Raw genomic sequence first — 57,222 nt, 5'->3', positions numbered from 1 at the left:
GGTTCCATCGGTTACGGCCTCGCGGCGATCGGCCCCGGCGTCGGCATCGGCATCATCTTCGGTAACGGTGTCCAGGCGATGGCCCGCCAGCCCGAGGCGACCGGCCTCATCCGCCAGAACATGCTGCTCGGCTTCGCGCTCGCCGAGGCGCTCGCCCTCATCGGCGTCGTCATGCCGTTCGTCTTCGGTAAGTGACGTCTCACTTCCCATCGGAGGTTCCCACCGTGATTTACATCGCCAGCGGCGAAGAGGAGATGAACCCTCTTCTCCCGCCGCTCGACGAGATCATCATCGGTGGCGTGGCGTTCCTCATCGTCTTCTTCTTCCTCGGCAAGATCCTCCTGCCGAAGATCCAGAAGACGCTGGCGGACCGTACGGACGCCATCGAGGGCGGCCTCGCGCGTGCCGAGGAGGCCCAGGCCGAGGCCCAGGCCGAGCTTGAGCGGTACCGCGCCCAGCTCATCGAGGCGCGTCGTGAGGCCGGCCGCCTGACCGAGGACGCCCGTGAGCAGGGTGCCGCCGCGCTCGCCGAGATGCGCTCGGAAGGCGCGCGCATCAAGGACGAGATCATCGCGTCGGGCCACGCTCAGATCGAGGCCGACCGCAAGCAGGCCACCACCGTGCTGCGGCAGGACATCGGCAAGCTGGCCACCGAGCTGGCGAGCCGGATCGTCGGCGAATCGCTTGAGGACGAGGCGCGCCAGCGCCGCGTCGTCGACCGCTTCCTCGACGAACTCGAGGCGAAGGCCGCTGCCCAGACCTCCGAGCAGGTGCGCTGATGCAGGGCGCCAGCCGGGAGTCCATGGCCGCCGCGCGCGAGCGCCTCGACGCGCTCGCGCAGTCGACGGGTGCCGACATGCCGGCGCTCGCCGAGGACCTGCACGCCGTCGTGCTGCTGCTCGACCGCACGGTGGTGCTGCGCCGGGTCTTCACCGACCCGGCGCGGAGCGGGGAGTCGCGGGCCGCGTTCCTGGCCCAGCTCCTCGGCGGCCAGATCGGCGGCGACGCCGCCGATCTGCTCGGCGGTCTGGTACGCGCGCGCTGGTCGCAGCCGCGCGACCTGGTCGACGCGATCGACGAACTGTCGGTCGAGGCAGAGCTCATCGGGGCGGACCGCGAAGGTTCCCTCGACGACCTCGAAGACGAGCTGTTCCGATTCGGCCGCATCGTGGCCGGACAGCGCGAGCTGCGGTCCACGCTCACCGACCCGTCCGTCCCGGACAGTCGCAAGGCCGAGCTGGTCTCGGGTCTGCTGGACGGCCGGGTGCGCCCGGTCACCCTGCGCCTGGTGACCCGCCTGGTCGCACACCCGCGAAGCCGTAGCCTTGAGGCGGGCCTTGAGGCGTACGCCCGGCTCGCCGCCGAGCGTCGGCGCCGCGTGGTCGCCCTGGTCACGGTGGCCCTGCCCCTCACCGAGGAGCAGAACACCCGTCTGGCGGCGGCCCTCGGCCGGATCTACGGCCGGCCGGTGCACCTCAACGTCGAGATCGACGAACAGGTGATCGGGGGCGTCCGAGTGCAGATCGGTGACGACGTCATCGACGGCACCGTGGCCACCCGCCTCGACGAGGCCGGGCGGCGACTGGTCCGTTGACCCCTGCGGTCGACGAGCAGCGAACAAGACAGCAGCACGCGGTTCCGAGATCGCCGTCACCGACGGCGGACCGTAACCCCACCACCTAGGAGAGCAGGGACACCAGATGGCGGAGCTCACGATCCGGCCGGAGGAGATCCGGGACGCGCTGGAGCGCTTCGTCGACTCGTACGAGCCGGACGCGGCCTCGCGCGAGGAAATCGGCACGGTCAGCGAGTGCATGGACGGCATCGCCAAGGTCGAGGGCCTGCCCTCGGTCATGGCCAACGAACTCCTCAAGTTCGAGGACGGCACCCTCGGCCTCGCGCTGAACCTCGACGTCCGCGAGATCGGTGTCGTCATCCTCGGTGACTTCAGCGCGATCGAAGAGGGCCAGACGGTCCGCCGCACCGGCGAGGTCCTGTCGGTGCCGGTCGGCGACAACTACCTCGGCCGCGTGGTCGACCCCCTCGGCAACCCGATCGACGGCAAGGGCGAGATCGAGAGCGAGGGCCGCCGCGCCCTCGAACTCCAGGCCCCCGGCGTCATGATGCGCAAGTCGGTCCACGAGCCGCTGCAGACCGGCATCAAGGCCATCGACTCGATGACCCCGATCGGCCGCGGCCAGCGCCAGCTCATCATCGGCGACCGCCAGACCGGCAAGACCGCGGTCTGCGTCGACACGATCATCAACCAGCGGGACAACTGGAAGTCCGGCGACCCGAAGAAGCAGGTCCGCTGCATCTACGTCGCCATCGGCCAGAAGGGCTCGACGATCGCCGGCGTGCGGCGCTCGCTCGAAGAGGCCGGCGCGATGGAGTACACCACCATCGTCGCCGCCCCGGCGTCCGACCCGGCGGGCTTCAAGTACCTTGCCCCGTACACCGGTTCGGCCATCGGCCAGCACTGGATGTACGCCGGCAAGCACGTCCTGATCATCTTCGACGACCTGACCAAGCAGGCCGAGGCGTACCGCGCCGTGTCCCTGCTGCTGCGTCGCCCGCCGGGCCGCGAGGCCTACCCGGGTGACGTCTTCTACCTGCACTCCCGCCTTCTGGAGCGCTGCGCCAAGCTGTCCGACGAGCTGGGCGCGGGCTCGATGACCGGTCTGCCGATCATCGAGACCAAGGCGAACGACGTCTCGGCGTACATTCCGACGAACGTCATCTCCATCACCGACGGCCAGTGCTTCCTGGAGTCGGACCTGTTCAACCAGGGTGTCCGCCCGGCGGTCAACGTCGGTATCTCGGTCTCCCGCGTGGGTGGCTCGGCCCAGACCAAGGCCATGAAGTCGGTCTCCGGCCAGCTCCGTCTGACGCTCGCCCAGTACCGCGAGCTGGAGGCGTTCGCCGCCTTCGGCTCCGACCTGGACGCCACGTCGAAGTCCGCGCTCGAGCGCGGTGCCCGCATGGTCGAGCTGCTCAAGCAGGGCCAGTACACGCCGTTCCCGATGGAGGAGCAGGTCGTCTCCATCTGGGCCGGCACCACCGGCCGCCTCGACGATGTCCCGGTCGAGGAGATCCGGCGCTTCGAGCGTGAGTTCCTGGAGAACCTGCGCATCTCGCGCAAGGAGATCCTGACCACCATCGCGGAGACCGGCAAGCTTGAGGACTCCACGATCGAGTCGATGATCGACGCCCTCACCGCGTTCAAGCAGACGTACACCAAGCTCGACGGCGCTCCGCTGGTCGAGGCGGTGGAGCCGCTGAGCAAGGACGAGGTCGGCCAGGAGACCATCACGCGCCACGTCAAGTCCGGCAACTGAGAACGGAGAGTCCTGACCCATGGGAGCCCAGCTTCGGGTCTACCGGCGTCGGATCCGTTCCGTGTCGGCGACCAAGAAGATCACGCGCGCCCAGGAGCTCATCGCGGCGTCGCGGATCGTCAAGGCGCAGCAGCGCGTCGCGGCGGCCAAGCCGTACGCCGACGAGCTGACCCGTGCCGTCTCCGCGGTCGCCACCTTCTCCAACGCGAAGCACCCGCTGACCGAGGTGAAGCCGGGCGCGACGCGTGCGGCGGTGCTCCTGGTCACCAGCGACCGCGGCTTCGCGGGCGCGTACAACTCCAGCGCCATCAAGGCCGCGGAGCAGCTCATCGAGCTGCTGCGCGGTGAGGGCAAGGACGTGGAGCGGTACGTCATCGGTGCCAAGGGCATCGGTTACAACCGGTTCCGCAACCGCGCCCTCGCGGGCGAGTGGAGCGGGTTCTCCGACAACCCGGAGTACTCCGACGCGAAGAAGGTGGCCGGCGCGCTGATCGACGCGTTCGTCACGCCGACCGAGGAGGGCGGTGTGGACGAGATCCACATCGTCAGCACCGAGTTCGAGTCCATGCTCACGCAGACCTCGGTCGCGAAGCGGATCCTGCCGCTGGTGGTCGAGGAATCGTACGAGGAGCCGGCCGGCGGCGCGTTCCCGCTCTACGAGTTCGAGCCCTCGGCCGACGGCGTGCTCGACGCGCTGCTGCCGCGGTACGTCGAAAGCCGCATCTACAACGCCCTGCTCCAGTCCGCGGCCTCCGAGCACGCGGCCCGGCGCAAGGCGATGAAGTCGGCGACCGAGAACGCCGAAGAGCTCATCCTCACGTTGACGCGGCTTGCCAACAACGCCCGCCAGGCGGAGATCACCAACGAAATCAGCGAGATCGTCGGCGGCGCGGACGCCCTGGCCGACGCGAACGCGGGGAGTGAATAGAAAATGTCTGCCACTGCAACGACGGCCCTGGCCACGGGCCGTGTCGCCCGGGTCATCGGCCCGGTCGTCGACGTGGAGTTCCCCGTCGACGCGATGCCCGAGATGTACAACGCGCTCCACGTCGAGGTCGACCTCGGTGAGCAGGGCGAGGGTGCCAAGACCCTCACCCTGGAGGTCTCGCAGCACCTGCCCGACGGCCTCGTGCGGGCGATCTCGATGCAGCCGACCGACGGCCTGGTCCGCGGCTCGGTGGTCACCAACACCGGCTCGGCCATCTCCGTACCGGTCGGCGACGGCACCAAGGGCGTGGTCTTCAACGCCCTCGGCGAGCCGCTGAACGTGCCGAAGTCGGAGTTCACGGTCACCGAGCGCTGGCCGATCCACCGCAAGGCGCCGGCGTTCGACCAGCTCGACTCGAAGACCGAGATGTTCGAGACGGGCATCAAGGTCATCGACCTGCTGACCCCGTACGTCAAGGGCGGCAAGATCGGCCTCTTCGGTGGTGCGGGCGTCGGCAAGACGGTCCTCATCCAGGAGATGATCGTCCGTGTCGCGCGCAACCACGAGGGTGTGTCGGTGTTCGCGGGCGTCGGTGAGCGCACCCGTGAGGGCAACGACCTCATCGACGAAATGCGCGAGTCGGACGTTCTCGACAAGACCGCGCTGGTCTTCGGCCAGATGGACGAGCCGCCCGGCACCCGTCTGCGGGTCGCCCTGTCGGGTCTGACGATGGCGGAGTACTTCCGCGACGTGCAGAAGCAGGACGTGCTTCTGTTCATCGACAACATCTTCCGCTTCACGCAGGCCGGTTCCGAGGTCTCCACGCTGCTCGGCCGCATGCCCTCCGCGGTGGGCTACCAGCCGACGCTGGCCGACGAGATGGGTGTGCTCCAGGAGCGCATCACCTCGACCCGCGGTCACTCGATCACCTCGATGCAGGCGATCTACGTCCCCGCGGACGACCTGACCGACCCGGCCCCGGCGACGACGTTCGCGCACCTCGACGCCACGACGGTGCTCTCGCGTCCGATCTCGGAGCTCGGCATCTACCCCGCGGTCGACCCGCTGGACTCGACGTCCCGCATCCTCGACCCGCGGTACATCTCGCAGGACCACTACGACTGCGCGATGCGCGTCAAGAACATCCTGCAGAAGTACAAGGACCTCCAGGACATCATCGCGATCCTCGGTATGGACGAACTGTCCGAAGAGGACAAGCTCGTCGTGCAGCGGGCGCGCCGCATCCAGCGGTTCCTGTCGCAGAACACCCACGTCGCCAAGCAGTTCACCGGTCTCGACGGATCGGACGTGCCGCTGTCGGAGACGATCGAGGCGTTCAACGCGATCGCCGACGGCAAGTACGACCATGCTCCCGAGCAGGCGTTCTTCATGCTCGGCGGGCTGGACGACCTGGAGAAGAAGATCTCCGAGCTCGCCAAGGGCTGAGTTCGGGGGCGTGCACTGCGAGGGGCGGTCCGGTGCGGGCCGTCCCTCGCACACCTCGCACCGGTCGCATGCACGTACACACGTACGGTGTGCACACGTCCGGCGCTGTCCGCTCGGCGCCGGTCCGTGGTCCCGGTTGGAACCGGAGTCCGCGGGACCGATATTCTTGAACGCATCCCGTGCCGGAGAACCGGTCCGCGGGACACGGCCGGGCGCTCGGCGTCCGCCGTACGACCTGAGGAGCCACGTTGGCTGAGCTGCACGTCGAGCTGGTCGCGGCCGACCGCAAGGTGTGGTCCGGCGAGGCCACCATCGTGGTCGCGCGCACCACCGACGGCGACACCGGTATCCAGCCCGGGCACACCCCGGTCCTCGGGGTGCTCGAATCCGGCCCGGTGACGATCCGTCAGGCGGACGGCACGACCATAGTCGCCGCCGTGCACGGCGGTTTCGTCTCATTTGCGAACAACGAGCTGTCGCTGCTCGCCGAGATCGTCGAACTCGCCGACGAGATCGACGTCGCCCGTGCCCAGCGCGCGCTTGAGCGCGCCGGACACGAGAAGGACGTCGCCGCTGAGCGCCGCGCCGACACGCGTCTGCGCGCGGCGGGCGTCGGCGTCGGACACTGACGCTGATCCACCGGGACCGGCGGTCGGGCCGGGACGCGGACTGACACGAGGAGGTCGGACGAGATGGTCCTCGTGGTGGTCCTCGTGGTCGTGGGCGTGATCGCCCTGGCCGCAGCCTTGGTCGGCGTGTTCGCCGCCCGCCGCCGTTTCATTCAACGTCCGGGCGGGACCTTCGACTGTTCGTTGCGTCGGCTGCCCGATGTACCGGCCGCCTCCTCGCCAGGGGAGGCGGAGCATGCCGCGGCGTCGTCCGGGAGTTCGGTCCCGGAGGGCGCCGCGTCTGATTCCCGGCCTTCCGGATCCCACGACGCCGCGAAGGGCCCGGGGGACGAGCCCGCCGACGACAACGCCGCCTCGCCGGTCCCGACACCGGTCGACCACGGCAAGGGCTGGGTCTTCGGCATCGCCCGCTACAGCGGCGACCGCATCGAATGGTTCCGCGTCTTCTCGTACGCCACCCGCCCCCGCCGCGTGCTGAACCGCCACGACATCGTGGTCGTCGAGCGCCGGCTGCCGGTCGGCCACGAGGAGCTGGCGCTGCTCGCGGGCGCTGTGGTGCTGGTGTGCAGCCACGACGGCGAACCGCTCGAACTCGCCATGAGTGAGGACGCGTTGACCGGATTCCTGGCCTGGCTGGAGGCCGCCCCGCCGGGGCAGCGCGTCAACGTGGCCTGATCCCCGGGCCGGATACACCGAGGGCGGCCCGTGGGCCGCCCTTCCGCGTGCTCCCCGGACCGCTACCGATTGGCGCCCGGGACCCACAGCACGTCGCCCTGCTCGCGGTTGGCGTGGCGGGCGAGGATGAACAGCAGGTCCGACAGCCGGTTCAGGTACTTCGCGGTCAGCGGGTTCATCGCGTCGCCGTGTTCCTCCAGCGCCGCCCACGTGCTGCGTTCCGCGCGGCGGGCGACCGTACGGGCCTGGTGCAGCAGCGCGGCGCCGGGCGTGCCTCCGTTGAGGATGAAGCTGCGCAGCTTGGGCAGCGCCTCGTTGAAGGTGTCGCACGCGGACTCCAGGGCGTCGACATACGACTGCTCCACGCGCAGCGGCGGGAACTGCGGATCGGCGACGACCGGCGTGCACAGGTCGGCGCCGACGTCGAACAGGTCGTTCTGAATGCGCGTCAGCAGAGCCGCGACATCCTCTTCCAGACCGCCGAGCGCGAGCGCCACCCCGATGACCGAATTCGTCTCGTCGACGTCCGCATACGCGACCAGGCGCGGGTCGTTCTTCGAGGTGCGGCTCATGTCGCCGAGCGCCGTCGTGCCGTCGTCGCCGGTGCGCGTGTAAATGCGTGTCAGGTTGACCATGTCTCCAAACCTACGCGGGTGTGTCACCGCGGTGCGACACGTGTTCGGTGGTGCTGCTGTGAGCCCATACGATGCCGGGATGGACAGGTTCCGGGTGACCGGTGGGGCTCGCCTCGCCGGCGAGGTGCGTATCACGGGCGCGAAGAACAGCGCCCTCAAGCTCATGGCCGCCGCGCTGCTCGCGGAGGGGGTGACGGTCCTGGAGGAGGTCCCCCGGATTCTCGACGTGCAGATCATGAGCGAACTGCTGCGCCGCCTCGGCTGCGTGGTCGGGGGCGAGAAGACCGGCACCGTCTCGATCGACGTCCCCGCCTCGCCCGGGCACGAGGCCGACTACGACCTGGTGCGCAGCATGCGTGCGTCGATCTGTGTGCTCGGCCCGCTGCTGGCCCGCTGCGGCGAGGTGCACGTCGCGTTCCCCGGCGGCGACGCCATCGGTTCGCGCGGCCTCGACATGCACATCGACGGGCTGGTGAAGCTGGGCGCGACGGTTGAGAACGAGCACGGGTTCCTCATCGCGAAGGCGCCGCAGGGGCTGTTCGGGACGTCGGTGTGGCTGGACTTCCCGAGTGTGGGGGCGACGGAGAACATCCTCATGGCGGCGGTGCTCGCCAAGGGCACGACGGTGATCGACAACGCGGCGCGGGAGCCGGAAATCGTCGACATCTGCGACATGTTGAGCGAGATGGGCGCCAAGATCGACGGCGCGGGCACGTCGACGATCGAGATCCACGGTGTCGAAGGGCTGAGCCCGGTGACCCACCGGACCGTTCCGGACCGCATCGTGGCCGGCACGTTCGCGGTCGCGGCGGCGGTGACGCAGGGGGACGTGACGGTGCGCAACGCGCACTCCGCGCACCTGGAGATCGCGCTCGACAAGCTCACCGCGTCGGGGGCGTCGGTGTCCACGACGGAGGACGGGTTCCGGGTGGTGATGGATCGCCGGCCGGGTGCGGTGGACGTCGTGACGCTGCCGTATCCGGGGTTCGCGACCGACATGCAGCCGCAGTTCGCGGTGCTCAACGCCGTCTCGACCGGGCACGCGATGATCACCGAGAACATCTTCGAGGCGCGCTTCGTGTTCCTTCAGGAGCTGCTGCGACTGGGGGCGTCGATCCGTACGGACGGCCACCACGCGATCGTGCGCGGCGTCGAACGGCTGTCGGGTGCCCCGGTGCTCGCGACCGACGTGCGCGCGGGGGCCGGGCTTGTCCTCGCCGGCCTGGTCGCGAACGGCGAGACGCTGGTGAGCGGGGTGCACCACATCGACCGCGGCTACGACGACCTGGTCAACCAACTCACCGGGCTGGGCGGTGGCATCACCCGCGAACCGGAGCCCGAGACGCGGTTCTGAGCCGAGCCGGCGGTGGGGGCGGCCGGTCAGTCGGAGTGCCGGGCGAGGGCGAGCCGGGCGGCTTCCTCGTCCGGCGGCCACACCATGACGCGCGGGCCGTCCGTGGTCTCGACGAGTGTGCAGCGGATGCCGTCCGCGGTCAGGACGCCGCACAGGCGGCGGCCGTGATCGGGGTCGGCGGGGGCGGCGACCACCACCAGCAGGCCGTAGTCGTCGGGGGTGCCCCGGCGCGGAGCGCGCGTGACGAGCGAGTGGCCGCGGCTGAAGGTCCAGCGCAGGAGCAGCGCCAAGAGTGCGACGACGCCGAAACCGATCAGCGGCGTGAGCAGGTACGTACTGTCCATGGCGCCTCTCTCCCGGACCCCCTACCAGGGTGCCGCACGGGGCCTGGGAGGGACAGCGAGGGACCTGCGGCGGACGCCGATCGGGTGGCCGTTACTCTCCCCGAGGAGGAATCGCCCGCGCGAGTGCGCACGATCGCATGCACGAAGAGAGGTTCGACGTGACGAAGAAGATCGCCGTTATCGGCGCCGGGCTCATGGGCGCCGGGATCGCCCAGGTTTCCGCACAGCACGGTTACGAGGTCGTCCTGCGCGACGTCACCGAGGCCGCCCTGGACCGGGCCCGGAGCGGTATCGCCGCGTCGTACGACAAGTTCGTCGCCAAGGGGAAGCTGTCGGCCGAGGACGCCGAGGCCGCTCTCGCGCGCCTGACGACCACCACCGACCTGGATGCGGCCGGTGACGCGGACCTCCTCGTCGAAGCGGTGTTCGAGAAGATCGAGGTCAAGCAGGAGGTCTTCCGCGAGCTCGACCGCATCGCCAAGGACGGCGCGGTGCTTGCCTCGAACACCTCGGCGCTGCCGATCACGCAGATCGCCGCCGTCACCGGCCGTCCCGAGGCCGTGGTCGGCACGCACTTCTTCTCGCCCGTGCCGCTGATGCAGCTCTGCGAACTCGTGCGCGGCTACAAGACGTCGGATGAGACGCTGGCCGTCGCGCGGGCGTTCGCCGAGGGCGTCGGCAAGACCTGCATCGTGGTGAACCGCGACATCGCCGGCTTCGTCACCACGCGCCTGATCGCCGCGCTCACCACCGAGGCCGTCCGGCTCTACGAGTCGGGGGTGGCGACCGCCGAGGACATCGACACCGCGTGCAAGCTCGGCTTCAGCCACGCGATGGGCCCGCTGGCCACGATCGACCTGACCGGCGTCGACATCATGCGCAACGCCTCGGCCAACATCTACGAGTCGACCAAGGACGAGAAGTTCGCCCCGCCGGAGCTGCTGGACCGCATGGTCACCGCGGGCGACCTGGGCCGGAAGAGCGGCAAGGGCTTCTACTCGTACGAGTGACCGCGCGGCGGTGCGGGACGGGCGCGGTCGGCCGGTGCTCCGGTGAGCGTGACGGATGAGACGTACGCGACACGCCGGTCAGGGCGGGTCCGGGAATGATCCCGGGCTCGCCTTTGTCGCTTGAATGGGTGAAGTTCCTCAAGGAATCGGAGCCAAGGCCGATTCCGGTGTTCTGATGAGACGCACCCGCGCATCAGAGCCGGACACTCCCCGACCGGAGGAGGCGACATGCACATCTGGGGCGACACCGATGAGCTGCATCTGAGCGGCCCGCTCGACGTCCACTCCGCCGCCGATGTGCGGTCGCGTGTGCACGAGGCGATCGACCGCGGCGAGGGCGATTTCGTCCTCGACGTCTCCGGGGTGGATTCCCTCGACGCCACCGGTCTCGGCCTCCTGGTCGCCATACACCGCCGTGCCGGCCGGCGCGAGCGCCGCTTCATCCTGCGCGGCGTCACGCCGGCGGTCCACCGCGTCCTCGTCATCACCCGGCTGCACCGCATCCTCATCCTGGAGGGCGCCGTCGCGGCCTGAGGCCCCCTATCCGGAACAAATAGGGCGAGCCGGGACGGCCCGAGGGCCGATCGCGGGCCTTTTGTTCCGTTGATCTCGGTCACGCGCGCTGCCAAGACGCATTACCCGTCAGTACACTCCGGGGTAAGCAGGGCCGCGCCGGTGCGGCGTGCGCCGGACCCCGTCGATGAGGAACCGAGGGCCGGCAGCCGTCGCCGCCGAGCGGGCCCGGAACCCTCCCGGAGGTCCCCGTGGCGAGCCAGACGCCCTCAGCTCAGCCCTCACCCGATCGGCCGCAGCGTGACCGCCCGTGGGTCATGCGCACGTACGCCGGCCACTCCTCGGCCAAGGAGTCCAACGCCCTCTACCGGCGCAACCTGGCCAAGGGCCAGACCGGTCTGTCGGTCGCCTTCGACCTGCCGACGCAGACCGGCTACGACCCCGACCACGAGCTGGCGCGCGGCGAGGTGGGGAAGGTCGGCGTGCCGGTCTCGCACATCGGCGACATGCGCCAACTGTTCGACGGCATCCCGCTCGACGGGATGAACACGTCGATGACCATCAACGCGACCGCGCTGTGGATGCTCGCGCTCTACCAGGTCGCCGCCGAGGAGCAGGGCGCGGACATCGCGAAGCTCGCCGGCACCACGCAGAACGACATCATCAAGGAGTACCTGTCGCGGGGGACGTACGTCTTTCCGCCGGGGCCGTCGCTCAAGCTGATCACCGACACGGTCGCGTACACCGTCTCGAACATCCCCAAGTGGAACCCGATAAACATCTGCAGCTACCACCTGCAGGAGGCCGGGGCCACGCCCGTCCAGGAGATCGCGTACGCCCTGTGCACCGCGATCGCCGTGCTGGACGCCGTGCGCGACAGCGGGCAGGTGCCCCAGGAGCGCATGGGCGACGTGGTGGCGCGCATCTCCTTCTTCGTGAACGCCGGCGTGCGGTTCGTCGAGGAGATGTGCAAGATGCGGGCGTTCGTCCAGCTCTGGGACGAGATCACGCGCGAGCGCTACGGTGTCGAGGACCCCAAGCACCGCCGCTTCCGCTACGGCGTGCAGGTCAACTCCCTGGGTTTGACCGAGGCGCAGCCGGAGAACAACGTCCAGCGCATCGTGCTGGAGATGCTCGCGGTGACACTGTCGAAGGACGCCCGCGCGCGGGCGGTGCAGTTGCCGGCCTGGAACGAGGCGCTCGGCCTGCCGCGGCCGTGGGACCAGCAGTGGTCGCTGCGCATCCAGCAGGTGCTCGCCTACGAGTCGGACCTGCTGGAGTACGACGACATCTTCACCGGCTCGAAGGTCGTCGAGCGCAAGGTCGGCGAGCTGATCGTCGGCGCGAAGGAGGAGATCGACCGCGTCCAGGCGATGGGCGGCGCGGTCGCGGCGATCGAGTCCGGCTACATGAAGTCGCAGCTCGTCGCCTCCCACGCGGCGCGCCGGGCCCGCATCGAGGCGGGCGACGAAATCGTCGTGGGCGTCAACAAGTTCGACACGACCGAGCCGAACCCCCTGACCGCGGACCTGGACACGGCGATCCAGACCGTCGACCCGGCCGTCGAATCGGCCGCGGCGGAGGCGGTGCGCGCGTGGCGTGCGCAGCGCGACCAATCGGCCGCGGACGCGGCACTCGACCGGCTGCGGGTGGACGCGCGTGCCTGGAAGGCGACGGGCACGAACGCCGCCGTGAACCTCATGCCCGCCACGCTTGAGTGCGTGCGCGCCGGCGTCACGACGGGCGAGTGGGCGGGCGCGCTGCGCGAGGAGTTCGGCGAATACCGGGCGCCGACGGGCGTGTCCGGCGTCGTCGGGGTCCAGGAGGGTGGTGCCGAACTCACCGCGGTCCGCGAGGCCGTGCGTGCGACGGGCGAGGAACTGGGCGGCCGGCTGCGGCTGTTGGTCGGCAAGCCGGGCCTGGACGGGCACTCCAACGGCGCCGAGCAGATCGCCGTGCGGGCGCGCGATGTCGGCTTCGAGGTCGTCTACCAGGGCATCCGCCTCACCCCGGCGCAGATCGTGGCGGCGGCAGTTGAGGAGGACGTGCACTGCATCGGGCTGTCGATCCTCTCCGGCTCGCACCTGGAGCTGATCCCCGACGTGTTGGAGCGCATGCGCGCGGCCGGCCTGGACGATGTCCCGGTCGTCGTCGGCGGGATCATCCCGTCGGCGGACGAACAGGCGTTGCTGGCACAGGGCGTCGCGGCGGTGTTCACGCCCAAGGACTTCGGCATCACGGAGATCATGGAGCGGATCGTGGCGGAGATCCGCAAGGCGAACGGGCTGGAAGCGTAAGCCGGTTCGGCTTCGCCGTGGCAGGCCCGGCGTCGACCGTACCGTCGCGGCGGCGGTGACGCTCGCCGACGGATCCCTTGCCGACGTTCCCGGCGGCCGGTGGCCACCCTGCGCGGGTGGCCACCGGCTTCTGCTTTGTCACCGTCGTCATGCCGACGGTCGGGTACCGTGCGCCCCGGGCTTTCCGCCGCGCGTTTTCCCGCGATGTGGAGAGTAGGCGAAGGTTTCGCGGTGTGCGACGCCGCAGCGTGACGCCGGTGGCACGCTGGGGAACATCGGTCGGGCGCTGGCGGGCAGACGGGCGGGGCGGCACACTGATGATCCACATTCGGCCGTACCGGAGAGTGCGGATCCGTTGACCGTGCGGGGTGACGGCGTGGGTGCCCGGCCGCGGCGGTCCGTGTACGGGGAACGAAGGAGACTCATGGACAGAACCCCGCGGCGCGTCGGGGACGGGCACCAGGACCCGCAGAGCCGGGACGGGGCTGCCGGCACAGGGGCGCGTGAGGGGGACGAAGCGGGCGGCGGGCCGTCGCCTGAGCGTCGGTTCGGTCGTATGGGACGCGCCGAGCGCGTGCGCCTGGCGATGCTGCCCGATGTGGACGACGGGCCGGGATCGGGCGGAGCGGACGACGCGCATGACCGTGGCGGGGATGCCCACGGAACCCGGGCCGAAGGCGCCGGGGCGCCCTTCCGGCGCTGGGATGAGCCGGACGAGCAGCCCCGCCGCGACGGTCCGGCCGACGAACGGCCGCTGGGCGAAGCCGCGTTCACCGGTGTCGCGGGGCCGACAGGGGTCGGCGCGCTGGTCCAACTTGCCGTCGGCGAGCACCTTTTGACTCTCGGCACCCCGGACGGCAGCGAAGTCGTACGGCTTCCCGTGGCGTCGCGGCCGATTCCCGCGCGCCGCAGCGCCGTCGCCCGACCCACGGAATCTCTGCCGCTCGGCCGCAAAGGCGAAATCGCGGCGATACGCGGTCTGTTGGGCCAGGGGACGTCCGTACGCGTGAACGGGCCCGCCGGGATCGGGCGCAGCACGCTGCTCAAGTACCTCGCGTCGGAGGACGCGGCCGGCGCCCCCGACGGTGTCGTGTTTCTCGACGGCAGCCGACGCGGGCTCGACGACCTCCTCCAGCAGTTCCACGACGCGTGCTTCACCGGCGACCCGCACCGCCCGGGCCGCGACACCCTGGCCGGACTCCTCGCCGACGTCGCCGCTTTGGTGGTCATCGACGACCTCGACATCCGCTCCGACGAGATCGACGAACTCCTGCGCATGGCACCGGAATGCGTGTTCCTGGTCGCGGCGAGGCCATCCGCGCGCAATCCGGACGGCGGCATTGCGGAGGCAGCCGCGCGGGCCGATTCGCCGTTCCACGAGATCACCCTCGGCGGCCTCCCGCAGGAAGCGTCGTTCGCCCTCCTCGCGCGCGCCGCCGACCGCGAGCTCGATGACGAGGAACTGGCGTGGGCAGCCGCGCTGTGGTTCGAAGTGGACGGCCACCCCGGCCGGTTCGTGCAGGCCGGCGCCTTGCTCGCCCGTCTCGGGACGGGAGTTCGCCCGGGCGGGGCGGACGGGAAGGGCGACCTCGGCGAGGAGGCGTCCGCGTACGACATCTTCACCGCGCAATTCGGGTCTCCCACACCGGAGTTGCCGTCACCGGGCGAACCGCGGCTGTTCGTCCCCCGGCTGGTGCCGCTGTTGTCGTCGTCGGCACAGCAAGTGCTGCGTCTGGGCGCGGCGTTGGAGGGCATGCTGCCCGACCCAGACCACCTGCCGGCGCTCACCGGCGCGACCGACGCGCACAGCGCCGCGGGCGAACTTGTCGCGACGGGGCTGGCCGTCGTCGAAGGCGGCCGATACCGCCTAGCCGGCGGCGTCGCGGAGGAAGCCGCCGGCCTGTTGCGCGGCCCGTCGTCGTGGACCGTCGCGGCGATGCAGCACTTCACGTGGTGGGTCTCGCACCCGACCGTGGGCGCCGCGCAAGTCGCCGACGAGGCCGAGGTGATCCTGGCCTGCCTGCGCGAGGTCGAACGCCTCGGCAAACCGAGTTCGGTACGTGTCCTCGCCCGCGCCGCGGCACCCGCGTTCGCGTCCGCGCTGCGCTTCGAGGCGTGGCGCAACTGCCTGGAACTCGGCCGTGCGGCCTCCGAATCCTCCGGAGCATCGGCTGAACAAGCTTGGTTCCGCCACGAGTTGGCGGTACTGGCACTGTGCGAGGGGGACACCGACCAGGCCCGCGAGGAGGCGACCGCCGCCTCACGCCTGCGCGACGCCGCCGACAAGCGCGGCCTCGCCGCCGACCGCAGGGTGCTCCTCCTGGCCGGGGAACGCCCCCGGGCGGTCGGCGGAGGCATCGCGGTGGACGCCACCGCGGTCAGCCGCCGCCGCGCGATGTCCGCGTCGATGGCCGGCAAACGCGGTGTCATGACGCTCGGCGCCGCGGCCCTCCTCGTGGTGACCCTCGGCGTCGTGGTCGGCATGGGAAGCAGCGACACCTCGAACGGAGGAGAAAGCCCGAGCACCGACGACGTGACGGTCAGCCGTACCGTGCCTGTCGGCGGTAACTCCGCGGTGGTCGTGGCCCCGGTCACGGGCGCGGACGACCGCCGCTCGGAGGCCGCGCCGTCGGACACCCGCAACTCCCCGGCCCCGAGCGACGCGCGGAGCCCCTCCACGACGAAGTCCCCGACGGTGAGCGCGTCCGCGACCACACCGGGAACGACACCGCCCCCGGCACCGCCGCCTCCGCCCCCTCCGGGGGGAGCGCCGCTCCCGCCGGCTCCGCAGCCGACGCCGCCGGGGCCGAACACGGGGGGCTCGACGCCGAGTTCGCCGCCGGGTGGCTCAAGCACCACTCCGGCGTCGTCTGCTTCGGCGTCGTCGTCACCCACGACCAGCTCGGCACCGCCCGCGCCGACCACGACCGCGCCTGCCGGGACCACGAGCCTGGAGGGCTGATATCGCGCATCGCCCCGGCGCCACGGACGGTTGGCACAAGCCGTGGCGCCGGTTCGTGCAACGCTGGAGTTGGTGCGGGGGAGGCGGCCATGATGGTTCTGCGGCCGGACGAGAAGGCCCGTACGGACAAGGGTTCGTGCGGGCCACGGCCGGTGAAACAGGGGGTTCCGACCGCCGCACGGTGCTTTCCGGTGGGAGGTATGACCCGTACGCGAACCCCCGAAGCAGTGATAGGCGTCGGCAGCGTCCCTTATCGGGATGGTTCCGGCGCGGCGGTTGGCTAGACTCAGGCGCGGGTGCCCGGGTTGCGGGTGCCGGAAGCTTCCACGGGGGGAGGCACCTGTGACACCAGTGCCCGATGCAGCGGCATCCCCGGGCGACGTGGCCCGGATGACAGCGGATCTCGAATCGCTGAAGAGCTTCGAGCGCGAAGTCCTCGCCATTCTCGATCGGTTGAACATCGAGCATCTGCCGACCGTTGACGCGGTCCCGGCCGAGCTGGCCCCGGCGATTTTCGGAGCGGGTTTCACCGAGGCCGATTACGCGTCCAAGACGGCGTTGGCCGTGGCCGAGGAGATCCGCAGCTTCGCCCGCATGCTGCACAAGCAAATCGAGGCGTTGGCCCTGACGATCCGCATAGCCGCGGATACGACGGCAGTGACCGAGGGCGAGAACAAGCGCAAGCTGCTGACCCTGATTCTGGGCGCGCCCGGTCAGGAGCTGTCGTTCAACGTGAACGTGCCCACAGCGGCGCCTGCGGACCCGTCGAAGACCGGCGCACCGCCGCAGATTCCTGGGGCACCGGCGTCCCCGGGCGCGGCGAGTGGGTGACGCCGTGTCGGCTGTTGGGCGTGTAAATGTCGGTCGTGTTGGTTGATCGGGGGATGTGGTTCTTGTGACGACGGATTTCTCGGGGATGGACTACGCGTCGCTTAAGAGTCTTTCGGAGCAGATGAATGGCGAGCAGATTTCTGCTGCGGGCAGGCGGTTGGTGGAGTCTGCGCAGTTGCTTCGTGATGCGACGTTGGCGTTGTTCTTGAAGCGCGAGACTGTCGTATGGACCGGGTCGGCTGGGGACCGGTTCCATAAGTGGACGCAGAGTCTGACGAACTCGACGTTTCAGCTTGCGGACTTCGTGCACAACCAGGGGACGCGTCTGGAGTTCGTCGGGGGCACGGTCATCGAGGCGAAGGCTCGGTTTCCGCAGGTGTCGCAGGAGCGGCTTGACCAGCATGCGGCGATGGTGGCGAATCCGGTGCCGTTGCCGGGCGCAGACGCGGGGGCGGCTGCCGCGGCCATGGTGCAGAGCGACAAGGAGATCCGGGACGCCCAGGTGGGGGCCGCCGAGCAGATGCGGATCATCGCGCAGAGCTACGAGGGCGCGGCTTACACGATGCAGCTTGAGCCCCGACCGGAGTTCCATAAGCCGGCCGATGTCCACGACGTCCAATTCTTCCGGGCGAGTGAGGACGTCAGCGTGGGTGGAGGTTCCGGGGGCTCTGGAAGCTCCGCGGTTTCCGGTGGTTCGAGTCAGGGATACGGTTCTGGCGGGCGTGTTTCGGGGGGAGCTACGGCGCAGGTCGACCCGACCGCATACGCCGACAGCGGTGCGGGGACGGTGAGTGGGGGGCATGTTGGTTCTGTTGTGCCGTCCGGTGTGACAGCGGTGACGCCGCCGCTTGCCGCCGACTTGGCGCAGGTGACGCCGACTTCGTATGCGCCCGCGCCGGTGGTCCCCGACACGAGTCTCGCGGTTGCGCCGCAAACGCCGACCAACGTACCTGCTTCTGTTGTGTCTTCGGCTCCGACAGGTTTTGTCGGGGGGAGTACGGGGAGCAGCGGCGGTTCGGGGATTGTTGGTGCCGGAGGCCGAGTCCAGCCGGGAGCGCGCGTGTCGGGCATCGGTGGCAAGACAACGGGTGCTGCTCCTTCCGCTTCGGGAGGGGTTTTGCCTCGGCGGTCTGAGGGGGTCGTGGGTGGGACCGCGCGCCCGGGGCAGCAGCAGCCTCATGAGGGGCGTGTCAGTGGCGGGCGTACGGGCATGCCGATGACCGGTGGCGTGGGAGGTCCGGCTCCGTCGGGGGGTGCAGCGGGTCGTTCGGTGACCGGTCGCCCGCTGGGGGGAGTGCCGGGAGGTGTCGTCGGAGGAGCCCCCGCGAGTGGCAGGCCCGGTAGTCGCCGGGAGTTCACCACGGGCGGCTCCGGACTTCGGTCGCGTGACACCACGTCGGCCGGTGCGTCCGGCTCATCGACTGGGGGTACTTCGCATGGTCGGCCCGGAGGCGGCATGCATGGCGGCGCTGCTGCCGCACCACCCGCCGGGGAACGGGGTCGGCGGGAGCGTGCGGACTACCTCACGGAGGACGACGAGTACTGGAACGGTCGGCGCAATGACGGCGTGCCTCCGGTGATCGGCTGACGATGTCTCAGCAGTCGAGATCAAGCGGGCGCGGGCGTGTGATCCGGAATATGTGGGCGCGGCGGGTGGCCATTGCGGTCGCGGGGTTTGTGGTCGTTGTGGCAACACTCGTCGGTGCTCCGTCGGCGCATGCTGTCGAGTCCATCAGGCAGGAGCAGTGGTACCTGAATTCCTGGAAGATTGAGGAGGCTTGGAAGATCTCCAAGGGCGAGGGCGTGGAGATCGCGCTCGTCGACAGCGGCGTTGATACCGCGCATCCGGACCTGGTCGGACAGGTGACCGAAGCCCCCTCGTGGGGCGGATTCGGAAACGGTCATGGAACGTCGTTGGCGAGCCTGATCGCGGGCAGTGGGCGGGGTGTTGGCGGCCAAGGGGCGTACGGGGTCGCGCCCAAGGCGAAGATCGTCTCGTACAACGCCGGGCTTGGGGCCAGCGATCTGATGGACGGATCCAAGGTCGCGCCAGCCATTCGGGCTGCGGCCGATTCGTCGGCTGAAATCATCAACTTGTCTTTCGGGGGTAGCCCGAATCCTGCTCGGGACGAGGCCGTTTCCTACGCACTCAGCCGAGGGAAGCTGGTGGTTGCAGGGGGAGGGAATGTGGCTGAATACAACCAGTCGACCCCCTACCCGGCGTCTTTTCCCGGAGTTTTGGGGGTTGGCGCGTACGACCGTAATGGCATCGCCTGGACTGGGACCCTCGCCGGTCACTGGATTTCGCTCGCCGGCCCCGGCGTGGACATTTACTCGGCTTGCACGGGCGCGACCGGTTACTGCAAGTCTTCGGGAACGTCCGACGCCGCCGCCCTCACCTCCGGCGTTGCCGCCCTGCTCTGGGCCAAGTACCCGCACTACACCGCGAACCAGATCATCCGCGTCCTGATCGACTCCGCGAACAAGCCGAACGTGCCCGTCCCCAACGAGTATCTCGGCTGGGGCAACGTCAGCCCCCGCAACGCCCTGAACTGGACCGGAGACCCCGGCCCACCCGACGTCAACCCCCTGATCGGCAAACGCGGCGAGATGCCCACACCCTCCCCGTCCCCGTCCTCGACCGCCGCGACGATGTCGCCCTCACCGTCCCCGGCGGCCACCGCCGCACCATCCCCACAGCCCTACGTCAGCGCTGTCGCCGCACCACCGAACGACAGTGGCGAATCCGATTCCGGCATGCTCCTCGTCGGCATCATTGTGGCCGGAGTAGCGGTCCTCGGCGGTGGGCTTGTTTTGTTCTTCCGCTCGCGTGCCAATCGCCCGGGACCGCCGACGGGCGGCCCGCCTCCTTATGCGAACTTCCAGCAGAATTAAGCGTCCGCAACCGCCGGTCAGTGCTCACGCTTTGAAGTGTCGAGTGGCCCCTGAGGTATTGATGGCGGCCACCGAATCCACTCCCGTCCGTGCGGCCCGCCGTTTTGCCGCCGTGCGCCCAAGCCACCGCACCCAGCCCACAGGAACAGCAACTTCCGTTCCTCTGCGAAGACTTCGATTGTGCGAATGTTCGGGTGGAGTCGGGAGGTGCGATGAGCAGGCGGCGTTACGTGGCGAGGGGTGTGCCCGGTGGTTACCGGGTGTGGGACAACCGGCGGCGACGGTGGTGGGGAGATCTCTATGAGTTGTGTCCTGACGACCTGCTGGCCGAGCTGAACGCCGGGGCTGATCCGGACAAGATCACGGCATTGCTCAAGCGGTACCGGGCGCTCAAGCGCTAGCCGTGGCTCAAGTCGGCATCTGACCGCATGGCCAACGGGCGTGACCGGCTACTCGGACATGGCGGCCCGGAAATCATTTTTCCGTTCCGGCCCCGTTGGTACGGTCTGGGGGATCGGTTCCGTTGCCGGGAGACATGAGTTCGCGTGCGGTTTCCCGGCAGTTCCCGGCTGAGAGCAGGTTTCGCATATGGCATGTCGAATCAGTGAGCTCGTGCTCGGTTGCCGCGACCCTGAGGCGCTGGCGAAGTTCTGGTGCGAGGTCCTCGACTTCGTCGTGCTCGACCGTGAGGACGACGGCTCGGTGGAGATCGGGCCGCAGGAAGGGTTCGGTGGTCCGCAGCCGACGATCATCCTCAGCCGAAGGGACGAGCCGGAGCCGGGGAAGTCCCGGCTGCACATCGACGTCAATGCGACCGACCGCGATCAGGACGCCGAGCTCGAACGCCTTCTGGCGCTTGGTGCGCGCCCGGCCGACATCGGTCAGACAGGAGAAGAGCAGTGGCACGTCTTGGCCGACCCCGAGGGCAATGAGTTCTGCCTGCTGAAGGCTCGCCTAGACCCGCTTTGATGTCGTTGTTCGCGAAAGATCGACGCCCGGCGGCCTTCTCGTGCTCAATCGACAGCGGGCAACATCCGCTGGTCCGTGGGTGTGACGCATGTGCGCAGCCTGCCGACGATCCGGCGGATGCCACCAGGGGCTTTCTCGCGAGCAAGGCCGAACGCTCGTGGGTGGTCGCCAATTTGGTCTATGACGTACGTGAGGGCTCCGGCGCGTTGGTTGGCTGGACTCAAGCCCTGGTGGCCCGGGTTCGTGACCGCAGGGCTGGTAACCAGAAACGACGTCGAGATGTACGAATACCGGCGGAACATGCGGCTGCTGTGAATCCCGACGGTCGCAGTTCACTCCGGGACTCGGCGAAGCCCGGACAACACCCGGAGTATCACCCCGGTGTCCGCCGCATGATGTCCGTGCGCGCGCAGTCGTCGGGCCTCCTGCATCGCCGCCGGGCCGACCGCGTGTTCGATGGCGAGAGCCAGAACGGCCGCTTCCATCGGGGATGTTCGCAGGTGGAGCGGGCCGACGAGGTATCCGCCATCGCGGAGATGGATCGCTGCCTGGGAGAAGTGGAGTTCCACGCACCGTTCGGGGTACGGCAGACCGGACAGCGCGTCAGGGTTGAGCGGTTTGGCCGTCAAGTCGGCGAAGTTTGTAGTCACTTGCTCTCTCCGTTGATGCAGCGTGCGCACGCGCAGTTCGGCCAGGCGAGGGAGGAAGCCGAGCTGATGAACGGATCGTCGTGTGAACGAACAACACGAATCCGCTCCCTGCGACCTTGGAAGGGCCGGCCGTTTTCGCCGACCGCGTACGTGGCGACCGTCATGCGGCTCGCGCGACGCGGCTCGGGTGCCTCACTGCTCACTTCTCGCCTCCAAGTGACCGATTGATTACTCAGAGAACACGGCGGGACGCTACCTTGGGAACGGTTTCCAACTCCTGTTCCAAACTTCGGGGGTAGCACCGAATGACGGCTGAAAAGGATGTCGATCCGACTGACTCCCTGTGGGCGCTTCTCGCCTTTCACGTGCGACGACTCCGCAAGGAGAGGGGGTGGACGCAGGAGAAGCTCGCGGAGGAGGCGCACTCCACAAGTTCGACAGTGGGAGCCGTCGAGACGTTGGAGCGCAAACCGAAACCCGATTTGGCTGCCGCGATCGACAAGGCCCTCGGCGCCGGGGGCATGCTGATCGATCTCGCCCACCACGCGCGGATCCTGTCCGCCGGGATGCCGCGTTGGTTCGAGACGCTGACCAAAGCCGAGCGTGACGCGGCACGCATCCGCACTTTCGAACCCCAAGCGATCCCTGGCCTGTTGCAGTGCGAGGAGTACGCCCGTGCGCAGTTCGCCGCACTGCGCGACGGCGAAGAGCTTGAAACGCGCGTCGCGGCGCGCATGGCGCGGCAGGAAGTCCTCTCCGGTGACAAGCCGTTGAAGCTGTGGGCGATCCTGGACGAGGCTGTTCTGCTCAGGGTTGCCGCAACCCCGGGCGTGGCACGGCCTCAGCTCACCCATCTGCTCAAGATGGCCGAACGTCCCAACATCGTGATCGAGGTGCTGCCTCTCGGCTGCGGCATTCACGCGTGCATGGACGGCGGGTTCGTCCTGCTGACAATGCGCAATCGCAGCGAAGCCGCGTACATCGAAGCCATGGGCGAGGGGCACTTGATCTCGCAGGACGACCGCGGTGGACCAGTGCGAGCGTCGATACGATCTGCTGCGTGCCGAGACGTGGTCGGCCTCGCGCTCCATCGAGTACATCCGCGATCTTCTGGAGAGAAGCACATGAGCATGGCATCGAGCCAGAACGTCACGTGGCGCAAGTCGAGCTATAGCGGCAACCAAGGCGGAAACTGTGTCGAGGTCGCCTCGTTGGACGGTGTGGGTGTCCGTGACAGCAAGGATGTTCGTCGTGGCCACCTGACCATTCGTCCCGCTGCGTGGGAAACGCTCACCGCTGCCCTGAAGCGTTGAAGGGTAACGACCGGCGCTTTCACGCTTGTTGAAGGCCACTGACGAACCCTGAGAGCGCCCGTCCCGACCATGCGGCGCCGGACGGGCGCTCTCTGGTCCGCTGTGCGCGATCAACAGGCGTACGAGCTACGCGTGACCTTGCTTCGTGCGCGCGGCGCTTTCGGAGGCGAAGGCGCAGAACTGGCCGACGATGCGGCCATAGCTGTGCGGGTCGATCGTTGGCTCGCCGATCCATTGCTCCCAGAGACCACCTTCGCCGGCGAAGCGGGACACGCGATCGGTGGTGCTTCGGCTGTCGAGGTGCAGGAGCGCGCCGATGGCGAACTCCTGGTCGTAGCGGAGGTCAGGGCGTCGCAAGTACCGGTCGAGATAGGCGCACAGCAGATCCGCGTCCGCGACGGTGCCGAAGGTTGCGAGCGCGACGCAGTAGCCCTGGCCCGCGTAGCAGACTTCGCTGTCAAGCAGGAGCTCGCCGAGCCGGTCGCGGAACTCGGTCCTGCCGGCGACGGCGATCAGCCAGGCTGCGGTTCGGCGTTCCCGCCATCCCGCCTCCAGCAGGACACCCAGCTCACGGGGCGTGATTTCACCGGCAGCGTCGGCGAGCTCTTGGGCGAACTGCGCGCGTTCAGGCCCGTCGAGCCGCAACAGGCGGCCGCCCAGTCGCCGGTACCGTCGGTCGACGGTGATGTAGCGGCGCACCAGATCCAGCAGCTCCGGGTCTCCCTCGTGCGGGTAGCGCATGCGCGAAATTCTGTCTGGGACCGGCTGGTCTCACCAGCGGTTTTGTCGCGGCCCGAGGCGAAGTGAGGGTGCTCTCCCGGATCGATGTCGTCGACATCGGGAAAGACAAGGGCCGCTGCCAGGCCCGATGATGCGCAAGGGCGCTGGGGCAGGCGTGTTCCGGGCGAACGGTCAGATGCCGCATCCACGGGTGGGTTGTCGTGAGGTGACCTGCACGCTCGTTTGCGCGGTGGTTGGCCAGGCAGCCAAGTCTCGCCACCGGGGTGTTTTTCCGGTTGGTTGGTTGCAGGGTGACCGACCGGCTACGCTTCGTGTCAGGTCAACAACATAAATGACCCCGGCGGTGTTGGAGCACCCCGGGGCATGGCACGAAGAGAATCGAGCTCTTACATGCGAGTTCAGCTTACCCCGCGCGCGCGTGCGTTCAGCGTGCTCGGCAACGACGTTCTGCAGGATTCCGGGATCAGCTACCCCGCGCTCGGCGTCCTCGTCCACCTGCTGTCGCTTCCCGACGGGGCGCGAATCGACGTACGCACCCTCGCCGACCGTCGAAGTGGCTTGGGGCGACAGGGAGTCGCGAACGCACTGGACGAACTGGTCGAAGCCGGTTACTACGTTCGCGAAACCGTCCGCGACGCCGAGACCGGTCGCATCCGTACCGAGACGCTTGTCCGCGACACCCGGCACGAGGCCGAGGGCCCGTCGCCGCTTCCCGTGCCTGCGGGAACCGGCCGCCCGGCGAAGGGTGCCTCGGGAGCGTTCCCTTACGGGAAAAAGAACCGGGGAAAAGAACCCACCCACCCCGCGCCGAAACCGGCGCGCCGGAACACGCCGCGCACGGCAGCGGCCGTACTGCCGAAGCAGCGGCGGGTGGGTGGGGCTCCGCCCGCGCGCACACCCCGTCCCCGTCCGCAGCTCCCGGACGCCGCCGAACTTCCCGGGCTGTCCGAGAGCTCCGCGCGCGGGATCGCGCTGCTGGCCCGCCTTGGCCGGTACGAACCGAGGCTCGCCCTCGGTGCCACCGACACGCTTCGGCTGGCCCGGCTCGCCGAACTCTGGCTCGACACCGGGGTGTCCGAGTCGGCGACCAGGGCCATGCTCACCGAGGGACTGCCGCAAGTCATCCACAGCCCAGCCGGGTTGCTCGCCGACCGCCTCAACCGTAAACTCCCCGCCCCACGCCGGGAATCCGCCGCAGAAGGCCCGGCCCTCGCGGAGTGCCCCGAGTGCCGTGATCCGCTGCCGCGCGGCCAAAGCGCCGCCCTGTGCCGTACGTGTTCCGGCGCGGTGTCCCGGACTGCACCAACGGGGCCTGCGGCAAAGGCATTTGCCGCGCAGATCACCGAACTGCGCGCGATGGTGGCAGCAAGTCGCGGACACTCGCTTGCCGTGGTGTGACGCTCGACGAGGGCTGATGTCAGGGCGTGTACAGGGATTGCAGTCTGGTCACCCGACCCTCTCCGTCGAAGCTCAGGTCGTAGCCGAAACCTGCGCGGAACGCGGGCTCGTGGGACATCAGTCGACTGACGAACTCGGCCTGGGAGTACGGCGCAGCCTGGGATTCGTCGCCGAGTGGGGACGACAGCAGCACCTGGGCATCCTGGGCGAAGGACACGGTGGTGTACGGGCCTTCGCTTGGGACGATCACCCACGCCTCGTGCGGCTCGGTGACCGCGTCCTTCCGGGCGGGCCGCACCGACAGGTAGGTCCGTCCGTCAGCGGCCCAGGCCTTCTCGATCTGCACGAACTGCTTGGTCCCGGCCCAGGGGGCCGCACTGGTCGGCGCCGACGTGCCGGCCGGAACCGTGGCGGTGCCGGGAATGGGAGGTGAGACTGTCACGTCGCTCGAAGTGGGGGGCGAGACCGTGGTGTTGGTCGAAGCGGAAGGAGAGCTCGCCGCGTCGGTCGGAGCGGAAGGCGTTGACGGTGTTTCTTGCGCTGTGGCGTCCGCCTGGCCGCCCCCGCCGTCGCCGCTGCACCCGGTCAGGGCCACGGCCCCGAAGGCGAGTGCGGTGAGGCAGCGCAGGACGGTCCGGCGGCGTGAGACACACGTGTTCAACGATCCTCCTGGGATCAGGTGTGGTGTGGATTCACGCTCTCTACGCGCTGCTACCCGTCCGGGTTCCACTCTCATTTGGCGAGCCAGTACGCCTCCCGCAGCGACTGCACTCGGCCCTCGCTGTCGTAGTCGATGGCGAACATCCGGCGCGGCTCGGCGTTCAGCCGATCCACCAGCAGGCCCAGCTCCACATCTGCCGGGGCCCCGCCCGCCAACTCCCGTACTTCCACCAGAGTTCTCCGGGGCAGCGTCAGCGTGTGCACGACACCGACGGGTACGAGCTTGTCCTGCTCGGTACGAAGCTGCTCGACGGTGACCTGCACCATGTCTCCGCTCGCCACAGCGCCGTAGACGAACCCCAGTTCCGCGCCGTACTCCTGCCCCGGAGCCGGCGTTGGTGGCACGAACATCGAAGCGGTCGGCGTCGGACTGACAGCGGCCGGTTCGGACTCCCGGTCGGCGCCGGCGAGCGACAGACCCCCCACAACGAGAGCCGCCGCCAGCAGCGCGCCGCCCGAGGCCAAGGCCGTCCGCTTACGGCGCAGGCGCCGATCACCGCGCGTCCGGATCCGTTCGGCGGTCAGCGGCGACGCGTGCCGCCGACCCGACTCGGCGAGGTCGGCAAGGTAATCCTTCAATTCGTCAGCCATGACGCACCTCCGACCGCCGCGTCGCCCGCGGATCCAGCTCGGTATCGGCCAACAGCCGTGCCAGCGCCGCCCGTCCCCGGCTCAGTTGCGATTTGACGGTTCCGACCGGGCAGTCGGTCTCGGTAGCCACCTCGTCGACCGTCAGGTCACACAGGTGGTGGAGCACCACGACCCGTCGCTGCGCCTCGGGTATCTGCCGCAGCGCCTGAACCAGCAGCACATGATGCGGGTCCGGTGGAGGCACCGTGGCGGGCGGACCCTGCCGCCGGACGAAAGCAAGCGCGGTACGCATCCGCCGCCATCGGCTGACCGCCAGCCGCCAGGCCACCGTGCGCACCCATGCCTCGGGGGCGCCGTTCAGGTCCAGCTCGGCCCAGTGTTCCCAGGCCCGGATGAAGGCTTCCTGGACCACGTCCTGAGCCTCGGCGAGGTCGCCCGTCATCGCGTACAACTGGCCGATGAGCCGACCGACGCTCGCGGTGTAGAAGACGTCGAAGGCGTCTTCGTCCACACCTCGACCCTATGGCTTGTCCGGTGGTGGCATACCTCTCTTCACGCTGAAAGGTGCCGATTGGCTCCTTGGTGACCCGCAAGCCGGCCGATGTACGCCGGTTCACCTCCGTCCGCGCCCCCGCCACGCTCTGGACCGGACCGGCGATCCTGTGTGTAAGCGCCGCAATCGACCGGGGCCGCCACCGGCGGGTGGCATGTATCCGTATGCGAACCCGCCTGCGGGACCGGTGAATTGCCGCCCTCAGCAGGCAGGCACCAGAGTCGGGGTTTCGGCTTCGGTCGCAATCCATGAGTCCGGGACGTAACCGGTGTCGCCGCCGGGGATGGTGATCTTGTCCCAGAGCGTCGACCTCAGGCCGTTCATGCCGTAGACCACAGGGCCCTCGGTGTGGCAGACGAGGGTCACCGGTGTGTCGTAGCGCAGGGTCGCCACGACGTCGCTGTTGCGCCTTGGGGCGGAAAGCACCGTCAGGGATTGTCTGTTGCGCGTGTACCCGGTCGTGCCCACCGGCTTGCTGCCGTCCGGGTTGCCGCCGGCCGCGGTCGGCGGCGGACCGCCGGCAGGTTGGCTCGTCGGGGAGGGGGTGCCGTCCGCAGCGGACGAGCTGGGCGACGCCTCGGCGCTCGGCGAAGCCGATTCTGCGGCGTTGGTGGTCGGGGTTCCGTCGTTGTCGGAGGTGAGGACGACGACGACCACGACCAGAGCCAGCACTATGGCGACCATGAGGCCGCGGGAGATGCGGAGGCCGCCGCCGCTGCCGGGGGTGCCGTCGCCGTCGCCGGCCGGTTTCCGGCGCACCTGGGCCCGGAGCCAGGTCGTCAGCGGTGGCGGCTTGTCGGCCACGGTCCGTCCTCCGTCGGTCGAGCGCGGTCGCACGTCGACGGCAGCCGGTCGCACGACATTGAGCGCATCCCAGGCTACCGACCGACCCGCGGCCCGGGTACGACCCGAGCGCACTCGGCCGCGTCGTCAATCTCCGTGAGGGACGCGCCAATTGCGGACGCCGGTGGAGCGGGTCAGAAAAGTTTGAGCTTGTCGTCCTCGACGCCGCGCAGGGCGTCGTAGTCGAGGACGACGCAGCCGATGCCGCGGTCGGTGGCGAGGACTTTCGCCTGGGGCTTGATCTCCTGGGCCGCGAAAATGCCCTTGACCGGGGCGAGGAGCGGGTCGCGGTTGAGGAGTTCCAGGTAGCGGGTCAGCTGCTCGACGCCGTCGATCTCGCCGCGGCGTTTGATCTCGACGGCGACTGTGGCGCCGTCGGCGTCCTTGCACAGGATGTCGACGGGGCCGATGGCGGTCGGGTATTCGCGGCGGACGAGGGTCCAGCCCGCGCCGAGTGTGGTGATGCGGTCGGCGAGGAGTTCCTGCAGGTGGGCTTCGACGCCGTCCTTCACCAGACCGGGGTCGACACCGAGTTCGTGGGAGGAGTCGTGCAGGGTCTCCTCGATGGTGATGATCAGCTTCTCGCCGGCCTTGTTGACGACCGTCCAGACACCGTCGCCCTCTTTGAGAGTGCACGGCGGGCTCATCCAGTTGAGCGGCTTGTACGCCCGGTCGTCCGCGTGGACCGACACGCTTCCGTCGGCTTTGACCATGATCAGCCGCAGGGCCGAGGGCAGGTGGGCGGCGAGCCGCCCCGCGTAGTCGACGGTGCAGCGGGCGATGACAAGACGCATGGGGATCAGCCTAGGGGCAGCGGGCGCCCCCGATCGCCCCGGGTGATGATCGGGTTCCGGACAGCCGCCTCGGTGCGAGCATGGCGCTTTGCCGGGGTGACGAGCGCTGCGGAGGCGTTGGGACAGCGACGGAAAGTTGTGATTGTCGTGCCGTGAGTGGCTGGGGCGATCGGTCCGGTTCGGTACTGGTACATCCCGTGCGGGCTGACTTACGTTGAGTCAAGTCAATTGCCGAGCAGGTGAGTTGGTGGAGGGAGCACACCATGTCGCTCGATGTGCCGCCGGGGTTGCTGGCGCAGGCCGAGGCCGGGGACGTCGACGAGGCCCAATTCGTCGAATGCATCCGCGCGTCCCTGCCGTACGCATGGGATCTGATCGCCGAGCTGGTCGTCCGACTTGAGGTCGACGGCGGCGAGTTCGCCGACAATCAGGTGCCGCCGCCGGATGAGCAGACGCGAGGGCAGTTGCTGCGGGCCCTGGCCAGCGACGCGATCCGAGGGGCGTTGGAGAGGCACCACGGGGTCAAGTTGGCGTTCCAGAACTGCCACCGGGTAGGCGTCTTCCCAGCCGGCGCCGAAGAGACCGACCGCTACCGGAAGTTCACCTCGATACGCGGCCAACTCCTCAACCAGTCACCGCTGCTGCGGGACTGCTGAGCCGTCGGACACGCCGCATCCTGAAACCCGCGTGACACGGCACACCGCCCGCAGTGCCGAGCCGGCGTACGCGGTGGGCGCGAGACCGCGCGTGCTGCTTCGCGCGGCCTTGCGATCCGCGCTGTTGCGAGGAAGACGATGCCGCGGGACCGGGCGCGGGACACACGCTGGGAACGCATGCCGGGAGCGCATGCCGGGGCGCGGGAAACCACGCGTCGGCGTGCGCTTCCGGCGCGTGTCGGTGCGGTGTGCTCGCAGGCCCCGGGGCGGTGCCGCGATGTGCCTCGACGGCGGGCGCGGTCCCGCATAGAGTCGTCCGTGCGGCATCGCGTGTCGGTCACCGGCCGGGTGAGGCATGGAGGTTCCGCGAAGTGCCGTACGGAGAACTCGCGCACATGTCAGTCGAGTTGAACCACACCATCATTCACGCCCGCGACAAGCGGGAGTCCGCCGAATTCCTGGCGGGCATTCTCGGCCTCGAAGTCGGCCCGGAATGGGGCCCGTTCCTCCCGGTGGCCACCGCCAACGGCGTCACGCTGGATTTCGCGAGCATTCCCGCGGAGTCGATCACCATGCAGCACTACGCGTTCCTCGTCTCCGACGACGAGTTCGACGCGGCGCTGGCGCGGATCCGGCAGGCCGGCGTCGAGTTCTACGCGGATCCGCGTATGCGGCGGCCGGGAGAGATCAACCGCGAGCACGGCGGTCGCGGTCTCTATTTCCTCGATCCGGCGGGGCACGGGATGGAGATCCTGACGCGCCCGTACGGCAGTGCGGAGCCGGTGGACGGCGCGGGGGCCCACACACCCGCGTGATTCGACCGCCTGCCGGGGCGGGGCGTCCGGTGCCGGAAACAGGCACGCAAGATGCGTCTCCACGTGTCAAGAGCGCATTCGGGTGACTACCCGCCCCGGTCGGCGCGACCGGATGTGTATGCGGCGGCACACTGAAGGCAGCACTTCCCTCCGACCGCTCGCAGTCAACCGTACGCACCAGTAGCATTGCCGCGAGACGTGACCGCCGACGGGCACAACCCGGGCGGCACGACACGATGTTCCGCCCACGCCTCGTCGAACCCGCCTTGATTCCGCGCCGCACGACGCGTTCCTCGCGGAAGCAGGCGCCGACCCCGGTCCGCGAGCAAGACCCCCATGCCGGTCGGCCCGCCTTCGGGCAGCACGGTGGGAAAAATCCCCATAGGACATCGAACAGCTTTTCCCATCCGGTCTGTGACTGTTGCGCCGGGCCTGTCATACTCCCGGAAAGCCGGAACTACTCCGCGGTAACCACCGCGGCAGCCGCGCGGGGGACCCGATCCGCACACCTGCGGAGAACCAGACCGCGGAGCCCGTACAGGCCGTCCGCAGGCACTTCGCCACCACCGCATGGCTCGCAGGAAAACCCGGAACCCTCTTCAGGCAACCCTCAAGGCGTACTCCCGGCCCCGGGAGACGGCATTAAAGGAGCGCATGATGGCGCGTGACATCACAACGGTCGGTGTGGTCGGCCTCGGCACCATGGGTGCCGGAATCGCGGAGGTCCTCGCCCGCGGCGGCGTCCGCGTGATCGGCGTCGAGATCGACGACGCCGCGGCCGAACGCGGACTGGCCCGCATGCGGCACTCCACCGCGCGCGCCGTCGAGCGCGGCAAGCTCACCGCGGACGACGAGCGCGCCCTGTACGAGCGGGTCTCCGTCGGCAGCGACTTGGGCGCCGTGGCGGACGCCGACCTCGTCCTCGAAGCCGTTCCGGAGCAGCTCGACCTCAAGCAGGAGCTGTTCGCCCAGCTCGACAAGGTCTGCCGCCCGGACACGATCCTCGCCACCAACACCTCGTCACTGTCCGTAACCGAACTGTCGGTGGCGACCGGCCGCTCCGCGCGCGTCGTGGGCCTGCACTTCTTCAACCCGGCGCCGGTCATGCCGCTCGTCGAGGTCGTGCGCACGGTCGTCACCGAGCCCGAGGTCCTCGACGACGTCGTGGCGCTCGCCGAAAAGCTCGGCAAGGAGCCCGTCGTCGCCGGCGACCGGGCGGGGTTCATCGCCAACGGCCTGCTGTTCGCGTACCTCAACCACGCCGCGGCGATGTTCGAGGAGAAGTACGCCACCCGGGGGGACATCGACGCGGCCATGCGCTTCGGCTGCGGGCTGCCGATGGGCCCGCTCGCGGTGCTTGACCTGGTCGGCATCGACACGGCGTACAACATCCTCCAGCAGATGTACCGCCAGTCTCGCGACCGGCTGCACGCCCCCGCGCCGATCCTGAAGCAGATGGCCACGGCCGGCCTGCTCGGACGCAAGAGCGGGCGCGGGTTCTACCGGTACGAGGAACCCGGGTCGTCGCAGGTCGTCCCGGACGCCGACGTCACCGCCCCGGTGCCCGGCACCGCACGCAGGGTGGAGACCGTCGGGGTCGTCGGCTCCGGGACGATGGCCACGGGCATCGTCGAGGTCTTCGCCAAGGCCGGATACACCGTCACCTTCGTCGCGCGCAGCGACGCCAAGGTGGGCGCGGTCACCGGCGGCCTGACCCGGTCGTTCGACAGGCAGGTGCAGCGCGGACGCCTCAGCGAGGCCGACCGCGACGCGGCGCTCGGCCGGGTCACCGGCACCACGAACCTTGAGGACCTGGCCACCGTCGACCTCGTCGTGGAGGCGGTGGTCGAGGAACTGTCGGTCAAGCGAGCGCTGTTCGAGAACTTCGACGAGATCTGCAAGCCGGGTGCCGTGCTCGCGACCACGACGTCGTCGCTGCCCGTCATCGAATGCGCGATGGCGACCGGGCGCCCCGAGGACGTCGTCGGCATGCACTTCTTCAACCCCGCGCCGGTGATGAAGCTCGTCGAGGTCGTGCGGACCGTCACCACCTCCGACGACGTCGTGGCGACCGTCCACGAGGTGTGCCGCCGGACGAAGAAGCATGCCGTCGACTGCGGCGACCGGGCCGGGTTCATCGTCAACGCACTGCTGTTCCCGTACCTCAACGACGCCGTCAAGATGCTCCAGGCCAACTACGCGTCGGCCGACGAGATCGACACCGCGATCAAGACGGGCGCGGGTTTCCCGATGGGGCCGTTCGAACTCCTCGACGTCGTCGGGCTCGACGTGTCGCTGGCGATCCAGCAGGTGTTGTTCGCCGAGTTCCGCGAGCCGGGCTGGGCCCCCGCGACACTGCTCGAACACCTCGTCACCGCAGGGTACTTGGGTCGCAAGACGGGCCGCGGATTCCGCGACTACGCCAAGAAGTGACCCAGGCGGTCGGGCGGGCCGGTTCGGCACCGGTCCGCCGGCCGCCCAGTACCAGGCTGCACCCGGGCACCGCTACCCTTTTTCCGTGCCCCGTCGAAACCGCCCCCACCGCTCCGAACGCCGCGGCCCCGAGGGCGGCGGCGGGGGATGGTCGAGCCTGGAATCGCGCGAGTCGAGCCCGGACGGCGACTGGATCGTGCGCCCGATCGCCGGTGCCGCCGCCGGCAAGGTCTACCGCTGCCCGGGCTGCGACCACGAAATCCCCGTCGGCGTCGCGCACATCGTCGCGTGGCGCGCGGACGGCATCGGATCCGTCGACGACCGCCGCCACTGGCACCGGGCGTGCTGGAACAACCGCGGCCACCGCCGGGTGTCGCGCCGCCCCGGGCGCTGACCGCGTTTTTCGCTGATCCTGCCGGACGGGCTAACCGGTCACCGTACGCAGCGCATGCATCACCAGCGACGCCAGCGCACCCGCGGCACTTTTGCGGTCGCGGGCGTCACAGGACAGCAGCGGGGTGTTCGGGCTCAGCGACAACGCCTCGCGCAGCTCGCTGTCCGGGTACCTCGGTGCCCCGTCGAACGTGTTGATCGCCACGATGAACGGCAGCCCGCTGCGCTCGAAGTAGTCGACGGCCGGGAAGCAGTCCTCGACGCGGCGGGTGTCGACGAGCACGACCGCTCCCACGGCGCCGCGTACCAGGTCGTCCCACATGAACCGGAAACGTCCCTGGCCCGGTGTGCCGAACAGGTAGAGCACCAGGTCCGAATCGAGCGTCACGCGCCCGAAGTCGAGGGCAACCGTCGTGGTCGTCTTGTCGGGGAGGCCTTCGAGCCGGTCGGTCGCCGCGCTCGCCACCGTCATCACCGACTCGGTGGTGAGCGGCTCGATTTCGGACACCGAGGTGACCAACGTCGTCTTCCCGACGCCGAATCCGCCGGACACCACGATCTTGGTCGACGTGATCGGCGGCACCCCGTCGCCGCGCGGTGTGGCCGGCGGGGTCAACGGCGGTACGTGGCGGCCCGCTTGGCGCGGCACACCGGGACGTCCGGGGTCAGAGCCTGCGTAGTCCACCCAGCAGCCTTTCGAGCAGTGCGCGGTCGGGGCGGCCGGAGTCGCCGGCCGTCGGATAGACGCTTATGCGTCCCTGGGCCGCCAAGTCGCTGATGAGGACGCGGACCACGCCCAGCGGCAGGCCCAGCAACGCGGAGACCTCGGCGACGGAGCGGACGCCGCGGCACAGGGCGATGATCTCCCGCACCTCCGGCATGTCGCCGTCGCCGTCCTCGTGGTCGGGCTCGGCTTCCGCGTCCGCTTCCGCGTCCGCTTCCGCGTCCGCCTCCGCGTCCGCCTCCGCGCCGACATCCGCGTCGGTGGCGTCGTCGGGGACGAACTCGTCGTCCGGCTCGCAGTCGAGCGTGGTGACCAGGGTCTCGACGTACAGGTCATGGCTGTAGTTCGTGCGACCGCGGGTCAGCGCGTACGGCCGCACCCTTGCGGACCGGCCCAGGGCCCCGGTCCGTCCCCCGTCGTCAGCGGCCATCGCGACTACCTCCCTGCTGCGTTGCCCGGCTCGTGACTGCGGTGAAGCTCGGCGCGGAGGGCCGGCGTGAGCACGTGCCCGGCCCTTCGGACGAATGCTGTCATCTGATAGGCGATGACTGCCAGATCGCCGGTGGCCGAAGCGTGCACACCGAGGCACGAACCGTCGCTGATGGACATCGCGACGACGTGACCCTCCGCCATGGTGATGATTTCCTGGCGTACTTCGCCCATGCCCATGACCCGCGCCGCGCCCTGCGCGAGGCTCACGAGCCCGGAGACGATCGCGCCCAGGCGTTCGCCGCCCGACCCGGCTCCGCCCTCGCCGGCGGAGGCCAGCAGCAGCCCGTCCGAGGAGACGAGGACGACCTGGCGCACGCCGGGCACGTCTTGGGCGAGCCCGTCCACGAGCCACTTGACGTGTACGACGGCGGTGTCCTGTGCGTTCACCTGTACTCACCTCCGGGTGCCGGTACGGCGACTGGCCTGCGATGGGATCGGATGGGGAAAGGCACGGCGGGGGCGAAGGGTGCCGGGGACCGGGGTCTGCCCGTCGTGTTCACAGGGTTTCGCCTCCGCGTGCCCCGGCGGTCTCGTCGGCGAAGCCGCCCTCGGGTACGCCGGTTCCGGTCCCGTCGGGCGAGGTCACCGGCCCGCTCGCCGGGGATATGCCGGGGAAGTCGGGCAGAGCCGGGAGCCCTGCCATGGGCGTGTCCTGCTCGATGGGCGCCTGGCGCGCCGCCGAGCAGCCCATCTGGAAACCGCTGAGCCTGCGCCGCAGTTCCTCGGCCGCGACGGGACCGCTGTCCCGGACGCCCGGGGTCGGTGCGGCGCCGGACAGGAGCCCGGCGGACGGGCCGGGGAAGACCGCGCCACCGTCGTCCGCACGGTCTCGCGCGACGCGTTTCGGCAGGCCCGCGTCGGTCACCGCACGGTTGCCCGATGACTGCCGGGGCGCGTGCTCGGCCGCCGCGTCCGATACCGGCGGCGAGCCGTCCGCGACGGCGGAATCACCGCGCGAGCGCCGCGGCAGCGGGGGGCGAGCGGCATCGGCGGGGGACACCCGGATGCCCGCGGAGGGGTCGGCGGGCATGTCGGACGACAGACTCGCGGCGATGCGCAGCAACGCCGTCGCGTCGGGGTCCTGGGCGAACGGGGTGACGGAGTACGCCGGTTCGGCGGCGGCGGGCGGGGCGTGGCGCGCAGCGTCGCCCGCACTGGAGTCCGTGCCGAAGTCGGCGCCGGAATGCGCGCTGAGGTCCGCACCGCTCGTGCCGCCCTTGGCGCGGCTCAACCGCCGGGGCAGGGGCGGCGGTTCGCCGGGGACGGTGCCGGGTGCCGTCGAAGGAGAGGGCGGCACAGGGGGCGACGATGCCGGGCCGTCGGTCGAACTCGCCCATGAAGTCACGGAGTCGCCGGCCTGCGCGCGCTCCGCGTGATTGCCCCCGGTTTGCGCGGGCTCGGCGGGCGCGACGTCGGCCTGCGGCCCCGGCCCGGACCCGGCGAACGGCACCTCGCCCACCGCCGGCGCCTCATCCGCCGGAACCGACCTGTGTCGCCCGGTCGCGCTCGGCGCGTTCTCGTGCCGCGCCTGAAGGCTGGTGCGGGCCGTCGCGCCGGGAAGGCGCCCGGTCGCCGACGTGTCGCGGACCGCCGCCTGTGCGCGGTCGAGTTCGCGTTCGTGTGTGATGTCCGCGGGACTGGGCCCCGACCCGTGCAGCAGCGCGGCCGGGAGCATCACGATCGCGGCGAGGCCGCCTTCCCGCCGGGGCCGCAACTGCACGCGCACGCCGTGCCGGGCCGCCAGCGCGCCGACGACGAACACGCCGAGGCCCGCGAGGTCCGGCGCACCGGCCGCAGCCGGGCCGCCCAGAAGCTGCGCGTTGAGTTCGGGCAGGCGGTCGGGCGGCACGCCGAAGCCCTCGTCCTCGACGGTCAGCAGGATGCCGCGGTTCTCCAGGGTCCGTCCGGCGACGGTGACGCGCGTGCTCGGCGGAGAGTAGGCCGCGGCGTTCTCCAGCAGTTCGGCGAGCAGGTGGCTGATGTCGTCGGCGGTGTGTCCGGCGAGTTCGGTGCGGGGGATGTGGCCGATGTCGACGCGCTCGTAGTACTCGATCTCCGAGACGGCTGCTCGTACCACGTCGAGGAGCGTGCCCGGCGGCCGATGACCGTGCCGTTCGTCGGCGTTGGCCAGCACCAGGACGTTCTCGCTGTTGCGCCGCATGCGGGTTGCGAGATGGTCGAGCCGAAAGAGGTCTTCGAGCCGCTGCGCGTCTTCCTCGGTGTGCTCCAGCCGCTCGATCAGGTCGAGTTGGCGTTCGACGAGGGTGAGCGTACGCATCGACAGGTTGACGAAGGACTCCTGCATGCGTTCGCGCAGCAGGTCGTCCTCGGCGAGCAGAAGCTGGCGGCTGCGGTTGAGTTCGGCGATCTCGCCGCCGCGCCGGTCCACTTCCTCGGCCAGGCGGCGGTGCGCGTCGTCGCGCCGGGCGATCTCGGCATGCAGCCGGCCGATGTGCTCGGCGACGAAACGCCGTTGCACGAACGTCGAGGCAAGGCCGATCGCGGCGGACGGTACGAACAGCAGGATGACGATGGCCGCGTGGAGCTTCGCGTCGTCCGAAATCAGCGTCATGACCGAGATGAGCGCGGCGGCCAAGCCGAGGACGGCGGCGGCCGTCGCGGTCGCCACCGCGGCCGCGCTCACGGGCGCTACAGGCTTGTCGGGCAGGCCGGCTGACAGCCGGTCAGGCTCGGCGCCCGGGCTGTTTCGGCCCCGCTTTCCCCCGGCCATCCTCGTCCCCTCCCGAAACATGGCTGCCGATCCTATCCTCACACCTCTGGGGCGCTTGGTCCCGCTTCCGAACAACTCCTGTGGCGAGATTGCGGATACACAACAGGACGCATTGCCACATAACGCGAAGCCCCGTACAGGCAAAGGCCGTACGGGGCTTCGGTAGCGAACGGGCGGGCCGTCACATGGGGTGCCTCACACGTCGCGGGTCTTCAGCAGCGCCGCGCCGCCGAAGAGCGCGGCGGCGGCGTACCCGGCCATGAGGAGCATGCCGGACCACGGCCCGAGCGGGCTGTCGAGTTCACCGCTCGGCGCGATCATGGCGGCGAGCAGCCCCATCGGCGAGAACTCGATGATCCACTCGCCGGCCTTGGCGGGAATGAACGCGCCGATGATCCACGGCAGCAGCATGACGCCGAGCACCGTCGTGATCGCCCCGGCCGAGTGTCGAAGAATCGTCCCGACGCCCAGCGCGAACAGGCCGAGCAGCGACAGGTACGTCGCGCAGCCCACGACACCCTTGAAGATGTCCTTGCCTTCGGAGTCGACGACCATGTCGCGGGTCAGCATCGCGTCGCCGATGAGGTACGCGAGGTAGCACGCCACCAGGCCGACGACGAACATCAGCACCGCGAACACCACGGACTTCGCCGCCAACACCGTCAGCCGGCGCGGATACGCCGTGAGGGTCGACCGGATCATGCCGGTGGTGTACTCCGCCGAGATCGTGAGTACGCCGAGCGTGGCCGCCGCGATCTGCGCGATCATGACGCCGATCAGCGACAGCGAAACGCTCGGGTCCGGCTCGTCGTCGGTCCCGCTGACCGTCGCGCCGAGCAGCGCGGCCATGCCCAGGATCAGCACGACCATGACGACGAGGGACCAGGCCGTCGAGCGGACCGTGCGGATCTTCGTCCACTCGGACTGGAGCATGCGCGTGAAGTGGAGGCCGCCGTTGGGCGGTTGCTGGAACTGCCCGGCCGCCTGCGGGTGCCCGGCGGGTGCGTATTGCGCGTTGCCGGGCGGACCGTACGCGGCCGGTCCGGCGCCGTAGGGCTGACCGGGCTGTGCGTGGTGGGCGGGCTGACCGGGATGTCCCGGCGAACCGGGGTGGCCGTACGCCGGTGCGAGCGCCGGACCGGGGGCGTGGGCCTGCGCGTGTTCCTGTGCCTGCCCCGGCCCGCCCGCAGGCGTTCCGGGCTGCGGACCCGCCGCGGGACCCGGCCGGTACTGCGGCTGCGCCGGCGGCTGCCCCTGGGCCTGCGGACGGTGTTGCGGCTGCGGCTGCGGCTGCGGCTGCGGAGTCGGGTTGCTCATGGCTCAGGCCTCGCTTCCGGGCTGCGGAGCCTGCGCCGGACGCGCCTGCTGCGGCTGTGCCTGCTGGGGGTGTGCCTGCTGGGGGTATCCGTGCTGCGGCGCGTGTCCGTGGCCCGCCGGGACCGGCTGCGGCGCGTACGGCCCGCCCGCGCCCTGCGGAGGCCCCCAGCCCTGCGCCGGTGCTCCCCACCCCGGTGGCGGCCCACCCACCGCCGGTGGTTGACCGGGCAGCCCCGCGCGGTACTCGACACTGCTCTGCGTCAGCCGCATGTAGACCTCTTCCAGGGACGCGAACCGCGGCGACAGCTCGTGCAGCGCGATCCCGTGCTCGGCGGCCATGTCGCCGATCGCTGCCGGTTCGGGCCCGGTGACGCGCAGCGCGCCGCCGTCGCCCTCCGGCGTCACCGTGCCGCCCTTGGCGGTCACCAGCTTGGTGAGCTTGTCGGCCTGCGGCGAGCGGACGATCGTGTACGCCTGCGAGTTGCGCTCGATGAAGTCGCGCATCGAGGTGTCCGCGATGAGCCGGCCCTGGCCGATGACGATCAGGTGTTCGGCGGTCACCTCCATCTCGCTCATCAGGTGACTGGACACGAAGACCGTGCGTCCCTCGGCGGCCAGCGCCTTCATCAGGTTGCGGATCCAGAGGATGCCCTCCGGGTCCAGACCGTTGACCGGCTCGTCGAACATCAGGATGCCGGGATCGCCCAGGAGTGCCGACGCGATGCCGAGGCGCTGGCCCATACCGAGCGAGAACCCGCGCGTCCGCTTCTTGGCGACGGCCGTGATGCCGACCAAGTGCAACACCTCGTCGACGCGCCGACGCGGCAGCCCGTTGCTCTGGGCCAGGCACAGCAGGTGGTTGTACGCGCTGCGCCCGCCGTGCATCGCCTTGGCGTCGAGCAGCGCGCCCACCTCGCGCAGCGGCGCGGAGACCTGCCGGTACGGCCGGCCGTTGACCAGCACGTGGCCGGCGGTGGGGGAGTCCAGGCCGAGGATCATGCGCATCGTCGTCGACTTGCCGGCACCGTTGGGCCCGAGGAAGCCGGTGACCGTTCCGGGGCGGACCTGGAACGAAAGCTGATCGACCGCCAGCTTGTTGCCGTACCTTTTCGTCAAGCCCTGGGCTTCGATCATCATGTCCTCTGAATCGGTCTGGATCGGTCTGCGTCGGTCGGGTGTCGGTCGGGGCGGTCGGGTCGGTCTGCGTGTCGGCCTGCGCCGCGCCCAAGGGCGGCGACGCACCGCGACGCCTCCACCCTAGGCAACGCCCGAGTCCGGGTCGTGTGCCGTAAGGGCGGATCCGCCACCGCCCACAGGCCGAGGGAGGACCCGTTCCTCCTCCTTGCGGCGTAGGGGGTGTCCCCGGGTCAGACCTGGTCCTGCCGGGGCGTGACCACCTCACGGATGATCAGCAGCCCTGCCGCGGCGATGGGTATCGCCAGCAGCGCGCCGGTCACGCCGAGCAGCGCGGCGCCCACGAGCGCCGCGATGATCGTCACCGCGGGCGGCACATTGACCGCACGCTTCATGACGCGCGGATAGATCAGATAGTTCTCGAACTGCTGGTATGCGATGTAAAAGAGCACACACGCGAGCGCCTTGCCCGGCGAGTCGAAGAACGCCACCGCGGAGACGACGACCGCGCCGATCGTCGCGCCGATCATCGGTATCAGGTCGGTCAGCGCGACCACCAGCGCGAGGGGCAGCGCGAATTCGAGCCCGAGTGAGGCCAGGAAGATCAGCGACGAGACGCCCGCACACGTGGCGACCAGCAGCATGCCGTTCACGTATCCGCCGATGCCGCCGATGATCTCGTCGCCCAGCGCACGCACCCGGGGCCGCCGCGACGCCGGGAACAGCCGGTAGATCGCCTCTTTGATGTTCGGCAGCGAACCCAGGAAGTACAGGGTCAGACACAGCACCGTGAGCGTGTCGAAAACCGAGTTCAGGACCAGTTTCCCGAATCCGAGCAGGCCCCCCGCGACGTTCTCCGCCGTGCTCTCGCTGGCCGCCGCCTCCTTGGCCTTGTCGATGATCCCGTACTTCTCGTCCAACCGCTGGAACTGCTCGTGGTGCAGCAGCTCGGTGAGTTTGTCGGGAATGCTGTTGATCAACTCGCTGGTCTGCTCCGCGAGCGGCTGCGCGATGGCCGTGATGAAGCCGGCGATCACCAGCAGGAAGCTGATCGCGACGGTGGCCACCGCCCAGCGGCGCGGGAGTCCGAGGCGCTGGAGGCGCTCCACGAACGGATTGAGCCCCGCGGCCAGGAAGAACGACACCAGGATCAGGACCAGGACGTCCTTGATCCCGGCGACCGCCTGGGCGAGGAACCACGCGGTGAGGAGGCCGAGCCCGCCGATGAAGCCGACGTAGAACGGCGAGGACCGGCGCAGCGGTCGGCCGGGGTGGCCGAAACGCGGCGTGGGCACGGCCGGTTTGTCGTCCGGCCCCGCGCCCCCCTGCGCATCGGCAACGTCCGCGTCGTCCCCCGCGGACGGCGTCGTATCCGTGTTCACGGCCAGACTCTAGAGGGAAAAGCGATGCGGCCGTTCCGCGGAAACGGAACGGCCGCAGGTCGGCGCCATGCAAAACCGGTCAAGGCACGCCGTGTTGCGTACAGGAACGCACCGGACGGTGCGCGGGCGTAACGCCACAGGGGAGACCGAACTAGCGGCTCTGCTGCGCCGGAACGCTCAGCTTGTCGTCCTCGTCGCCCGGAGCTCCGGCCGCGGCGACCGCCGCGCCCGTAAGCGTCGCCAGCATCTCGCGGACGTTGGTGAGCTGGGCGTTGATGCTGTCACGGCGGTGCGTCAGCGCGGCAAGCTCGCGCTCGGACTCGCTGCGGATGCGGTCGGCCTTCGCCCGCGCGTCCGCCACGATGTCGTCCGCCTGGCGCTGCGCGGTCTCGATCGTCTGCCGCGAACGGCGCTCGGCGTCCGTACGCAGCTTCTCCGCCTCCAGGCGCAACTGCTCGGCCCGGTGCTCCACTTCGGACAGCCGCTTCTCGGCCTTCGCCTGCCGCGCGGCCAGGTCGCGCTCGGACTGCTCGCGGCGCTTGGCGAGGTTGGTCTCGAAGTCCGCCGCCGCCTGTGCCGCCTTCGCGCGGGTCTCCTCGAAGAGGGCGTCCGCTTCCTCGCGCTTGGTCGCGGCGTCCTTCGACGCCTCGGCGCGCATCGCGGCGGCCTCGGTCTTCGCCTTGTCGAGGATGCGGGCGCCCTCGTCCTCGGCCTTCGCCTTGCGCTCCTTGCCGTACTGCTCGGCCTCGGCGCGGGTCTGCTGCGCGGCGGCCTCGGCGAGCTCGCGGTGCTGGTCGGCGGCGCGGCGGGCCTCCTCACGCAGGTCCTTGGCCTCTTCCTCGGCCAGCCGCAGGATCTTCTCGACGCGGGCACCGAGGCCCGCGTACGACGGTTCCGCGTCGTTGAGCTGGGCCTGCACGTTCTGGCTTTCGAGATGCAGTTCCTCGATCCGCTTCTCCAGCGCGGAGATGCGGGCCAGGGCACTGTCCCGGTCAGAGACGAGCTTCGTGATGCGATCGTCGACCTGCGAACGCTCGTACCCTCGGCGGACGAGATCGAAGCCGTGCGGAGAGTTAGTGTCGCTCATGGGGTTCCTGTCGTATGACCGGTGCTGTGGATGAGGTGACGGTAGGAATCCTGGCACGAATCAGACAGCTCATCGACTGGGACGATGAGAATCCCGAGATGAGAATGCCGATGAGTTGAAAGGCACTTGCCGGCCAAGGTGCCGCCCGGAAGCGGCCAAGGTGCCTGTCAAGGTGCCGATCAAAGGTGCAGATCAATCGTTCGAGGCGGTCGATCCGGACCCGCCGCTGCGGGGAGCGGCGTTGTTGGCCTTGCCGGAAGACGATCCCGCCGGGGCGGCCAGGGCATCCAACACGCCCTGGACTCGGGCCATTTCGGTCGCGATGTCCTTGCGACGTCGGTTGAGTTCGTCCAACTTGCGCTGGCCTTCCGCGCGTGAACGCTCCGCATCGCGGCGGGCTTCGCTGCGCAGCCGATCCGCCTCCCTCCGCGCGTCGTCCAAGATCCTGTCGGCGTCCGCCGCGGTCTTCCGGCGGACGGCCTGGGCTTCGCGCTGTGCGGCGGCGATCTGTTCGGCCACCTTGGCGCGCAGGTCGTCGGCACCCTTCTGGGCGTCGGCGAGCCGCTGCTCAGCCTCGGAGAGCAGCGCCTCGGCCTTCTTGACCGCGGCGATACGTACCCTATCGGCCTCGGAGCTTGCCTTGTCGCGAATCCCGTCGGCTTCCCTGATCGCTTCGGCCTTGGCCTTCTCGCCCTCTTCGACCGAAGCTGCGCACTGTTCCTCGGCCGCGGCCACGAGCGCGTCGACGCGTTTGCCGGCGGCCTGGAGGCTTTCCGCGGCCTGCTTGCGCGCCGCCTCCACGGTCTCCTCGGCTTCCTTGTCGGCCCGTTCGCGTGTCGCGGTGGTGTCGCGACGTGCCTCGGCGATCATCTTGTCGGCGTCCGCACGGGCCTTCTCTATGGCCGATGCGGCCTCCGCGCGAAGGCGCGTGTCCTCGGCCTCCGCCTCGGCGATGAGCTTCGCGGCGGCTTCGGACGCGGCCTTGAGCCTTTGCTCCGCCTTGCGTTCGGCCTGCGCGACGAGCTCGGTGACCCGGCCCTTGGTGGTGACCAGAGTCTGCTCGGCCTCGTCGACCGCCTTGTCGAGGGTCGCCTTGGCCTTCTCGCGCATGGCAGTTGCGTCGGCCTCGGCCGACTTCAGCGTCGCGTCGGCCTCGTCGCGGCTTGTGGTGAGCAGGCGTTCGGCCTCGCGCTCGGAGTCGTTCTTGAGGCGCTCGGCGTGCTTGCGCGCCGCGGTGACGGTCGCGTCGGCCTCGGTGCGGGCGCGTACGAGATGGGTCTGTGCGTCGTCCCGCGACTTGGCCAACTCGCGTTCGGCCTCGGTGCGCAGGCGCGCCATTTCCTCGTGCGCCGCCTCCTCTATCCCGACGACGGCCGCGCGTACGGTCTCCGCCTCGGCGTTGGCCTCGCGGACGATCCGGGCGCCCTCGTCCTCCGCCTTCCGCAGTCCGGCCTGTGCGTTCGCGGCGACCTCGCGGGCCTTGGCCTCGGCGGCGTCGATGAGTTCGCGCGCGCGGCCCTGGGCGCGGTCGCGCAGTTCGGCGACCTCGCGGCGGGTCTCCTCCAGCGCCTGTCGGGCGGCGTCGCGGACCTCGGCGGCGGCCCGGCCGGCCTCGGCGATGGTCCCGGAGGCCTCCGCGGCGGCGTCCTCGCGGGCCTTGCGCGCCGCGGCCTCGGTCGCGGCCTCCAGCTCGGCGGCGTCGCGCCGGGCCGCCTCGCGGATGTTCTCACCCTCGCCGCGCGCGTCACCGAGGACCTTTTCAGCCGCGGTGCGCGTCTTGGTGAGCAGTTCCTCGGCTGCGCGCGACGCGGTCTCGGTACGGGCGACCGCGTCGGCGTGTGCCCGCTCGACCAGCGAGGCCGCCTGCGAGCGTGCGTTGTCGAGCGTTTCGCGGGCCTCGCTGCGGGCGGCCTCGGCCTCGGCCCGCAGCCGGGCGGCCCGCGCTTCGGCGTCGCGCCTGAGCGCCTCGGCTTCACGTGCCGCGGTCTCGCCGGTTTTGGTGGCTTCGGCGTGTGCGGTGGCGAGGATTTCCTCGGCTTCGGTGACGAGTTGGGTTGCTCGTGCTTCGGCGTCGCGCCGGACCGCGTCCGCCTCGCGCGCGGCCGTCTCGCAGGTTTTGGTGGCTTCGGCGTGTGCGGTGGCGGGGATTTCCTCGGCTTCGGTGACGAGTTGGGTTGCTCGTGCTTCGGCGTCGCGCCGGACCGCGTCCGCCTCGCGCGCGGCCGTCTCGCCGGTCTTGGCTGCCTCGGCCCGCGCGCCGGCGAGCAATTCCTCGGCCTCGGCCTGAAGTTGTGCCGCTCGCGCCTCGGCGTCGCGTTTGAGTGCCTCGGCCTCGCGTGCCGCGGACTCGCCGGTCTTGGCTGCCTCCGCACTTGCGGTCGCGAGGATTTCCTCCGCCTCGGCGACGAGTCGGGCCGCCCGGTTCTCCGCGTCCCGCTTGAGCGCGTCGGCCTCGCGTACCGCGATATCGCCGGTCTTGGCCGCCTCGGCCCGTGCCTTGCCGAGGACTTCCTCCGCCTCGGCGTGCGAGCGGCCGACCGTCTCGGCGGCCTGGTTCCGTAGGCGTTCGGCCTCCGCCCGTGCCTTGGCGGTGAGTTCGGCGGCCTCGGCCTCCGCTTGGGCGCGGGTCTCGGCGGCGGCGGCCTCGGACTCGCTCGCCAGCCGCTCGGCTTCGCGCTCGGCCTGCGCCAACCGCTCGGCGGTCTCGGCCTGCTGACGTTGTGTCAGATCACGCAGCCGCGCGGTGTCGGCCACGGCCTTCTCGCGCAGCTTGCCCGATTCGGCGCGGGCGCGTTCGAGGACTTCCTCGCCTTCGGCCTCGCCGCGCGCCTTTATCTCGTCGGCGTGCGCCTTGGCTTCGGCAAGCAGCCGTTCGCTCGTCTCGCGGGTGCGTGCCTCGGCCGCCTCGGCGTCGGTCTGGGCCCTCGCGCGAAGTTCGTCGGCCTCGGTGCGGGCCTCGGCGGTCAGCCGCTCGGCCGCGGCGCGGGCCTTCGCGAGGAGTTCGTCGGCGGCGGCGCTCGCGGCGTCCAGGCGTTCGGTGGAGCCGGTCTCAGCTTCGGCCAGCAGCCGCGCGGCTTCGGCCTGGAGCTTGGCAGCCTCGTCCTTGGCCTTCGCGAGGACTTCCTCGGCGGCCGAAGTGGCGGCGTTCAGGCGCTCCGCCGCGGCCGTCTCGGCCTCGGCACGCAACCGGGCCGCGTCCTCCCGGAGTTCGTCGGCGTCGCCGGTCGCCCGCGCGACCAGCTCCCGGGCGGTCTCCTCGGCGGCGGCGATGCGGTCGTTCGCCTCGGTCTCGGCCGCACCGAGGCGGGCCTCGGCCTCCGCCTGCAAGTTCTCGGCGGCTTCGCGCTGTTCCTCTATCGCCGCGATGATCTCGGCGTGCACGTCGAGCGCCTTCGCGCGGGCCGCCTCGGTCTCCGCGATCGCGGCGTCGCGCTCCGCCTCGGCCTCGGCGACGGTCTCGGTGCGCAGGCGTTCGGCGTCGGCCTGCGCCTCGACGCGCAGGCGTTCGGCCTCGGCGGCGGCCTCGCCGCGCAGGCGCTCGGCCTCCGCGTCGGCCTCGGCCCGCAGCCGCTCTGCCTCCGTACGCGCCTGCTCGGCCAGTTCGGTGGCCTCGGCGCGGGCGGCCTCCAGGAGTTCGGTGGCCTGCTTGCGGACCGTCTCGCTGTGTTCCTGGGCGTGCGTACGCGCCTTTTCGAGGATGTCCTCGGCATTCGCCGTCGCGGCCTGGAGGCGCTCGGCGGCGTCCGTGCCCGCGACGTCGAGCAGCGCCTCGGCCTCGGCCTTGAGGCGTTCCGCCTCGGCCTGGTGGCGTTCGGCCTCCTCGGCGGCCTCGGCCCGCAGCCGGGCGACCTCGGCCTGCGTTTCCCGCAGCAGTTTGGCGGTGTCCGCGGAGGTGCCCTCGGCGTGTTCGGCCGCCTCGCCGGTGACGCGGCGCGCTTCGGCGAGTGCTTCCTCGCGGATGCGCTCGGCCTCGGAGCGGGCGCGGTCGACCAGGGCCTCCGCCTCGCTGCGGTGGCCGGACTTGATCTGCTCGATCTGCTCGCCGAGGGAGTCCGCGCGCTCCTGCGCGGAGCTGAGCAGGCGCTCGGCTTCGGCGCGGGCCTGGGCGAGGATGGCGTCGGCTTCGGCGCGTGCGGTCTGCGCGGCGCCGGCCGCGCCTTCGCGGGCGGCCCTGGCCTGGGCACTCGCGTCCGCGAGCAGGCGCTCGGCCTCCATGCGGGCGGCCTCGACGAGTTGCCGGGCGCGTTCATCGGCCTGCGCGCGTACCTGCTCGGCCCATGCGACGTTCTCGCCGACCCGTGCCTCGGTGGCCTGGCGGGCGTGCGCGAGCTCTTCCTCCAGCCGCCGTCGGCGGGCCTGGAGTTCGGCCTGCCACTCGGCCTCGTGCTGGGCCGTGCGCTGCTGGGCCTCCTGCATCATGCGCTGCGTGTGGGCGCGCGATTCCGCAAGTTCTCTTTCGGCGTCCGCCCGAACCTGTTCGGCCTGGAGCTGGGCGTTGCGCAGCATTTGCTCGGCTTGGCCGCCGATGCTGTCGAAACGCGGCGTGGCGAGCTGCCGTCTGAGGTCGTGCAGCTTCGCGCGGAGCACCTCGACCTGGTAGGCGAGGTCTTCCGCGTGCGCGACACTCTCCTCGCGCTCAGTTCGCAGCCGCTTCATCTCGGCTTCGATCTGGCCGAGGCCGTCGTCAACCTCGTAGCGGTCGTAGCCCCGCACTGTGGGGTCCCACTCCATCCCCTGGCCGCGTCCTCACCAGCGCCGTTACCGTATCCGAACCACGCCCGACGCAGATTCGGCAGATCTTGTCAGATCCCGACCAGTGTCCGTCGGGCGGGAGCCGGGGCAGGCTGCCACCTTATGGCCCCACCGCGACCCGCACGGTGTCCACCAGGGAAATGGTGTCAGATCCCGGGAAAGCTTAGTGCCGCGTCAGGCCAGGAATCTCCTGACGCGGCACCGGTCCTGCGTCACCTCAGGGCCCTGTCTCGCATTCCGGACGTCATGTCTTGCTGAGCGAGGCTTTCACCGGGTGCGGCGGATCACACGTTCCGGAAGCGGTTGATCTCGTCGACGTGCTGTGCGCGCAGCTCGGGGTTACGCACACCCAGGCCCTCCTCGGGCGACAGGCACAGCACCCCGACCTTGCCTTGGTGCAGGTTGCGGTGCACGTCGTACGCGGCCTGCCCGACCTCGGCCATGGGGTACGTGCGCGACAGCGTGGGGTGGATCTTGCCCTTCGCGATCAGCCGGTTCGCCTCCCACGCCTCGCGGTAGTTCGCGAAGTGGGAGCCGATGATGCGCTTGAGGTTCATCCACAGGTAGCGGTTGTCGTATTCGTGAACGAATCCGCTCGTCGATGCGCAGGTCACGATCGTGCCGCCCTTGCGCGTGACGTACACCGAGGCGCCGAAGGTCTCGCGGCCCGGGTGTTCGAACACAATGTCGACGTCCTCGCCGCCGGTCAGCTCGCGGATGAGCTTGCCGAAGCGGTTCCACTCCTTCGGGTCCTGCGTGCGCTCGTCCTTCCAGAACCTGAAGTCCTCGGCCTTGCGGTCGATGACCAGGTCGGCGCCCATGTTCCGGCAGATCTCGGCCTTGTCCGGCGACGAGACGACGCAGATGGGGGTCGCGCCGCCGTTGAGGGCGAACTGCGTCGCGTACGAGCCCAGGCCGCCGGAGGCGCCCCAGACCAGCACGTTGTCGCCCTGCTTCATGCCGGCGCCGTTGCGCGAGACGAGCTGGCGGTACGCGGTCGAGTTGACCAGGCCGGGCGACGCCGCCTCCTCCCACGACAGGTGCCGCGGCTTGGGCATGAGCTGGTTGGTCTTCACCAGCGCGAGGTCGGCGAGACCACCGAAGTTGGTCTCGAAGCCCCAGATGCGCTGCTCGGGGTCGAGCATGGTGTCGTTGTGGCCGTCCGCGCTCTCCAGTTCGACGGAGAGGCAGTGCGCGACGACCTCGTCGCCGGCCTTCCACGCGTGCACGCCGGGCCCGGTGCGCAGCACGACGCCGGCCAGGTCCGAGCCGAGCACGTGGTAGGGCAGGTCGTGGCGCTTGGTGAGCGGGGAGCTGCGGCCGTACCGCTCCAGGAAGCGGAAGGTCGAGACCGGCTCGAAGATCGAGGACCACACGGTGTTGTAGTTGATGGCCGAGGCCATCACCGCGACGAGCGCCTCGCCCGGGCCGAGCTCGGGCAGGGCCACCTCGTCGACGTGCAGCGAGGAGCGCGGGTCCTTGTCGCGGGAGTCGAGCCCGTCGAACATCGTCTCCTCGTCCTTGCGGATGGTGACGGCTCGGTAGGACTCGGGCAGGGGAAGGGCTTCGTACGCTTCCTGCGGGGTGTCCCCGGCGAGGATGGCGTCGAGAATCTCCTTCATCGTCGGCCTCCAAGGGTCGGCGTCTGGAGTTGAGGGTCTGCTGCGACGGCGAGCCAAATTACCCACCGGTAACGGTAGGGGCGTCGCCGGGGTGTGCCAAGGGGCGGGCTCGCAGCAAACCCGCCCCTTGAGGAAAACGTTGTGTGTCCGCCCACCGCAGTTGCCCCGCGGTGGCCTCCCGTACGCCCCGGCCCGCGGAGGGTTTCGCGGGCGGGGCGGGGTGTGGCGCAGTGTCGGTCAGTGCCCGGCGTCGGCGTCGGCCGCGGTGACCAGCTCGGTCAGCACGCCGTGGCAGTCCTTGGGGTGCAAGAACGTGATGCGCGATCCCATGGAACCACGTCGCGGCTCGTCGTACAGGACCCGGACCCCCTTGTCGCGGATTGCGGCGGCGTCACCGTCCACGTCCGCGGTGCCGAAGGCGATGTGGTGCACGCCTTCGCCGTTCTTCTCCATCCACTTGCCGACCGCCGAGTCCTCGCGGATCGGCTCCAGGAGCTGGAGGTACGACGCGCCGCCGTCGTCCGTCTCGTTGATCTTGAGCATGGCCTCGCGGACGCCCTGCTCCTCGTTGACCTCGGTGTGGAAGACCTCGAAGCCGTACGTGGCGCGGTAGAACTCCACCGATTCGTCGAGGTTGCGGCAGGCGATGCCGATGTGGTCGATGCGCGTGAGCACGATGCCCTCCCGGGTCTTTGGGGTTACCTCTGGGTAGGTACCCTGATTGTCCAGCGACACTATGGACGAGACCACGTCCAGGTCTTCCGGGGCAGGGCGTGGGTTGTGTCACAGCACAACCCCCGCATGCCCTCTGCAAGCCGACACTGACGTGCGGGTAAGTTTCCGCCCAAACTCTCATCCTTGACTTGGAGGCCGCAGTCATGGCCGGTTCTGTCATCGTCGCCGGGGCACGTACCCCGATGGGGCGCCTGCTCGGCTCCCTCAAGGGCTTCTCCGCGAGCGACCTGGGCGGCATCGTGATCAAGGAGGCGCTGCAGCGCGCCGGGGTCACGGGCGACCAGGTGCAGTACGTGATCATGGGCCAGGTACTCCAGGCCGGCGCCGGGCAGATGCCCGCCCGCCAGGCTTCGGTCAAGGCCGGTATTCCGATGAGCGTGCCGTCGCTGCTGATCAACAAGGTCTGTCTCTCCGGCCTGGACGCGATCGCGCTGGCCGACCAGCTCATCCGCGCCGGCGAGTTCGAGATCGTCGTGGCCGGCGGAATGGAGTCCATGACCAACGCGCCGCACGTGCTGCCGAAGTCGCGTGAGGGCTTCCGCTACGGAGCGTTCGAGGTCCTGGACGCGATGGCGTACGACGGCCTCACCGACGTGTTCGACCACGTCCCGATGGGCGAGTCGACCGACAGGTTCAACGCGAAGTTCGGCGTCGGCCGCGAGGAGCAGGACGAGTTCGCGGCCCGGTCGCACCAGCGTGCGGCGGCGGCGCAGAAGAACGGCGTCTTCGACGCGGAGATCGTTCCGGTCGAGGTCCCGCAGCGGAAGGGCGACCCGGTCGTCTTCTCGGTCGACGAGGGCGTGCGCCCGGAGACCACCGCCGAGTCGCTGGCCAAGCTCCGCCCGTCCTTCACCAAGGACGGCACGATCACCGCCGGCTCCGCGTCGCAAATCTCCGACGGCGCCTGCGCGGTCGTGGTGATGTCGAAGGCCAAGGCCGAGGAACTGGGCCTGGAGTGGATCGCCGAGATCGGCGCGCACGGCAACGTCGCGGGCCCGGACAACTCGCTCCACTCGCAGCCGTCCAACGCCATCAACAACGCGCTGGGCAAGGCCGGCCTGACGGTCTCCGACCTCGACCTCATCGAGATCAACGAGGCCTTCGCGTCGGTCGGCATCCAGTCGATGCGCGACCTCGGCGTGGACGCCGAAAAGGTCAACGTCAACGGCGGCGCGATCGCTCTCGGCCACCCGATCGGCATGTCCGGCGCCCGCGTCGTGCTCCACCTCGCCCTGGAGCTCAAGCGCCGCGGCGGCGGCACCGGCGCGGCGGCCCTGTGCGGCGGCGGCGGCCAAGGCGACGCCCTGATCCTGACGGTCCCCAAGGCCTGAGTTCCCGGCGGGCGGGCGGCGGTGCTCCTGCACGGTTGTCCGCCCGCATTCGCACCTCCGGCCGGGGAAGGCGGGGCGGCGACCCTGTGCTCCGCCTTCCCCGGATCGTCAGAAACGGCGGGTCGCGGGCAACCTTGGGGAACGGGCCGCGAGGGCCGTCTCAAGAATCGTGAGCTTCGTGCACCGCGAGTCGCCACGCGGACGGACCATGGCCGCGACCCGCCGACCGGCACGAGGTTGCGCTTCCGGTTGAGCCCTGGGCCTACAGGAACGCCTTCATGAAGTCGGTTTCCAAGTGGAAGCTCATCGGCTTGGGCAGCCAGATCTTCTCGCCGATCTCGTAGACGGCGGGCTCCGGGTAGGTGCCCGACTCGGGGTCGGAGAAGACCAGGACGGCACCTTTCCTGCGGTCCACAGCGAGGTACACCGGCACGCCGGCGGCGGCGTACTGGCGGGGCTTCGCGGTGGCGTCGAGTTGGTCCAGATCGTCGCGGCGGTCACTGGACGTGACCTCGACGAGCAGCAACACGCCCTGTGCTGTTATGGCTTTGCCACTGCGGACATCGACGTGCTCGTTCCAGTTGACGACTGTCAAGTCCGGGACCCGCTCAGATGCCCCAAGCGACAGGCCGATGTTTTCCAGCACCTCGACGTATCCCGAGTCGCTGAGCCCGGCCGCGCGGTCACCGAGGCCGCGTTCGAGTCGTTGCCGCAGGCGCAGAAGCAACCGTCCGTGGTCGAGGTCCGGTGCTGCTTGCATCAAGAGGCCGTGCGGCGTTGCCTCCAGCGTCAGGAACTCGGCGGGAGCGGTCAGTTCGGGGAACTGTTCGATGTGCGCGAGGATGCGGGTCGAGTAAGCCGCGATGTAATCAGGTGAGTGGACATCGTCCGGCAGCGGGATGTCCGATGCCGTTGATTCCTGGGGATCCATGACGCCCAGTTTAGGGGCGGAAACAGGAGGTTCTGTGGCGCGGCGAATCGACGTGGCGGTGCTGGTCGAGCAGGCGCGGGCCGGGCAGGCGCGGGCTGTCGCGCGGCTGATCTCCCTGGTGGAGGACGCCTCGCCCGCGTTGCGGGAGGTCATGGCCGCGCTGGCTCCGTATACCGGGCGGGCGTACGTCGTGGGGCTGACCGGGCCGCCGGGTGTCGGGAAGTCGACGTCGACCTCGGCGCTGGTTTCGGCGTACCGCAAGCTCGGCAGGCGCGTCGGTGTGCTGGCGGTCGACCCCTCGTCGCCGTTCTCGGGCGGGGCGCTGCTCGGCGACCGCATCCGCATGCAGGACCACGCCACCGACCCCAACGTGTTCATCCGGTCGATGGCCTCGCGCGGGCACCTCGGCGGGCTGGCGTGGGCGACGCCGCAGGCGCTGCGCGTCCTCGACGCGGCCGGGTGCGAGGTGATCCTGGTCGAGACGGTCGGGGTCGGGCAGTCCGAGGTCGAGGTGGCGTCGGCGGCGGACACGACGGTGGTGCTGATGGCGCCCGGCATGGGCGATGGGATCCAGGCGGCGAAGGCCGGGATCCTGGAGATCGGTGACGTGTACGTCGTCAACAAGGCGGACCGGGACGGCGCCCGGACGACGGCCCGTGAGCTCAACCACATGCTGTCGCTCGGCCCCTCTCGCGGCCCGGAGGAATGGCGTCCGCCGATCGTCAAGACCGTCGCGTCGCGCGGTGAGGGGCTGGACGAGGTCGTCGAGGCCCTGGAGAAGCACCGGGCCTGGATGGCCGGGAACGGGACGCTGGAGCGGCGCCGTCGGCAGCGCGTGCGGGGTGAGGTCGAGGCCATCGCCCTGGCAGCGCTGCGCGAACGCATGGGCGGTGTTGCGGCGGGCCGTACGTCCGACGCGCTCGCGGACCGCGTCCTGGCCGGGACCCTCGACCCCTATGCCGCGGCCGACGAACTGATCGCGGGGCTCGTGGAGGCGTGAGGTCGCGCGGCCGCGTGCCCGCGCCGCGCGTGCCCACGGCGCCGGACCGCGGGCGGCCCCCACACCCACCCGGCTGCCGCGCCCGTGCGTGCGCACGGCGCCGGACTGCGGGCCGGGCCCACGCCGACCCGGCTGCCGCGCCGCTACTTCGGGCCCGGTTTCGTCTCCGCGCCCGGGCAGCCCTGGGAGGGGCACGTCTGGCCGCCGTCGGCGTTGCGGAGGTGTTCGACGATGGTGGCGAACGCCTCGCCGACGACCTTCTTCTGTTCCTCGGTGAAGAGGTCCATGTAGTGCCGCCGCACGCTTTCCACGTGGTCCGGGGCCGCTTTGACCAGGCGGTCCCAGCCGGCCTCGGTGAGAACCGCCCATTGGCCGCGGCGGTCCGAGTCGCAGCTTTCGCGGACGACCAGACCGGCGTTCTCCATGCGGTTCATCTGGTGGCTGAGGCGGCTCTTGGACTGGTGGCTCAGGCCCGCGAGCTCGGTCAGCCGGATCCGTCGCTCCGGGGCTTCGGACAGGCGTACCAGGATCTCGTAGTCGTGCACCGACAGGTTGTGCTGCTGCTGGAGGTCGCGCTCAAGGAACAGCGGGAGCAGATTGAGCACGCCGAGGGAGGCCCGCCACATCCGCTGTTCTTCGTCGCTCAGCCAGCGAGGCTCCGGTTCCGTCATGGCGCCCATCGTACCGGAAGTTGAACATTCAATAAAGAAAGACGGCGCTCTCGCCGCGCGGTGCTGAACTGTTGTTCGGAGGACGAAAATCGGTCCGACCATACTTGCCGGTAGGCGACGCGACTACGCTGCCGCCGTGCCCAAGCCGCTGAACCTGCCCTTCGATCCCATCGCCCGCGCCGCACAGTCCTGGGAGGAGCACTGGGGGCCCTGCCCGCCGATGGCCGCGATCACCTCGATCATGCGCGCCCAGCAGATCCTCCTCGCCGAGGTGGACGCGCTGCTCAAGCCGTACGGCCTGACCTTCGCGCGCTATGAAGCCCTCGTCCTGCTGACCTTCAGCCGCGACGGGGCCCTGCCGCTGTCCAAGATCGGCGAGCGCCTGATGGTGCACCCGACAAGTGTGACGAACACCATCGACCGCCTCGAAAGGGTCGACCTCGTCGCCCGCCGGCCCAACCCGCGCGACGGGCGCGGCACCCTCGCCACCATCACCGACGAAGGGCGCGCCATCGTCGAACGCGCCACCGCCGACCTGATGGCGCACGACTTCGGGCTCGGCGTCTACAACGACGAGCAGTGCGCCGAGATCTTCCGCGTCCTGCTCCCGCTGCGCGTCGACGCCGGCGACTTCAAGGAGTCCGCGGAGACCGGCGAGGAGCACTGACAGGGGGGCGATTCGGAGTCCGCGATGTGGGCGACGTAGTCTGCCTTGTGCTGTTGTGAACGGTGCCGCGGCCACAGGCCCGGCGCCGGAGCAAGCGTCGTCTGCCGTCGCCCGGCGGCGAAGCGAACGAAGGTGTGTCGCCGTGAAGCCTGCTGTCCTGACCCGCTACCGCGTGATGGCCTACGTCACGGGTGTGTGGCTGCTCCTGCTGTGCCTGTGCATGGTGTTCAAGTACGGCTTCGACACGGGCGAGGATGTCACGTTCTACGTGAGCCAGGTGCACGGCGTGCTCTACATGATCTACCTGGCCGTGTCGTTCGACCTGGCCTGGAAGATGAAGTGGCGCATCGAGCGCATTCTGCTCATCATGCTCGCCGGAACGGTGCCGTTCGCGTCGTTCGTCGCCGAGCGGAAGATAGCGCAGGCCGTCCAGGAAAGCGGAAGGATCGCGCAGCCCGCTTAAGGCCTGACCCCTGGTGCGCAGGCGTCCGCCGGCCGGCTGCCGCCGCGCACGTCGTGTTCCCCACCCGATGTTCCCGCCGTACCGGAAAGTGACCTCCATGCTGGCCAACCCCGTATCCCGGTTCCTGCTCGTCTCGCGGCTCGAAGGCGCGTCGTTCCTGGCGCTGCTGTTGCTCGGCTCGCTCCTCAGCCGTGTCTCGGACATCGACCTGGTGATGCCGCTGGGCATCATCCACGCGGTGCTGTTCATCGCGTACGTGCTGCTGATGCTCGACATGCGCACGAAGTTCTCGTGGGACACCAAGACGACCGGGCTCGCGTTCATCGCGTCGGTGCTGCCGTTCGGGCCCTTCGTCTTCGAGGCGAAGATGAAGGATCGTATCTTCATCGAGCCGTCGCCCGCGACGGCCTGAACCAAGCCGGCGGAACGCGCGCGACCCGTGCACCGCGGGGACGCCGCACGGTGGAAGATAGGCACATGCAGCCACGAAACATGTCGATGCGCGGGGTCGTCGACCTCGGCGCGGTCAAAGCGGCGTCCGAGGCCGCCGCGCAACGAGCGGCGCGAGCGGCGAGTGCCGCGCGGGGAGGTGCGGACGGCACGTCCGGCGGTGCACCCGCCGGCGGCTTCGTCGTCGACCTGACCGAGGCGAACTTCGACTCGGTCCTCGCACTGTCCCAACAGGCCCCGGTGGTGCTGGAGTTCTCGTCGCAGCGGTCGCCGCACAGCGTCCAGCTCGGCGCTCTCCTCGACCAGCTCGCCGACGAGTTCGCGGGGCGCTTCGTGCTCGCCCGGCTCGACATCGACGCGAACCCGCAGCTCGCGCAGGAGCTGGTGATGCAGGCCGGCATCCAGGGCCTCCCGGCCGCGGTGGCGGTCATCGCCGGCCAGTTGGCCCCGATGTTCGACCGCGCCGCGCCGCAGGCCGAGCAGTTGCGCCAGATCCTCGACCAGCTCGTGATGGTCGGAGAGCAGAGGTTCGGGCTCAAGGGCATGGGCGCCCCCGAGGCCGGTGGCGCGGAAGACGACGGCGAGCCGGCCGGCGACCCGCTCCTCGCGGCGGCCGAAGCGGCTTTGGACGCGGGCGACTTCGCGGGTGCCGCGCAGGAGTACCGCAACGTGCTTGCCGATCACCCGGGGCACACCGAGGCGAAGCTGGCGCTCGCGCAGGTCGAGCTGATCCTGCGGACCCAGAACGTCGACCCCGCCGAGGCGCGCCGCAAGGCCGCCGACGACCCGACCGACGTCGACGCGCAGACCCTGGTCGCGGACCTCGACGTCGCGGGCGGCCACATCGAGGACGCCTTCGACCGCCTGGTCGACACCGTGCGGCGGACGACCGGCGACGACCGCAACAAGGCCCGGGTGCACCTGCTGGGCCTGTTCGATGTCGTCGGGTCGGACGACCCGCGCGTCGTGAAGGGGCGCACGGCGCTGACCAGCGTTCTCTTCTGAGGGAGCGGTCCGCCGGGGGTTTCCGCGAGCGCGGCGCCGCCGGTCGGCGGGCCGGCGGCCGGCCCCGTGGGAAAGCGACGGATTCCCGCCGCCCCTGGTGATGCCAGGGACGGCGGGGATTTTCGCAGGTGCGCCGCGGGCCGGGGGAGTGCCCCGGGGCTGCCCGTGGGCGAACGTACCTCGGGCCGCTTTCTCAGGCCCGCATGGAGGCCGCAGCCGTCAGGTCGCGGGCCGGCCGGCGTCGGTCGGCGCCAGCCAGATGGTGGCCAGCGGGGGCAGCGTCACGATCGCCTGGCCGGACGCGTCCGTGCGGATGTCGCCCGGATTGCCGACCCCGCTGCCGCCGTAGGCGGTCGCGTCGGTGTTGAGGACCTCCCGCCACGTGCCCGCCGACGGCAGGCGCAGGCCGGTCCCTTCGCGGACGACGGGGGAGAAGTTGCAGACGGCCACGAGGAGTTCGCCGGACGATCCGTGGCGGATGAACGACAGCACGTTGTCGGCCGCGTTGCCGCCGTCGATCCACGTGAAGCCGTCGGGGGTCGTGTCCCGCGACCACAGGGCCGGTGCGTCGCGGTAGACCGCGTTGAGGTCGCGGACCAGACGCTGCACGCCCTGGTGTTCGCCGTGTTCGAGCAGCCACCAGTCCAGCCCGTGCGCCTCCGACCACTCCGCGTCCTGGGCGAACTCGGTGCCCATGTAGACGAGTTGCTTGCCGGGGTGGGACCACATGAAGCCCAGGTACGCGCGGACGTTCGCCATCTGCTGCCAGCGGTCGCCCGGCATCTTGTGCAGCAACGACCGCTTGCCGTGGACGACTTCGTCGTGGCTGATGGGCAGCACGTAGTTCTCGCTCCACGCGTACATCAGCGAGAACGTGATGTCGTTGTGGTGGTACTGCCGGTGGACGGGCTCCTTCTGGATGTACTCCAGAGAGTCGTGCATCCAGCCCATGTTCCACTTCAGCCCGAATCCGAGCCCGCCGTGCGACGTCGGTCGTGTCACGCCGTCCCACGCGGTCGACTCCTCGGCGATCGTCATGATGCCCGGCATCCGCCGGTACACCGTGGCGTTCATCTCCTGGAGGAACCGCACCGCGTCCCAGTTCTCGCGTCCGCCGTCGGCGTTCGGAGCCCAGTCGCCGCCCTCGCGCGAGTAGTCGAGGTACAGCATCGAGGCCACGGCGTCGACGCGCAGGCCGTCGATGTGGAACTCCTCGAACCAGAAGACGGCGTTGGCGACGAGGAAGTTGCGCACCTCGTTCCGCCCGTAGTCGAAGACCAGCGTTCCCCAGTCGGGGTGTTCGCCCCGGCGCGGGTCGGGGTGTTCGTACAGTGGCGTGCCGTCGAAGCGGGCGAGCGCCCAGTCGTCGCGGGGGAAGTGTGCCGGCACCCAGTCGACGATGACGCCGATGCCGGCTCGGTGCAGCGCGTCGACGAGGTACCGGAAGTCGTCCGGTGAGCCGAAGCGCGACGTGGGCGCGTAGTACGACGTCACCTGGTATCCCCACGAACCGCCGAACGGATGCTCGGCGACCGGCAGGAACTCCACGTGCGTGAAGCCCATGTCCTTGACGTAGGCGGGCAGTTGCTCGGCGATCTCGCGGTACGACAGGCCCGGCCGCCACGAGCCCAGATGCACTTCGTAGACGCTCATGGGCAGTTCGTGGTGGGCCCGGCGCGCCCGGGCGGCCATCCACTCGTCGTCACCCCACGTGTACCAGGACGAGGTCACCACCGAGGCGGTCTGCGGCGGTGTCTCGGTCGCGAACGCCAGCGGGTCGGCCTTCTGCCGCAGGTGCCCGTCGCGGCCGGTGATCTCGTACTTGTACTTGGTGCCGTTGCCGACATCGGGCACGAACAGCTCCCACACGCCCGACGATCCGAGCGACCGCATCGGGTGGGCGGTGCCGTCCCAGTAGTTGAAGTCCCCGACGAGGCGCACGCCCTGCGCGTTCGGCGCCCACACCGCGAACGTCGTGCCGGAGACCGGCTCGCCGGGGGTG

Annotated in this window: 52 protein-coding genes (1 of these 52 running past the window's edge); 30 read left to right on the top strand and 22 right to left on the bottom strand. The window is 70.0% G+C overall.

What is annotated here, in order from left to right:
• From atpE to ACRX5W_RS14760, 8 genes are all read left to right on the top strand, one after another.
• Positions 1 to 195, top strand: partial view of an ATP synthase F0 subunit C gene (gene atpE, locus ACRX5W_RS14795; protein WP_345673097.1) — the 3' portion only. It extends 30 nt beyond the left edge of the window; only the last 195 of its 225 coding nucleotides appear in the window; its start codon lies off the left edge, out of view; the stop codon is at positions 193 to 195.
• Positions 196 to 224: 29 nt separating this feature from the next.
• Positions 225 to 779: a F0F1 ATP synthase subunit B gene (locus ACRX5W_RS14790; RefSeq protein WP_436788561.1), complete on the top strand. Its 555-nt coding sequence runs from the start codon at positions 225 to 227 to the stop codon at positions 777 to 779.
• Positions 779 to 1,594 carry a F0F1 ATP synthase subunit delta gene (locus ACRX5W_RS14785; RefSeq protein WP_436788560.1) on the top strand — a complete coding sequence of 272 codons (816 nt, stop codon included), beginning with the start codon at positions 779 to 781 and terminating at the stop codon, positions 1,592 to 1,594. The genes ACRX5W_RS14790 and ACRX5W_RS14785 overlap by 1 nt, the downstream gene beginning before the upstream one ends.
• Before the next feature lie 106 nt (positions 1,595 to 1,700).
• Positions 1,701 to 3,338, top strand: a complete 1,638-nt coding sequence (atpA, locus tag ACRX5W_RS14780) for a F0F1 ATP synthase subunit alpha (protein ID WP_436788559.1) — start codon at positions 1,701 to 1,703, stop codon at positions 3,336 to 3,338.
• Positions 3,339 to 3,357: 19 nt separating this feature from the next.
• Positions 3,358 to 4,266, top strand: coding sequence for a F0F1 ATP synthase subunit gamma (locus ACRX5W_RS14775; RefSeq protein ID WP_436788558.1), 909 nt, complete (start codon positions 3,358 to 3,360; stop codon positions 4,264 to 4,266).
• Between the two features lie 3 nt (positions 4,267 to 4,269).
• Positions 4,270 to 5,712 (top strand): F0F1 ATP synthase subunit beta, encoded by a 1,443-nt coding sequence (gene atpD / locus ACRX5W_RS14770; protein WP_436788557.1) that lies wholly within the window; start codon positions 4,270 to 4,272, stop codon positions 5,710 to 5,712.
• 248 nt (positions 5,713 to 5,960) lie between these two features.
• Positions 5,961 to 6,341: a F0F1 ATP synthase subunit epsilon gene (locus ACRX5W_RS14765; RefSeq protein ID WP_231778403.1), complete on the top strand. Its 381-nt coding sequence runs from the start codon at positions 5,961 to 5,963 to the stop codon at positions 6,339 to 6,341.
• 63 nt (positions 6,342 to 6,404) lie between these two features.
• Complete coding sequence (locus tag ACRX5W_RS14760; RefSeq protein ID WP_436788556.1) at positions 6,405 to 7,016, top strand: DUF2550 domain-containing protein; 612 nt, start codon at positions 6,405 to 6,407, stop codon at positions 7,014 to 7,016.
• A gap of 62 nt (positions 7,017 to 7,078) precedes the next feature.
• Here the strand turns inward: ACRX5W_RS14760 and ACRX5W_RS14755 are convergent, their stop codons facing one another.
• Positions 7,079 to 7,651 (bottom strand): cob(I)yrinic acid a,c-diamide adenosyltransferase, encoded by a 573-nt coding sequence (locus tag ACRX5W_RS14755; RefSeq protein ID WP_436788555.1) that lies wholly within the window; start codon positions 7,649 to 7,651, stop codon positions 7,079 to 7,081.
• Positions 7,652 to 7,730: 79 nt separating this feature from the next.
• On the opposite strand from ACRX5W_RS14755, the gene murA reads away from it, so the two are divergent.
• The gene (murA, locus tag ACRX5W_RS14750; protein WP_436788554.1) at positions 7,731 to 9,005 is read left to right on the top strand and encodes a UDP-N-acetylglucosamine 1-carboxyvinyltransferase; all 1,275 of its coding nucleotides are present in this window, start codon (positions 7,731 to 7,733) and stop codon (positions 9,003 to 9,005) included.
• A gap of 26 nt (positions 9,006 to 9,031) precedes the next feature.
• On the opposite strand, the gene ACRX5W_RS14745 is transcribed toward murA, so the two are convergent.
• The gene (locus ACRX5W_RS14745) at positions 9,032 to 9,349 is read right to left on the bottom strand and encodes a hypothetical protein (protein WP_436788553.1); all 318 of its coding nucleotides are present in this window, start codon (positions 9,347 to 9,349) and stop codon (positions 9,032 to 9,034) included.
• Between the two features lie 158 nt (positions 9,350 to 9,507).
• On the opposite strand from ACRX5W_RS14745, the gene ACRX5W_RS14740 reads away from it, so the two are divergent.
• The 10 genes from ACRX5W_RS14740 to ACRX5W_RS14695 all read left to right on the top strand — a co-directional run bounded on the left by ACRX5W_RS14740 (position 9,508) and on the right by ACRX5W_RS14695 (position 22,789).
• Entirely contained in the window at positions 9,508 to 10,359 is an 852-nt protein-coding gene (locus ACRX5W_RS14740) for a 3-hydroxyacyl-CoA dehydrogenase family protein (protein ID WP_436788622.1), read from the top strand.
• 228 nt (positions 10,360 to 10,587) lie between these two features.
• Positions 10,588 to 10,893, top strand: coding sequence for an STAS domain-containing protein (locus ACRX5W_RS14735; RefSeq protein ID WP_436788552.1), 306 nt, complete (start codon positions 10,588 to 10,590; stop codon positions 10,891 to 10,893).
• A 296-nt stretch (positions 10,894 to 11,189) separates the two neighbouring features.
• Positions 11,190 to 13,169: a protein meaA gene (locus tag ACRX5W_RS14730; protein WP_436788621.1), complete on the top strand. Its 1,980-nt coding sequence runs from the start codon at positions 11,190 to 11,192 to the stop codon at positions 13,167 to 13,169.
• A gap of 424 nt (positions 13,170 to 13,593) precedes the next feature.
• Entirely contained in the window at positions 13,594 to 16,131 is a 2,538-nt protein-coding gene (locus ACRX5W_RS14725) for a hypothetical protein (protein ID WP_436788551.1), read from the top strand.
• A gap of 390 nt (positions 16,132 to 16,521) precedes the next feature.
• On the top strand, positions 16,522 to 16,962 hold the full coding sequence (locus ACRX5W_RS14720) for a hypothetical protein (protein ID WP_436788550.1): 441 nt from the start codon (positions 16,522 to 16,524) through the stop codon (positions 16,960 to 16,962).
• A gap of 1,653 nt (positions 16,963 to 18,615) precedes the next feature.
• A complete protein-coding gene (locus ACRX5W_RS14715; protein WP_436788549.1) occupies positions 18,616 to 19,857 on the top strand; it encodes a S8 family serine peptidase in 1,242 nt (413 codons plus the stop codon).
• A gap of 212 nt (positions 19,858 to 20,069) precedes the next feature.
• Complete coding sequence (locus ACRX5W_RS14710; RefSeq protein WP_436788548.1) at positions 20,070 to 20,258, top strand: hypothetical protein; 189 nt, start codon at positions 20,070 to 20,072, stop codon at positions 20,256 to 20,258.
• A 187-nt stretch (positions 20,259 to 20,445) separates the two neighbouring features.
• Complete coding sequence (locus ACRX5W_RS14705) at positions 20,446 to 20,826, top strand: VOC family protein (protein WP_436788547.1); 381 nt, start codon at positions 20,446 to 20,448, stop codon at positions 20,824 to 20,826.
• Positions 20,826 to 21,704, top strand: a complete 879-nt coding sequence (locus ACRX5W_RS14700; protein WP_436788546.1) for a hypothetical protein — start codon at positions 20,826 to 20,828, stop codon at positions 21,702 to 21,704. The genes ACRX5W_RS14705 and ACRX5W_RS14700 overlap by 1 nt, the downstream gene beginning before the upstream one ends.
• A 77-nt stretch (positions 21,705 to 21,781) precedes the next feature.
• Positions 21,782 to 22,789, top strand: a complete 1,008-nt coding sequence (locus ACRX5W_RS14695) for a Scr1 family TA system antitoxin-like transcriptional regulator (RefSeq protein ID WP_436788545.1) — start codon at positions 21,782 to 21,784, stop codon at positions 22,787 to 22,789.
• A gap of 126 nt (positions 22,790 to 22,915) precedes the next feature.
• On the opposite strand, the gene ACRX5W_RS14690 is transcribed toward ACRX5W_RS14695, so the two are convergent.
• Positions 22,916 to 23,530 (bottom strand): DUF6000 family protein, encoded by a 615-nt coding sequence (locus ACRX5W_RS14690; RefSeq protein ID WP_436788544.1) that lies wholly within the window; start codon positions 23,528 to 23,530, stop codon positions 22,916 to 22,918.
• Positions 23,531 to 23,920: 390 nt separating this feature from the next.
• On the opposite strand from ACRX5W_RS14690, the gene ACRX5W_RS14685 reads away from it, so the two are divergent.
• Entirely contained in the window at positions 23,921 to 24,928 is a 1,008-nt protein-coding gene (locus tag ACRX5W_RS14685) for a hypothetical protein (protein ID WP_436788543.1), read from the top strand.
• A 19-nt stretch (positions 24,929 to 24,947) separates the two neighbouring features.
• Here the strand turns inward: ACRX5W_RS14685 and ACRX5W_RS14680 are convergent, their stop codons facing one another.
• The 5 genes from ACRX5W_RS14680 to nucS all read right to left on the bottom strand — a co-directional run bounded on the left by ACRX5W_RS14680 (position 24,948) and on the right by nucS (position 28,429).
• Entirely contained in the window at positions 24,948 to 25,370 is a 423-nt protein-coding gene (locus ACRX5W_RS14680; protein ID WP_436788542.1) for a hypothetical protein, read from the bottom strand.
• A 290-nt stretch (positions 25,371 to 25,660) separates the two neighbouring features.
• Positions 25,661 to 26,239: a hypothetical protein gene (locus ACRX5W_RS14675; protein ID WP_436788541.1), complete on the bottom strand. Its 579-nt coding sequence runs from the start codon at positions 26,237 to 26,239 to the stop codon at positions 25,661 to 25,663.
• Entirely contained in the window at positions 26,232 to 26,750 is a 519-nt protein-coding gene (locus ACRX5W_RS14670) for a SigE family RNA polymerase sigma factor (RefSeq protein WP_436788540.1), read from the bottom strand. Before ACRX5W_RS14670 ends, ACRX5W_RS14675 begins: the two co-directional genes overlap by 8 nt.
• Positions 26,751 to 26,993: 243 nt before the next feature.
• Positions 26,994 to 27,596, bottom strand: coding sequence for a hypothetical protein (locus ACRX5W_RS14665; RefSeq protein ID WP_436788539.1), 603 nt, complete (start codon positions 27,594 to 27,596; stop codon positions 26,994 to 26,996).
• Between the two features lie 173 nt (positions 27,597 to 27,769).
• Entirely contained in the window at positions 27,770 to 28,429 is a 660-nt protein-coding gene (nucS, locus tag ACRX5W_RS14660) for an endonuclease NucS (protein WP_436788538.1), read from the bottom strand.
• A gap of 263 nt (positions 28,430 to 28,692) precedes the next feature.
• Here nucS and ACRX5W_RS14655 point away from each other — a divergent pair, with 263 nt between their 5' ends.
• The 4 genes from ACRX5W_RS14655 to ACRX5W_RS14640 all read left to right on the top strand — a co-directional run bounded on the left by ACRX5W_RS14655 (position 28,693) and on the right by ACRX5W_RS14640 (position 32,727).
• Complete coding sequence (locus ACRX5W_RS14655; RefSeq protein WP_436788537.1) at positions 28,693 to 29,085, top strand: SCO5389 family protein; 393 nt, start codon at positions 28,693 to 28,695, stop codon at positions 29,083 to 29,085.
• Between the two features lie 395 nt (positions 29,086 to 29,480).
• On the top strand, positions 29,481 to 29,900 hold the full coding sequence (locus ACRX5W_RS14650) for a VOC family protein (protein WP_436788536.1): 420 nt from the start codon (positions 29,481 to 29,483) through the stop codon (positions 29,898 to 29,900).
• Positions 29,901 to 30,557: 657 nt separating this feature from the next.
• Entirely contained in the window at positions 30,558 to 32,333 is a 1,776-nt protein-coding gene (locus tag ACRX5W_RS14645) for a 3-hydroxyacyl-CoA dehydrogenase family protein (protein ID WP_436788535.1), read from the top strand.
• 85 nt (positions 32,334 to 32,418) lie between these two features.
• Positions 32,419 to 32,727, top strand: coding sequence for an ATP/GTP-binding protein (locus tag ACRX5W_RS14640; protein WP_436788534.1), 309 nt, complete (start codon positions 32,419 to 32,421; stop codon positions 32,725 to 32,727).
• Between the two features lie 30 nt (positions 32,728 to 32,757).
• Here the strand turns inward: ACRX5W_RS14640 and ACRX5W_RS14635 are convergent, their stop codons facing one another.
• The 11 genes from ACRX5W_RS14635 to mce all read right to left on the bottom strand — a co-directional run bounded on the left by ACRX5W_RS14635 (position 32,758) and on the right by mce (position 48,642).
• On the bottom strand, positions 32,758 to 33,342 hold the full coding sequence (locus ACRX5W_RS14635) for a GTP-binding protein (protein WP_436788620.1): 585 nt from the start codon (positions 33,340 to 33,342) through the stop codon (positions 32,758 to 32,760).
• Positions 33,343 to 33,391: 49 nt separating this feature from the next.
• Complete coding sequence (locus ACRX5W_RS14630) at positions 33,392 to 33,880, bottom strand: DUF742 domain-containing protein (RefSeq protein ID WP_436788533.1); 489 nt, start codon at positions 33,878 to 33,880, stop codon at positions 33,392 to 33,394.
• A 5-nt stretch (positions 33,881 to 33,885) separates the two neighbouring features.
• Positions 33,886 to 34,329 (bottom strand): roadblock/LC7 domain-containing protein, encoded by a 444-nt coding sequence (locus ACRX5W_RS14625; RefSeq protein WP_436788532.1) that lies wholly within the window; start codon positions 34,327 to 34,329, stop codon positions 33,886 to 33,888.
• Positions 34,330 to 34,438: 109 nt separating this feature from the next.
• A complete protein-coding gene (locus ACRX5W_RS14620; RefSeq protein ID WP_436788531.1) occupies positions 34,439 to 36,586 on the bottom strand; it encodes an ATP-binding protein in 2,148 nt (715 codons plus the stop codon).
• Positions 36,587 to 36,868: 282 nt separating this feature from the next.
• Entirely contained in the window at positions 36,869 to 37,990 is a 1,122-nt protein-coding gene (locus ACRX5W_RS14615; protein ID WP_436788530.1) for an ABC transporter permease, read from the bottom strand.
• Between the two features lie 3 nt (positions 37,991 to 37,993).
• A complete protein-coding gene (locus ACRX5W_RS14610; RefSeq protein WP_436788619.1) occupies positions 37,994 to 39,124 on the bottom strand; it encodes an ABC transporter ATP-binding protein in 1,131 nt (376 codons plus the stop codon).
• Between the two features lie 233 nt (positions 39,125 to 39,357).
• Positions 39,358 to 40,506: an AI-2E family transporter gene (locus ACRX5W_RS14605; RefSeq protein WP_436788529.1), complete on the bottom strand. Its 1,149-nt coding sequence runs from the start codon at positions 40,504 to 40,506 to the stop codon at positions 39,358 to 39,360.
• A gap of 151 nt (positions 40,507 to 40,657) precedes the next feature.
• Complete coding sequence (locus ACRX5W_RS14600; protein ID WP_436788528.1) at positions 40,658 to 41,593, bottom strand: cellulose-binding protein; 936 nt, start codon at positions 41,591 to 41,593, stop codon at positions 40,658 to 40,660.
• Positions 41,594 to 41,785: 192 nt separating this feature from the next.
• On the bottom strand, positions 41,786 to 46,324 hold the full coding sequence (locus ACRX5W_RS14595; RefSeq protein ID WP_436788527.1) for a hypothetical protein: 4,539 nt from the start codon (positions 46,322 to 46,324) through the stop codon (positions 41,786 to 41,788).
• Between the two features lie 305 nt (positions 46,325 to 46,629).
• Complete coding sequence (gene ccrA / locus ACRX5W_RS14590; RefSeq protein ID WP_436788526.1) at positions 46,630 to 47,967, bottom strand: crotonyl-CoA carboxylase/reductase; 1,338 nt, start codon at positions 47,965 to 47,967, stop codon at positions 46,630 to 46,632.
• A gap of 237 nt (positions 47,968 to 48,204) precedes the next feature.
• Positions 48,205 to 48,642, bottom strand: coding sequence for a methylmalonyl-CoA epimerase (gene mce, locus ACRX5W_RS14585; RefSeq protein ID WP_436788525.1), 438 nt, complete (start codon positions 48,640 to 48,642; stop codon positions 48,205 to 48,207).
• A gap of 203 nt (positions 48,643 to 48,845) precedes the next feature.
• Between mce and ACRX5W_RS14580 the strand changes: the two genes are divergently transcribed.
• Positions 48,846 to 50,033, top strand: coding sequence for an acetyl-CoA C-acetyltransferase (locus ACRX5W_RS14580; RefSeq protein ID WP_436788524.1), 1,188 nt, complete (start codon positions 48,846 to 48,848; stop codon positions 50,031 to 50,033).
• A 262-nt stretch (positions 50,034 to 50,295) separates the two neighbouring features.
• Here ACRX5W_RS14580 and ACRX5W_RS14575 read toward each other — a convergent pair whose 3' ends face one another.
• Entirely contained in the window at positions 50,296 to 50,964 is a 669-nt protein-coding gene (locus tag ACRX5W_RS14575; protein ID WP_436788523.1) for a Uma2 family endonuclease, read from the bottom strand.
• Between the two features lie 46 nt (positions 50,965 to 51,010).
• Here ACRX5W_RS14575 and meaB point away from each other — a divergent pair, with 46 nt between their 5' ends.
• Positions 51,011 to 51,964: a methylmalonyl Co-A mutase-associated GTPase MeaB gene (gene meaB / locus ACRX5W_RS14570; protein ID WP_436788618.1), complete on the top strand. Its 954-nt coding sequence runs from the start codon at positions 51,011 to 51,013 to the stop codon at positions 51,962 to 51,964.
• Positions 51,965 to 52,107: 143 nt separating this feature from the next.
• Here the strand turns inward: meaB and ACRX5W_RS14565 are convergent, their stop codons facing one another.
• Positions 52,108 to 52,635: a MarR family winged helix-turn-helix transcriptional regulator gene (locus ACRX5W_RS14565; protein ID WP_436788522.1), complete on the bottom strand. Its 528-nt coding sequence runs from the start codon at positions 52,633 to 52,635 to the stop codon at positions 52,108 to 52,110.
• Between the two features lie 136 nt (positions 52,636 to 52,771).
• On the opposite strand from ACRX5W_RS14565, the gene ACRX5W_RS14560 reads away from it, so the two are divergent.
• From ACRX5W_RS14560 to ACRX5W_RS14545, 4 genes are all read left to right on the top strand, one after another.
• Positions 52,772 to 53,302 carry a MarR family winged helix-turn-helix transcriptional regulator gene (locus ACRX5W_RS14560; RefSeq protein ID WP_436788521.1) on the top strand — a complete coding sequence of 177 codons (531 nt, stop codon included), beginning with the start codon at positions 52,772 to 52,774 and terminating at the stop codon, positions 53,300 to 53,302.
• 142 nt (positions 53,303 to 53,444) lie between these two features.
• Positions 53,445 to 53,765 (top strand): DUF3817 domain-containing protein, encoded by a 321-nt coding sequence (locus ACRX5W_RS14555; RefSeq protein WP_436788520.1) that lies wholly within the window; start codon positions 53,445 to 53,447, stop codon positions 53,763 to 53,765.
• Between the two features lie 97 nt (positions 53,766 to 53,862).
• Entirely contained in the window at positions 53,863 to 54,177 is a 315-nt protein-coding gene (locus ACRX5W_RS14550) for a DUF3817 domain-containing protein (RefSeq protein WP_436788519.1), read from the top strand.
• A gap of 65 nt (positions 54,178 to 54,242) precedes the next feature.
• Positions 54,243 to 55,220, top strand: coding sequence for a co-chaperone YbbN (locus ACRX5W_RS14545; RefSeq protein ID WP_436788518.1), 978 nt, complete (start codon positions 54,243 to 54,245; stop codon positions 55,218 to 55,220).
• A 219-nt stretch (positions 55,221 to 55,439) separates the two neighbouring features.
• On the opposite strand, the gene glgB is transcribed toward ACRX5W_RS14545, so the two are convergent.
• The coding region (gene glgB, locus ACRX5W_RS14540) for a 1,4-alpha-glucan branching protein GlgB (protein WP_436788517.1) at positions 55,440 to 57,222 on the bottom strand (1,783 nt) is incomplete at its 5' end.

The organism is Yinghuangia sp. YIM S10712, assembly GCF_051388935.1.
Taxonomy (GTDB): domain Bacteria; phylum Actinomycetota; class Actinomycetes; order Streptomycetales; family Streptomycetaceae; genus Yinghuangia.
Note: the sequence above shows the minus strand (reverse complement) of the source record. Positions and strands in the feature narration are given on the sequence as shown.

Bases quoted from the DNA above. Each gene is read 5' to 3' on its own strand.
- ACRX5W_RS14745 (WP_436788553.1), bottom strand. From the start codon at position 9,349: ATGGACAGTACGTACCTGCTCACGCCGCTGATCGGTTTCGGCGTCGTC.
- ACRX5W_RS14685 (WP_436788543.1), top strand. From the start codon at position 23,921: ATGCGAGTTCAGCTTACCCCGCGCGCGCGTGCGTTCAGCGTGCTCGGC.
- ACRX5W_RS14615 (WP_436788530.1), bottom strand. From the start codon at position 37,990: ATGAGCAACCCGACTCCGCAGCCGCAGCCGCAGCCGCAGCCGCAACAC.
- ACRX5W_RS14725 (WP_436788551.1), top strand. From the start codon at position 13,594: ATGGACAGAACCCCGCGGCGCGTCGGGGACGGGCACCAGGACCCGCAG.
- ACRX5W_RS14565 (WP_436788522.1), bottom strand. From the start codon at position 52,635: ATGACGGAACCGGAGCCTCGCTGGCTGAGCGACGAAGAACAGCGGATG.
- ACRX5W_RS14610 (WP_436788619.1), bottom strand. From the start codon at position 39,124: ATGATCGAAGCCCAGGGCTTGACGAAAAGGTACGGCAACAAGCTGGCG.
- ACRX5W_RS14595 (WP_436788527.1), bottom strand. From the start codon at position 46,324: ATGGAGTGGGACCCCACAGTGCGGGGCTACGACCGCTACGAGGTTGAC.
- ACRX5W_RS14775 (WP_436788558.1), top strand. From the start codon at position 3,358: ATGGGAGCCCAGCTTCGGGTCTACCGGCGTCGGATCCGTTCCGTGTCG.
- murA (WP_436788554.1), top strand. From the start codon at position 7,731: ATGGACAGGTTCCGGGTGACCGGTGGGGCTCGCCTCGCCGGCGAGGTG.
- ACRX5W_RS14695 (WP_436788545.1), top strand. From the start codon at position 21,782: ATGACGGCTGAAAAGGATGTCGATCCGACTGACTCCCTGTGGGCGCTT.
- ACRX5W_RS14730 (WP_436788621.1), top strand. From the start codon at position 11,190: ATGCGCACGTACGCCGGCCACTCCTCGGCCAAGGAGTCCAACGCCCTC.
- ACRX5W_RS14645 (WP_436788535.1), top strand. From the start codon at position 30,558: ATGGCGCGTGACATCACAACGGTCGGTGTGGTCGGCCTCGGCACCATG.
- ACRX5W_RS14600 (WP_436788528.1), bottom strand. From the start codon at position 41,593: ATGAGCGACACTAACTCTCCGCACGGCTTCGATCTCGTCCGCCGAGGG.
- ACRX5W_RS14630 (WP_436788533.1), bottom strand. From the start codon at position 33,880: ATGGCCGCTGACGACGGGGGACGGACCGGGGCCCTGGGCCGGTCCGCA.
- ACRX5W_RS14755 (WP_436788555.1), bottom strand. From the start codon at position 7,651: ATGGTCAACCTGACACGCATTTACACGCGCACCGGCGACGACGGCACG.
- ACRX5W_RS14550 (WP_436788519.1), top strand. From the start codon at position 53,863: ATGCTGGCCAACCCCGTATCCCGGTTCCTGCTCGTCTCGCGGCTCGAA.
- ACRX5W_RS14710 (WP_436788548.1), top strand. From the start codon at position 20,070: ATGAGCAGGCGGCGTTACGTGGCGAGGGGTGTGCCCGGTGGTTACCGG.
- ACRX5W_RS14655 (WP_436788537.1), top strand. From the start codon at position 28,693: ATGTCGCTCGATGTGCCGCCGGGGTTGCTGGCGCAGGCCGAGGCCGGG.
- ACRX5W_RS14785 (WP_436788560.1), top strand. From the start codon at position 779: ATGCAGGGCGCCAGCCGGGAGTCCATGGCCGCCGCGCGCGAGCGCCTC.
- atpA (WP_436788559.1), top strand. From the start codon at position 1,701: ATGGCGGAGCTCACGATCCGGCCGGAGGAGATCCGGGACGCGCTGGAG.
- ACRX5W_RS14690 (WP_436788544.1), bottom strand. From the start codon at position 23,530: ATGCGCTACCCGCACGAGGGAGACCCGGAGCTGCTGGATCTGGTGCGC.
- ACRX5W_RS14545 (WP_436788518.1), top strand. From the start codon at position 54,243: ATGCAGCCACGAAACATGTCGATGCGCGGGGTCGTCGACCTCGGCGCG.
- ACRX5W_RS14650 (WP_436788536.1), top strand. From the start codon at position 29,481: ATGTCAGTCGAGTTGAACCACACCATCATTCACGCCCGCGACAAGCGG.
- ACRX5W_RS14720 (WP_436788550.1), top strand. From the start codon at position 16,522: ATGACAGCGGATCTCGAATCGCTGAAGAGCTTCGAGCGCGAAGTCCTC.
- ACRX5W_RS14735 (WP_436788552.1), top strand. From the start codon at position 10,588: ATGCACATCTGGGGCGACACCGATGAGCTGCATCTGAGCGGCCCGCTC.
- ACRX5W_RS14760 (WP_436788556.1), top strand. From the start codon at position 6,405: ATGGTCCTCGTGGTGGTCCTCGTGGTCGTGGGCGTGATCGCCCTGGCC.
- ACRX5W_RS14700 (WP_436788546.1), top strand. From the start codon at position 20,826: ATGTCGTTGTTCGCGAAAGATCGACGCCCGGCGGCCTTCTCGTGCTCA.
- ACRX5W_RS14580 (WP_436788524.1), top strand. From the start codon at position 48,846: ATGGCCGGTTCTGTCATCGTCGCCGGGGCACGTACCCCGATGGGGCGC.
- nucS (WP_436788538.1), bottom strand. From the start codon at position 28,429: ATGCGTCTTGTCATCGCCCGCTGCACCGTCGACTACGCGGGGCGGCTC.
- atpD (WP_436788557.1), top strand. From the start codon at position 4,270: ATGTCTGCCACTGCAACGACGGCCCTGGCCACGGGCCGTGTCGCCCGG.
- ACRX5W_RS14675 (WP_436788541.1), bottom strand. From the start codon at position 26,239: ATGGCTGACGAATTGAAGGATTACCTTGCCGACCTCGCCGAGTCGGGT.
- ACRX5W_RS14575 (WP_436788523.1), bottom strand. From the start codon at position 50,964: ATGGATCCCCAGGAATCAACGGCATCGGACATCCCGCTGCCGGACGAT.
- ccrA (WP_436788526.1), bottom strand. From the start codon at position 47,967: ATGAAGGAGATTCTCGACGCCATCCTCGCCGGGGACACCCCGCAGGAA.
- ACRX5W_RS14705 (WP_436788547.1), top strand. From the start codon at position 20,446: ATGGCATGTCGAATCAGTGAGCTCGTGCTCGGTTGCCGCGACCCTGAG.